At 54.7% G+C, this 48,916-nt stretch carries 50 protein-coding genes and 2 pseudogenes; 38 read left to right on the top strand and 14 right to left on the bottom strand.

Annotation, left to right across the window (positions count from 1 at the left end):
* Window positions 1-336, top strand: a pseudogene (locus tag CRO33_RS23150) (IS4 family transposase); the annotation flags it as partial.
* Window positions 337-372: 36 nt separating this feature from the next.
* Here the strand turns inward: CRO33_RS23150 and mrcA are convergent.
* On the bottom strand, window positions 373-2,922 hold the full coding sequence (gene mrcA / locus CRO33_RS23145; RefSeq protein WP_034819629.1) for a peptidoglycan glycosyltransferase/peptidoglycan DD-transpeptidase MrcA: 2,550 nt from the start codon (window positions 2,920-2,922) through the stop codon (window positions 373-375).
* Between the two features lie 242 nt (window positions 2,923-3,164).
* On the opposite strand from mrcA, the gene pilM reads away from it, so the two are divergent.
* The 12 genes and pseudogenes from pilM (at window position 3,165) to trpS (ending at window position 13,258) form a co-directional block, all read left to right on the top strand.
* On the top strand, window positions 3,165-3,974 hold the full coding sequence (gene pilM / locus CRO33_RS23140) for a pilus assembly protein PilM (protein ID WP_097119711.1): 810 nt from the start codon (window positions 3,165-3,167) through the stop codon (window positions 3,972-3,974).
* Window positions 3,971-4,516: a PilN domain-containing protein gene (locus CRO33_RS23135; RefSeq protein WP_255253304.1), complete on the top strand. Its 546-nt coding sequence runs from the start codon at window positions 3,971-3,973 to the stop codon at window positions 4,514-4,516. Before pilM ends, CRO33_RS23135 begins: the two co-directional genes overlap by 4 nt.
* Window positions 4,509-5,003 (top strand): HofO family protein, encoded by a 495-nt coding sequence (locus CRO33_RS23130; RefSeq protein WP_097119710.1) that lies wholly within the window; start codon window positions 4,509-4,511, stop codon window positions 5,001-5,003. The genes CRO33_RS23135 and CRO33_RS23130 overlap by 8 nt, the downstream gene beginning before the upstream one ends.
* Window positions 4,993-5,373 (top strand): HofP DNA utilization family protein, encoded by a 381-nt coding sequence (locus CRO33_RS23125; RefSeq protein ID WP_097119709.1) that lies wholly within the window; start codon window positions 4,993-4,995, stop codon window positions 5,371-5,373. Before CRO33_RS23130 ends, CRO33_RS23125 begins: the two co-directional genes overlap by 11 nt.
* A pseudogene (gene hofQ / locus CRO33_RS23120) lies at window positions 5,315-6,574 on the top strand (DNA uptake porin HofQ). The gene CRO33_RS23125 and the pseudogene hofQ overlap by 59 nt, the downstream one beginning before the upstream one ends.
* A gap of 481 nt (window positions 6,575-7,055) precedes the next feature.
* The gene (gene aroK, locus CRO33_RS23115; protein WP_034820046.1) at window positions 7,056-7,577 is read left to right on the top strand and encodes a shikimate kinase AroK; all 522 of its coding nucleotides are present in this window, start codon (window positions 7,056-7,058) and stop codon (window positions 7,575-7,577) included.
* Window positions 7,578-7,616: 39 nt separating this feature from the next.
* Window positions 7,617-8,705: a 3-dehydroquinate synthase gene (gene aroB / locus CRO33_RS23110; RefSeq protein ID WP_097119708.1), complete on the top strand. Its 1,089-nt coding sequence runs from the start codon at window positions 7,617-7,619 to the stop codon at window positions 8,703-8,705.
* A gap of 173 nt (window positions 8,706-8,878) precedes the next feature.
* Window positions 8,879-9,919 carry an SPOR domain-containing protein gene (locus CRO33_RS23105; RefSeq protein ID WP_097119707.1) on the top strand — a complete coding sequence of 347 codons (1,041 nt, stop codon included), beginning with the start codon at window positions 8,879-8,881 and terminating at the stop codon, window positions 9,917-9,919.
* Window positions 9,920-10,015: 96 nt separating this feature from the next.
* Complete coding sequence (gene dam / locus CRO33_RS23100) at window positions 10,016-10,828, top strand: adenine-specific DNA-methyltransferase (protein WP_034819614.1); 813 nt, start codon at window positions 10,016-10,018, stop codon at window positions 10,826-10,828.
* Window positions 10,829-10,893: 65 nt separating this feature from the next.
* Window positions 10,894-11,577 carry a ribulose-phosphate 3-epimerase gene (gene rpe / locus CRO33_RS23095; protein ID WP_034819612.1) on the top strand — a complete coding sequence of 228 codons (684 nt, stop codon included), beginning with the start codon at window positions 10,894-10,896 and terminating at the stop codon, window positions 11,575-11,577.
* Window positions 11,561-12,238, top strand: coding sequence for a phosphoglycolate phosphatase (locus CRO33_RS23090; RefSeq protein WP_058960590.1), 678 nt, complete (start codon window positions 11,561-11,563; stop codon window positions 12,236-12,238). Before rpe ends, CRO33_RS23090 begins: the two co-directional genes overlap by 17 nt.
* A gap of 15 nt (window positions 12,239-12,253) precedes the next feature.
* Window positions 12,254-13,258 carry a tryptophan--tRNA ligase gene (trpS, locus tag CRO33_RS23085; protein ID WP_034819607.1) on the top strand — a complete coding sequence of 335 codons (1,005 nt, stop codon included), beginning with the start codon at window positions 12,254-12,256 and terminating at the stop codon, window positions 13,256-13,258.
* A gap of 58 nt (window positions 13,259-13,316) precedes the next feature.
* Here the strand turns inward: trpS and cysG are convergent, their stop codons facing one another.
* Genes cysG through nirB form a run of 4 tightly spaced genes read right to left on the bottom strand, consistent with a single transcriptional unit; the run spans window position 13,317 to window position 18,422 of the window.
* Entirely contained in the window at window positions 13,317-14,681 is a 1,365-nt protein-coding gene (gene cysG, locus CRO33_RS23080) for a siroheme synthase CysG (RefSeq protein WP_097119706.1), read from the bottom strand.
* 43 nt (window positions 14,682-14,724) lie between these two features.
* Window positions 14,725-15,528, bottom strand: a complete 804-nt coding sequence (gene nirC, locus CRO33_RS23075; protein WP_097119705.1) for a nitrite transporter NirC — start codon at window positions 15,526-15,528, stop codon at window positions 14,725-14,727.
* A gap of 30 nt (window positions 15,529-15,558) precedes the next feature.
* Window positions 15,559-15,885, bottom strand: a complete 327-nt coding sequence (gene nirD / locus CRO33_RS23070) for a nitrite reductase small subunit NirD (protein ID WP_038644290.1) — start codon at window positions 15,883-15,885, stop codon at window positions 15,559-15,561.
* Window positions 15,882-18,422: a nitrite reductase large subunit NirB gene (gene nirB / locus CRO33_RS23065; RefSeq protein WP_097119713.1), complete on the bottom strand. Its 2,541-nt coding sequence runs from the start codon at window positions 18,420-18,422 to the stop codon at window positions 15,882-15,884. Before nirB ends, nirD begins: the two co-directional genes overlap by 4 nt.
* A 297-nt stretch (window positions 18,423-18,719) precedes the next feature.
* On the opposite strand from nirB, the gene CRO33_RS23060 reads away from it, so the two are divergent.
* Entirely contained in the window at window positions 18,720-20,003 is a 1,284-nt protein-coding gene (locus CRO33_RS23060) for a cytosine deaminase (protein ID WP_097119704.1), read from the top strand.
* A 92-nt stretch (window positions 20,004-20,095) separates the two neighbouring features.
* On the opposite strand, the gene tsgA is transcribed toward CRO33_RS23060, so the two are convergent.
* Window positions 20,096-21,274 (bottom strand): MFS transporter TsgA, encoded by a 1,179-nt coding sequence (gene tsgA, locus CRO33_RS23055; RefSeq protein WP_097119703.1) that lies wholly within the window; start codon window positions 21,272-21,274, stop codon window positions 20,096-20,098.
* Between the two features lie 262 nt (window positions 21,275-21,536).
* Between tsgA and ppiA the strand changes: the two genes are divergently transcribed.
* From ppiA to argD, 5 genes are all read left to right on the top strand, one after another.
* A complete protein-coding gene (gene ppiA / locus CRO33_RS23050; protein WP_034819591.1) occupies window positions 21,537-22,109 on the top strand; it encodes a peptidylprolyl isomerase A in 573 nt (190 codons plus the stop codon).
* Between the two features lie 98 nt (window positions 22,110-22,207).
* Window positions 22,208-22,372 (top strand): YhfG family protein, encoded by a 165-nt coding sequence (locus tag CRO33_RS23045; protein WP_097119702.1) that lies wholly within the window; start codon window positions 22,208-22,210, stop codon window positions 22,370-22,372.
* The gene (locus tag CRO33_RS23040) at window positions 22,362-22,955 is read left to right on the top strand and encodes a putative adenosine monophosphate-protein transferase Fic (RefSeq protein ID WP_058960598.1); all 594 of its coding nucleotides are present in this window, start codon (window positions 22,362-22,364) and stop codon (window positions 22,953-22,955) included. The genes CRO33_RS23045 and CRO33_RS23040 overlap by 11 nt, the downstream gene beginning before the upstream one ends.
* A gap of 41 nt (window positions 22,956-22,996) precedes the next feature.
* Window positions 22,997-23,572 carry an aminodeoxychorismate synthase component II gene (locus tag CRO33_RS23035; RefSeq protein WP_097119701.1) on the top strand — a complete coding sequence of 192 codons (576 nt, stop codon included), beginning with the start codon at window positions 22,997-22,999 and terminating at the stop codon, window positions 23,570-23,572.
* A gap of 87 nt (window positions 23,573-23,659) precedes the next feature.
* Window positions 23,660-24,880 carry a bifunctional acetylornithine/succinyldiaminopimelate transaminase gene (gene argD / locus CRO33_RS23030; protein WP_097119700.1) on the top strand — a complete coding sequence of 407 codons (1,221 nt, stop codon included), beginning with the start codon at window positions 23,660-23,662 and terminating at the stop codon, window positions 24,878-24,880.
* On the opposite strand, the gene CRO33_RS23025 is transcribed toward argD, so the two are convergent.
* Window positions 24,881-26,956, bottom strand: a complete 2,076-nt coding sequence (locus tag CRO33_RS23025) for a YccS/YhfK family putative transporter (RefSeq protein WP_097119699.1) — start codon at window positions 26,954-26,956, stop codon at window positions 24,881-24,883.
* Window positions 26,957-27,014: 58 nt separating this feature from the next.
* Window positions 27,015-27,647, bottom strand: coding sequence for a cAMP-activated global transcriptional regulator CRP (crp, locus tag CRO33_RS23020; RefSeq protein WP_000242758.1), 633 nt, complete (start codon window positions 27,645-27,647; stop codon window positions 27,015-27,017).
* A gap of 303 nt (window positions 27,648-27,950) precedes the next feature.
* On the opposite strand from crp, the gene CRO33_RS23015 reads away from it, so the two are divergent.
* Window positions 27,951-28,355: an OsmC family protein gene (locus tag CRO33_RS23015; RefSeq protein WP_034819576.1), complete on the top strand. Its 405-nt coding sequence runs from the start codon at window positions 27,951-27,953 to the stop codon at window positions 28,353-28,355.
* 43 nt (window positions 28,356-28,398) lie between these two features.
* On the opposite strand, the gene CRO33_RS23010 is transcribed toward CRO33_RS23015, so the two are convergent.
* From CRO33_RS23010 to CRO33_RS23000, 3 genes are all read right to left on the bottom strand, one after another.
* Window positions 28,399-29,268 carry a phosphoribulokinase gene (locus CRO33_RS23010; protein WP_034819573.1) on the bottom strand — a complete coding sequence of 290 codons (870 nt, stop codon included), beginning with the start codon at window positions 29,266-29,268 and terminating at the stop codon, window positions 28,399-28,401.
* 61 nt (window positions 29,269-29,329) lie between these two features.
* A complete protein-coding gene (locus CRO33_RS23005) occupies window positions 29,330-29,548 on the bottom strand; it encodes a YheU family protein (RefSeq protein ID WP_034820041.1) in 219 nt (72 codons plus the stop codon).
* A gap of 2 nt (window positions 29,549-29,550) precedes the next feature.
* On the bottom strand, window positions 29,551-30,567 hold the full coding sequence (locus tag CRO33_RS23000; RefSeq protein ID WP_097119698.1) for a hydrolase: 1,017 nt from the start codon (window positions 30,565-30,567) through the stop codon (window positions 29,551-29,553).
* Between the two features lie 60 nt (window positions 30,568-30,627).
* On the opposite strand from CRO33_RS23000, the gene CRO33_RS22995 reads away from it, so the two are divergent.
* Window positions 30,628-31,230 (top strand): LysE family translocator, encoded by a 603-nt coding sequence (locus CRO33_RS22995; RefSeq protein ID WP_034819569.1) that lies wholly within the window; start codon window positions 30,628-30,630, stop codon window positions 31,228-31,230.
* A gap of 1 nt (window position 31,231) precedes the next feature.
* On the opposite strand, the gene CRO33_RS22990 is transcribed toward CRO33_RS22995, so the two are convergent.
* On the bottom strand, window positions 31,232-32,212 hold the full coding sequence (locus CRO33_RS22990; RefSeq protein WP_097119697.1) for a LacI family DNA-binding transcriptional regulator: 981 nt from the start codon (window positions 32,210-32,212) through the stop codon (window positions 31,232-31,234).
* A gap of 233 nt (window positions 32,213-32,445) precedes the next feature.
* Between CRO33_RS22990 and tauA the strand changes: the two genes are divergently transcribed.
* Genes tauA through tauD form a run of 4 tightly spaced genes read left to right on the top strand, consistent with a single transcriptional unit; the run spans window position 32,446 to window position 35,864 of the window.
* Window positions 32,446-33,426 carry a taurine ABC transporter substrate-binding protein gene (tauA, locus tag CRO33_RS22985; RefSeq protein WP_097119712.1) on the top strand — a complete coding sequence of 327 codons (981 nt, stop codon included), beginning with the start codon at window positions 32,446-32,448 and terminating at the stop codon, window positions 33,424-33,426.
* Window positions 33,427-33,436: 10 nt separating this feature from the next.
* Complete coding sequence (gene tauB / locus CRO33_RS22980) at window positions 33,437-34,204, top strand: taurine ABC transporter ATP-binding subunit (protein WP_097119696.1); 768 nt, start codon at window positions 33,437-33,439, stop codon at window positions 34,202-34,204.
* Window positions 34,201-35,028 (top strand): taurine ABC transporter permease TauC, encoded by an 828-nt coding sequence (tauC, locus tag CRO33_RS22975; protein WP_034830793.1) that lies wholly within the window; start codon window positions 34,201-34,203, stop codon window positions 35,026-35,028. The genes tauB and tauC overlap by 4 nt, the downstream gene beginning before the upstream one ends.
* Complete coding sequence (gene tauD / locus CRO33_RS22970) at window positions 35,025-35,864, top strand: taurine dioxygenase (protein ID WP_097119695.1); 840 nt, start codon at window positions 35,025-35,027, stop codon at window positions 35,862-35,864. Before tauC ends, tauD begins: the two co-directional genes overlap by 4 nt.
* Before the next feature lie 226 nt (window positions 35,865-36,090).
* Here the strand turns inward: tauD and CRO33_RS22965 are convergent, their stop codons facing one another.
* On the bottom strand, window positions 36,091-37,995 hold the full coding sequence (locus CRO33_RS22965; RefSeq protein WP_097119694.1) for an ABC transporter ATP-binding protein: 1,905 nt from the start codon (window positions 37,993-37,995) through the stop codon (window positions 36,091-36,093).
* Window positions 37,996-38,110: 115 nt separating this feature from the next.
* Here CRO33_RS22965 and kefG point away from each other — a divergent pair, with 115 nt between their 5' ends.
* The 4 genes from kefG to slyD all read left to right on the top strand — a co-directional run bounded on the left by kefG (window position 38,111) and on the right by slyD (window position 41,453).
* Window positions 38,111-38,662, top strand: coding sequence for a glutathione-regulated potassium-efflux system ancillary protein KefG (gene kefG / locus CRO33_RS22960; RefSeq protein WP_034830789.1), 552 nt, complete (start codon window positions 38,111-38,113; stop codon window positions 38,660-38,662).
* Window positions 38,662-40,464, top strand: coding sequence for a glutathione-regulated potassium-efflux system protein KefB (gene kefB, locus CRO33_RS22955; protein WP_097119693.1), 1,803 nt, complete (start codon window positions 38,662-38,664; stop codon window positions 40,462-40,464). The genes kefG and kefB overlap by 1 nt, the downstream gene beginning before the upstream one ends.
* A gap of 46 nt (window positions 40,465-40,510) precedes the next feature.
* Entirely contained in the window at window positions 40,511-40,705 is a 195-nt protein-coding gene (locus CRO33_RS22950) for a YheV family putative zinc ribbon protein (protein WP_034830784.1), read from the top strand.
* 193 nt (window positions 40,706-40,898) lie between these two features.
* A complete protein-coding gene (gene slyD, locus CRO33_RS22945) occupies window positions 40,899-41,453 on the top strand; it encodes a peptidylprolyl isomerase (RefSeq protein WP_034830781.1) in 555 nt (184 codons plus the stop codon).
* A gap of 46 nt (window positions 41,454-41,499) precedes the next feature.
* Here the strand turns inward: slyD and CRO33_RS22940 are convergent, their stop codons facing one another.
* Window positions 41,500-41,718: a SlyX family protein gene (locus tag CRO33_RS22940; protein ID WP_034830802.1), complete on the bottom strand. Its 219-nt coding sequence runs from the start codon at window positions 41,716-41,718 to the stop codon at window positions 41,500-41,502.
* 279 nt (window positions 41,719-41,997) lie between these two features.
* Between CRO33_RS22940 and fkpA the strand changes: the two genes are divergently transcribed.
* From fkpA to CRO33_RS22895, 9 genes are all read left to right on the top strand, one after another.
* Window positions 41,998-42,828: an FKBP-type peptidyl-prolyl cis-trans isomerase gene (gene fkpA, locus CRO33_RS22935; RefSeq protein ID WP_045833796.1), complete on the top strand. Its 831-nt coding sequence runs from the start codon at window positions 41,998-42,000 to the stop codon at window positions 42,826-42,828.
* A 268-nt stretch (window positions 42,829-43,096) separates the two neighbouring features.
* A complete protein-coding gene (locus CRO33_RS22930; RefSeq protein WP_034830776.1) occupies window positions 43,097-43,819 on the top strand; it encodes a helix-turn-helix transcriptional regulator in 723 nt (240 codons plus the stop codon).
* A complete protein-coding gene (gene tusD, locus CRO33_RS22925) occupies window positions 43,819-44,205 on the top strand; it encodes a sulfurtransferase complex subunit TusD (RefSeq protein WP_058960611.1) in 387 nt (128 codons plus the stop codon). The genes CRO33_RS22930 and tusD overlap by 1 nt, the downstream gene beginning before the upstream one ends.
* Window positions 44,205-44,564: a sulfurtransferase complex subunit TusC gene (tusC, locus tag CRO33_RS22920; protein WP_034830771.1), complete on the top strand. Its 360-nt coding sequence runs from the start codon at window positions 44,205-44,207 to the stop codon at window positions 44,562-44,564. The genes tusD and tusC overlap by 1 nt, the downstream gene beginning before the upstream one ends.
* 9 nt (window positions 44,565-44,573) lie before the next feature.
* Window positions 44,574-44,861, top strand: coding sequence for a sulfurtransferase complex subunit TusB (gene tusB, locus CRO33_RS22915; RefSeq protein WP_097119692.1), 288 nt, complete (start codon window positions 44,574-44,576; stop codon window positions 44,859-44,861).
* A 126-nt stretch (window positions 44,862-44,987) separates the two neighbouring features.
* The gene (gene rpsL, locus CRO33_RS22910; RefSeq protein ID WP_006120575.1) at window positions 44,988-45,362 is read left to right on the top strand and encodes a 30S ribosomal protein S12; all 375 of its coding nucleotides are present in this window, start codon (window positions 44,988-44,990) and stop codon (window positions 45,360-45,362) included.
* Between the two features lie 96 nt (window positions 45,363-45,458).
* Window positions 45,459-45,929, top strand: coding sequence for a 30S ribosomal protein S7 (gene rpsG, locus CRO33_RS22905; protein WP_007886246.1), 471 nt, complete (start codon window positions 45,459-45,461; stop codon window positions 45,927-45,929).
* A 93-nt stretch (window positions 45,930-46,022) separates the two neighbouring features.
* A complete protein-coding gene (gene fusA, locus CRO33_RS22900; RefSeq protein ID WP_097119691.1) occupies window positions 46,023-48,137 on the top strand; it encodes an elongation factor G in 2,115 nt (704 codons plus the stop codon).
* Window positions 48,138-48,206: 69 nt separating this feature from the next.
* Window positions 48,207-48,916, top strand: a 710-nt coding sequence (locus CRO33_RS22895) for an elongation factor Tu (RefSeq protein WP_141399046.1), incomplete at its 3' end; no start/stop codon positions are given.

The raw sequence follows: 48,916 nt of genomic DNA, 5'->3' as shown, positions 1-48,916 counted from the left end.
CTGACGCTGAGAAGCAAAAAGCCAGAACTTGTGCGTCAGGAGCTGTGGGGCGTGGTCCTGGCCTATAACCTTCTGAGGTTCATGATGGCGCAGATGGCGTACAGCCTGAAAGGCGTGGAACCTTATCAGATGAGTTTTAAGCAGTCCGCACTGTATCTGAGAAGTCATCTGAGCCTGCTACCGGGCATCTCAGGGGGAAAAATACCGCGGATAATGGAAGAGATAATGGCGATGGCGCCAGGGCTGGTGCTGCCGGAAAGAAGAGTGCGGCATTACCCAAGGGCGGTAAAAAAGAAGCCGCAACGTTATCCGCTGCGGCCTCCATTAAGATCTTAACTGACAAGCATTAGGCGAATACGCCGGCTTTTTTGATCAGAACAGTTCGTGGCTTTGGCCGTTGTCCATGAGTGTGGTGCCCACATCATGCACTGAATACTCCGTTGGCTGAGTACCATTGATGAAGTACTCCTGACGGGTATTGCCGCCACCGTTGGCCAGCTTGCCCGTACCGCGATCGATCGTCACAGTGACAACGCCATCTGGCGGTGTCAGCGGCTGTACCGGCACGCCATCCAGCGCAGATTTCATGTACTCATCCCAGGCAGGCTGAGCACTCTTCGCGCCGCCTTCATAGCCAGAAATCTGGTCAGGAATCGCGCCTGACATGGTCGAGCGGCCCAGCGCGCGTGAATCATCAAAACCAATCCACACTGAGGTCACGACACCAGGGCCGTAACCCGAGAACCACGCATCCTTTGAACTGTTGGTGGTACCGGTTTTTCCGCCAATATCGTTACGCTTCAGGTCACGACCCGCACGCCAGCCTGTCCCCATCCAGCCTGGCTCACCGAACACGTTGGAGTTCAGTGCGCTTTTGATCAGGAACGACAGCGGTGTATTAATCACATGCGGTGCGTATTGCTGGTCACCTGCGGGTTGCGGCTGAGCAGGCACTTGCTCCAGCTCCGGCTGTGGCACCGCCTGATTCTGCGATTGATCGGAGGTCGCGACGTTTTCCACGCTCTCTTCGCTCAACGCCAGCGATTTTTTGGTATCACCGTAGATCACCGGCAGATTGCACTGTGGGCAGGCAATCTTCGGTTTCTCTTCGAACACTACGCCGCCTTGTTCATTCTCAATTTTGGTAATGAAGTAAGGATCGACAAGGAAGCCGCCGTTAGCCATCACGGCATAACCGCGCACCACCTGCATTGGGGTAAACGAAGCCGCACCCAGTGCCAGCGATTCGGTATGGATGATGTTCTGTGCTGGGAAGCCGAAGCGCTGCAGATACTCTGCGGCGTAATCCACACCCATCGCACGCATCGCACGTACCATCACCACGTTTTTCGACTCACCCAGGCCCTGACGCAAGCGGATAGGCCCCGCATAGGTCGGCGGTGAGTTTTTGGGGCGCCAGTCGGCTCCGGCACCCGCATCCCAACGTGAAATAGGCACATCATTCAGAATGGAAGCCAGCGTCAGTCCACGGTCCATCGCGGCGGTATACAAGAACGGTTTGATGTTTGAACCAACCTGACGCAGTGCCTGTGTCGCACGGTTGAACATACTCTGGTTGAAGTCGAAACCACCGACCAGCGCGCGTACCGCACCGTCTTCTGGATTGAGCGAGACGAGGGCCGAGTTGACCAGCGGCACCTGACCTAACCACCAATCGTTATCGACTTTACGCACCCAAATCTGCTGGCCTGCCTGCAGTACCTGCGTCACGCTGCGGGGCGTCGGGCCTTGTAGCGTGTCGGATTTGTAAGGACGCGCCCAGCGAACGCCCGCCATACTCAGAGAGACGCTGCTGCCGTCTTTCATCATCGCGGTGGCTTCATCGGCCGTGGCAGTGGTCACCACGGCGGCATTCAGTGGACCGTAGGTCGGCAGATCTTTCAGCGCGTTTTGAATGCGGCTCTTATCCCAGCTTGCTTCGCCCACTTTCCACAGCACGTTGGTCGGGCCGCGATAACCATGACGCATGTCATACGCCATCACGTTATTGCGAACAGCTTGTTGTGCGGCCTCCTGCAGATGACGCGTGACGGTGGTATACACTTTGTAGCCATCATCGTAAGCGGCATCACCATAGCGTTTCACCATCTCCTGACGCACCATTTCGCTCAGATAAGGTGCGGAGAAGGCAATTTCGGGACCATGATAGGTTGCGACCAGCGGCGTGTTGCGCGCGGCATCATATTGCTGCTGCGTGATGTAATTCTGGTCAAGCATACGCGCCAGTACCACATTACGACGCGCCAGCGCGCGCGCATGAGAGTAAAGCGGGTTAAAGGTTGATGGTGCTTTCGGCAGACCGGCAATCATCGCCATCTCACTCAACGAAAGCTGATCAACCGGCTTACCGAAATAGACCTGTGCAGCCGCTCCGACACCATAGGCGCGGTAACCCAGATAAATTTTGTTGAGGTAGAGCTCGAGGATTTCATCCTTGCTCAGCAGTTGTTCAATGCGAATCGCCAGGAACGCTTCCTTGATCTTACGCATCAGCGTGCGTTCAGGGCTAAGGAAGAAGTTACGCGCCAGCTGTTGCGTAATGGTACTGGCACCCTGCGAAGCATGGCCGGACACCAGCGCGACGCTGGCAGCACGGAAAATGCCCACCGGGTCGACACCATGGTGCTCATAGAAACGGCTGTCTTCGGTTGCAATGAACGCTTTGATCAGCTCAGGCGGCATCTGTTGCAAGGTGAGCGGCACGCGGCGCTTCTCACCGTACTGGGCGATCAGTTCGCCATCCGCGCTGTAAACCTGCATTGGGGTTTGCAAACGCACGTCTTTCAGCGTGTTCACATCAGGCAGCTGCGGCTCTATGTATTTGTACAAACCATAAACCGTGCCTGCTCCCAGCAGAATGCAACACACTGTAAGAATCAATAAATACTTTACGAACTTCACCTGAGAATTCCCATCTGTTGTCGTTTGGGCAGTTTATAAACAATCGCGCGGTAGTATAAAGGCAAGCCTGACGCTTTGATATACCCGTCATACTTCGAGCGGCAGCTACGTCGGCTGCGCGAGCTCACCTTAGACGCTGACTTCGGTAAGCGCCTGAGTAATAGTTCGTTTTCCGCCTTGCCGCCACTCGAAAGATTGAGGGTCTCTCTTTTTTTACCTTAAAAGATAAGGAGATCGCGCATATGGCTTTTCAGCGCTGGCAAATTGGATTGGACATCCAAAACGGGCAACTTTGCGCCCTGGGCATTGAACGCCGACGTCATGGCTGGCAGTTACGCCATTGGTGGCAGCAACCGCTGCCGCACGATACGTTACGCAACGGCGTGTTGCAAACTACCCCACTGTTACAGGAGATGTTGACGCGCTGGCAGCGCCATCTGCCGAAACGCTATTCACTGCGAGTTGGCTTGCCCCCGCAACTGGTGTTGCAGCGAACATTGCCGCTGCCAGAAACCTCGCTCAGTGAGCCAGCAATGAGCCGTTATGTGGCATCCTCGGCGCCACGCTTGTTTCCGGTTGAACCCGCCACGCTGTCGATTGACTACCGCTCGGCACGCAATGCAACGCAACTGTGCATTACGGCGGCTCGGCGTGAAGTGATTGCGCAGTGGCTGGCGCCGTTAAAGGAGGCTGGCCTGCGACCCGATGTCTTTGAACTGAGCAGCCTGGCGTTGACCCAAATCGCCATGCGCATGCCGCTGCATCGTGACCAACTTTTAATCCATCCGCTTAGCGATCACTGGCTATGGACGTTAGCCGGTGAGCCGGGCACATCAGGCGCGGCCACAGAGCCTCTAACGCTGGCGAAACTGCGTGATACCTTCCCTCAGGCATCCTCCATCTTTTGCACCTCGACCTACAGCCTGGCTGAACCCAGCGTGGCGCACTGTCAACCGCTTTCATTACTGCATTACCGGCAGCCGCCATTGCCCGCGCACGAAGGGGAGTTTGCCATTGCGCTGGGTCTGGCGCTGCGCCCGGAGGATGCATGATGCTGGCCGTCAATTTATTACCCTGGCGCGTCCGGTTGCAGCAGCGCCGCCGCCAGCAAAGTTTTTCCCTGCTGGGATGCGTCCTGCTGGCGACTGTAATGATGGTGCTGTCGTTATGGTGGCGCGGAAGCCAGACACAGGGCCAGATGCACAGGACGTTGGCGGATATCAGCCAACAGCATGAAGCGTTGCAACGCCAGTTGACGCGACAGCAACTGCTGCTGCAGCAACGCGATGAGCTATTAGAGACGCAGCGGATACGACAGCGTAAAAAGGATGAGCATCAGCGCTGGCAACAGTTCTGGCTGCGCTTGCCAATGTTGATGCAGGACACGCTTTGGCTCAAACGGGTGGAGCGGCGCCAGGGCGTCTTGCTGTTCGAGGGGCAGGCGCAGAGCATGATGGCGATCCAGGATTTTCGTCATCAATTGATGCGGCAGCCGCTGTTTGCCACGGTTAAACCGGCCAGCGTGCAGCGCCAAACCGCTGGGCACTATCGATTTGTCTTGCGCGCGCGGATGCAGGAGAACATCGGTGAATGATGCATTACAGCGCTGGCTCGCTTTAGCCCTGATGTGGCGGATTGCCTGCCTGTTAGGCATGTCTCTGCTGCTGATGCTTATGGCGTGGTGGATTTTGCTTCGCCCGCAGCAACAGGTCCATGCTGCCCAATTACGCCAGCAGGCGGTGATGTCACAACAGATGATGCAGCGTCAGCAGCTATTGGCTGCACGACCTGCCATCAACGTGCTGGAACAGGAAATCGCACGGTTACAGCAACCCATGAGTGGCGTCACTGAGCAAGCTACGCTTGAAGCTTTGATCACCGCGCGCGGCGATCAACTGGAAAGCTGGCTACCGGATAATCAGCCGCAGCAGTTACAGCTGCGGCTCGGCTGGACGCAATTTGTTCCGCTGTTTTCTGAGCTGTCATTGACTCGCCTGCCTGTACCGCAGCGCTTTGAACTCAAAGAAGAGCAGGGAGCGCTGAACACACAGCTGTGGCTGGAGGATGGAGATGCGCCATAGTGCATGGCTGTTAGTGCTGTGGAGCGGCTTTACGCTGGCACGCGATCCCTTTCAGCCGCTGCCCGAGGTGCAATGTCGGATGCAGGTAGCTGAACCTGATGGCTGGCGGTTGCAGGGCATTATCGGTACTCCCACGCGCTATGTTGCCTGGCTACGCTCACCAGAAGGAAAAAATCATCGGCTTGGCCCTTCGGCTCGGTTACCGCGCTCAAGCTGGCAGGTGGCAGCATTAACCGCGAATAGCATGACCTTGCATGTCGCGCAAAGCTGCCCGCCGCAGCAAATCATCTGGTCTATAAAAGGAGGATATTATGAAATGGATGACACTACTGCTGTGCCTGAGTTTGAGCCTGCCCCTGCAGGCAAATGAAGAACGCTTAAGCCTGGTGTTTGATGATGCCCCCGTTGAACGTATTTTGCAGGCGCTGGCAGATTATCAACAAACCAACCTGCTGATTGCACCTGGCGTTGAAGGGCGCTTATCACTGCGCCTGGAAAATGTAGGATGGGAACGCGCACTGGCGCTGGTGACCCGGCTGGCAAAACTCACCGTAGTGCAGGAAGAGGGCGTGCTGCTGGTTTATCCCGAAAGCTGGCAACAGATGCAGACACAACAGGCGAAAACAGAACATGAGGAGCGGCAACAGCAACTTCCTCTCGAACAGCAGTCCGTCACGCTGCATTACGCCAATGCCAGCGATGTCTATCGTAGTCTGCAAGCGGAGCGTTCACTCCTCACTTCACGCGGCAGTGTCACGGTCGATAGCCGCACCAACAGCTTGTTATTGCGTGACACCGCCGCCGCGTTGCGTGACGCCTCGCGCTGGTTGCGCGCGCTGGATATGCCACTCGAACAGGTCGAGTTGTCTGCCCACATCATCACCATCAATGAAGAGCATCTGCGTGAGTTGGGAGTGAACTGGCACACCGCACCTGCCCAAAGTGTGACGGCAGCCTTGCATCATCCACAGCTGGAGATCCCATTGGCGGTAAATAATCCTGCTTTGCGCGCGGGCGTTACGCTGGGTCAGGTCAGTGGCGGATTGCTAAATCTGGAACTCAGCGCGCTTGAGCAGGAGAACCAAATTGAAATCATCGCCAGTCCGCGGCTTTTTACCTCTCATCAGCAAACCGCTTCCATTAAACAGGGAACCGAAATTCCTTACGAGGTGAAGTCGGGCAGCAGTGGTGCAACGGCGATTGAATTTAAAGAGGCAGTGTTAGGGATGGAAGTGACGCCCATGGTGCTGGGGAATGGACGGATTCAGTTAAAACTGCGCTTAAGCCAGAACATGCCGGGGCGCAGCCTGAACGTGGGTGAAAGCAGCGTGCTGAGTATTGATAAGCAGGAAATTGAAACCCAGGTGACGCTGCGTGATGGCGAAACGTTGGCGCTGGGCGGGATTTTTTAACAACAGCGCATGCAGACCGAGCAGCGGGTACCTTGGTTGGGTGAACTGCCCCTATTGGGAACGCTGTTCCGTCAGCAAACCAAAGAACATAAAAAGAAGGAGTTGGTGATCTTCATTACCCCCAGACTGGTCAGGGAAGCAGCGCTTACAGCCGGATAAAGCGGAAAATTCACTCTGATTTGCCATCTGCGTTGACGCAGGGCAGGAATTAGCTTACAAGGTTTAGCGATTTTTAAAACGGTGTAGCGGAACGCGGCAGGATAACCTTCCGATGGGCGTCAGTCACAAGCGATACTGGCGTCAGAATATATTTTCCTTAAATAAATTGAGTTAAAGCGCGGTGGTGAAAGCGTTCATTTCTAAGCTTATTTCTGTAAGTTTCAGGGATGAAAAGACACAGCCAACGCGCATGCTGCTTGAAGTGTGAAGGAAACAGGAGGGGCATTACCGTCTCGCGAACCACAGACCGGTCCTGTTACAAGGTCGCCGGGGGCAATTTATTCGGTTGCCAAACGGCCATGAGTGTTGAGATAATTTTCAGTCTGACTCTTGTTAATGCTCATGAGGTCTCAGTTCCTGTCCCGCCAGCACTATGCTGAACGCGGGGTATCATCAACGAATTCTTAGTAATACCGATAAAATGGCAGAGAAACGCAATATCTTTCTGGTTGGGCCGATGGGTGCCGGCAAAAGCACTATTGGTCGTCAGTTAGCTCAGCAACTCAATATGGAATTTTTCGATTCCGATCAGGAAATTGAGCGACGTACCGGAGCGGATGTAGGCTGGGTATTTGATGTGGAAGGCGAAGACGGTTTCCGCGATCGCGAAGAGAAGATCATTAATGAACTCACCGAGAAACAAGGCATTGTCCTGGCGACCGGTGGTGGTTCTGTCAAATCCCGTGAAACCCGCAATCGTCTCTCCGCCCGCGGCGTGGTCGTTTATCTTGAAACGACTATCGAGAAGCAACTTGCTCGTACACAGCGTGATAAAAAACGTCCGTTGTTGCAGGTTGAAGAGCCACCGCGCGAAGTACTGGAAGCTTTAGCTGGCGAACGTAATCCACTTTATGAAGAGATCGCTGACGTCACTATTCGCACTGACGATCAAAGTGCAAAAGTTGTCGCCAATCAGATCATCAACATGCTGGAAAAAAATTAATCCAGCGCCCTGACGGCTCAGCAATAGGTATCGGTCATCATGGAGAAGATCACTGTCTCACTCGGGGATCGTAGTTACCCCATCACCATCGCTGCCGGACTGTTTAACGATCCGGCTTCTTTTTGGCCGCTAAAAGCAGGCGATAACGCCATGCTGGTGACCAATGAGACGCTTGCCCCGATCTACCTCGACAAGCTGTCAGCACTGCTTTCGCAGGCGGGCGTGAAGGTGGATCAGGTGATTTTACCTGATGGTGAAAAGTACAAGACGCTCGCTGTGATGGACGATGTCTTCACCGCGCTGCTGCAGAAACCGCATGGACGTGATACCACGTTAATTGCGCTCGGCGGCGGTGTGATTGGTGATCTCACTGGGTTTGCTGCTGCGAGCTATCAACGCGGTGTGCGCTTTATCCAGGTACCGACAACGCTGCTGTCTCAGGTCGACTCTTCGGTCGGCGGTAAAACAGCCGTCAACCATCCGCTGGGCAAAAACATGATTGGTGCCTTCTACCAGCCAGCCTCAGTGGTGGTCGATACCGATTGCCTGGCTACGCTGCCGGCGCGCGAATTAGCGTCTGGTCTGGCGGAAGTGATCAAATACGGCATTATTCTCGATGGCGAGTTCTTCCAGTGGCTGGAGCAGCATCTTGATGCTCTGCTGGCACTGGATCAGCAAGCCCTGGCCTACTGCATCCGTCGCTGCTGTGAACTCAAAGCTGAAGTGGTCGCCGCCGATGAACGTGAAAACGGTCAACGCGCGCTGCTCAATCTGGGCCATACTTTTGGTCATGCGATTGAAGCACACATGGGCTATGGCAACTGGTTGCATGGCGAAGCGATTGCGGCAGGCATGGTGATGGCTGCGCGTACCGCTGAACGTCTGGGACAGTTCTCTGCAGCGGATACCGATCGCATTATCGCGCTATTTCTGCGTGCCGGTTTACCGGTGCACGGCCCGGAAAGCATGCAAGCAGAAGCGTATCTTCCGCACATGATGCGCGATAAGAAAGTGCTGGCGGGTGAAATGCGTTTGGTGCTGCCTCTCGCAATTGGCCGCTCTGAAGTGCGCGCAGGTGTGGCACATGATATGGTGCTGGCTGCGATTAACGATTGTATAAAATACTGAAGATATCCGGAATAAGTTGAGCTGCAGCAAGGTGAGCATTGCATGCATTCCAGGCGCTGATGTGAGTGAGCGTCTGGATAATAAAGTGCAACCAACGCCGTTTCAGCTTGAGTATGACGGGTAGAGTGGTGATGCGGTGCGTGGGAAGCGTGCCGTTTTACGGAGGAGGCTAGATGGATGAGTTCAAACCGGAAGACGAGTTAAAACCTGATGCCAGTGACCGCCGTCCTACGCGGCCACGCAAAACGTCTTCTGCGCCGAAAGTGAAGGTACCTGTTTCTCGTCAGCATATGATGATGGGGATCGGCATCCTGGTTCTGCTGTTGGTAGTACTGGGCATCGGTTCGGCATTGACCGGTCCAGATGAAAAGAAACCAGCGACCACAGCTAATAATGGCAATGCGGCGCCGACGGCAACCGGTGGTGAAAAGAACATCGACCTTTCCGGCTCGACGTCCATGAGCGGCCAGCAAAACGCCACGCCTTCAGCGGAAGGAAACGCACCACAGACGTCAGCTGCATCATCCTCGCCAGCAAGCAGCGATTCCAACTCGATTTCTATGCCAGCGGTGTCTTCAACACCGACACAGGCTGCGCCTGTCGATACGCCAGCCAATCAGCAACGTGTGACGCTGCCGGGCGATCTCAACAGTGCGTTGAGCAACCAGCAAGGTCAGGTTGATAACGCCGCACAGGGTGCGCAAGGCAACAGTTCACTGCCCACTGCGCCTGCTACGGTGAGCGGTAACGGTAAAGCGATAACGCCTCCGGCGATGCGCTCTGAAATACCTGCGCGTGCTAATAGCAACGGTTCACGTGAAACGCACAGCAACACCGCGCATAAAGCGCCGGCCACGTCGAAACCAGTCGCCGGAGCAAAAGAGAATAAAACACATACCACCGCCGCACACAATGCACCTGTGAGTGCCAGCAGCGGTGCCAGTAAGTCACTGCCAACTGGTGGCAGCTACACGCTGCAGTTGAGCGGTGCGTCGAAAGAAGAGAGCCTGAATGCCTGGGCGAAGAAACAAAATCTGAGCGGTTATCATGTGTATAAAACCACGCGTAACGGTCAGCCCTGGTATGTGTTGGTCAGCGGTGCTTACGCTACGCCAGCCGATGCCAAGCGCGCAGTGGCATCACTGCCTGCTGAAGTTCGTGCGGCAAATCCGTGGGTAAAACCGTTGAGTCAGGTGAAGAAAGAAAGTCAGTAATTGATGTGGGGCTGCGATCATGCGGCCCCGTTTAAAGCGCAAAGCTGCTGTCGGTTCCACCACAGCCCATAATTAAGATGTAATAACCACGACAGCATGAAGAAAAATCGCGCTTTCCTTAAATGGGCCGGAGGGAAATACCCGCTGCTTGACGATATCCGTCGTCATTTGCCACAAGGTGACTGTTTAGTCGAACCTTTTGTGGGTGCCGGTTCCGTGTTCCTCAACACCGATTATGATCGCTATCACCTGGCGGACATCAACGGTGACCTGATCAATCTCTATAACATCGTTAAAAACCGCACGGTTGAGTTTATTGAAGACGCGCGGCAGCTGTTCACGCCTGAAGGTAATATCGCAGAGACCTATTACGCGCAACGTCTGGCCTTTAACGCCAGCAAAGATGAATATCAGCGTGCATTACTGTTTCTCTATCTCAATCGGCATGGCTATAACGGTTTGTGCCGTTACAATCTGCGCGGTGAGTTCAATGTGCCTTTTGGTCGTTATCGCAAACCTTACTTCCCGGAAGCGGAGCTGTTGTGGTTTGCCGAACGGGCGCAAAAAGCGACCTTTGTCTGTGAATCGTACGATGTTACTCTGAACAACGCCCCTGCTGGCTCAGTGGTTTATTGCGATCCGCCGTATGCGCCCTTGTCGGCGACGGCGAACTTTACCGCGTACCACACCAATAGCTTTAGCCTGCGCGAGCAGCAGCATCTGGCCGAGCTGGCAAATAAGCTGGCACATGAAAACAGCATACCGGTGCTGATTTCCAACCACGACACGCTGCTCACGCGTGAGTGGTATCAGAATGCGGTTTTACACGTAGTCAAAGCCCGGCGTTCCATCAGCCGAAGCATAAGTGGTCGCACTCAGGTTGACGAACTGCTGGCGCTTTTCCGCTAGCCTGTTTCGTCCGCGACCAACGCATTACGCCAGCTCTGGCTGGCGCACAAAATTGGGAGAATCGGATGAAACAATTTTTGCTGGCCCCTTCAATTCTTGCTGCTGACTTTGCTCGCCTGGGCGAAGATACCGCCAAAGCGCTTGCAGCAGGCGGGGATGTGGTGCATTTCGACGTGATGGATAACCACTATGTGCCTAATCTGACCATGGGGCCAATGGTGCTGAAAGCGCTGCGCGACTATGGCATTACGGCACCGATTGATGTGCATCTGATGGTGAAGCCGGTGGATGCACTGATTCCAGAGTTCGCTAAAGCAGGCGCGACTTACATTACCTTCCATCCTGAAGCCAGTGAGCACGTTGACCGCACACTGCAACTGATCAAAGAGCACGGCTGTAAAGCGGGTCTGGTGTTCAATCCGGCGACGCCGCTCGATTACCTCGACTACGTGATGGATAAACTCGACATCATTCTGCTGATGTCAGTGAACCCTGGCTTCGGCGGTCAATCCTTCATTCCCGGCACGCTGGACAAATTGCGTCAGGCGCGTCGTCTCATTGATCAAAGCGGTTACGATATCCGTCTGGAAGTGGACGGCGGTGTGAAGATCGATAACATCGGTCAGATCGCGGCGGCAGGTGCGGATATGTTTGTGGCCGGTTCAGCCATCTTTGGTCACCCCGATTACAAAAAAGTGATCGACGAAATGCGCGGCGAACTGGAGAAAGTTAATGGCTCATTTCACTGATATCCGCGCGCTGGCGTTTGATCTCGATGGCACGCTGGTCGATAGCGCACCGGGTCTGTCACAGGCCATTGATCATGCTTTAGGCGACTTGCAGTTGCCGCCGCCCGGCCTTGCGCTGGCCTCCACCTGGATTGGCAATGGCGCAGATGTGATGATGACACGTGCGCTGACCTGGGCACTAGGCCGTGAACCGCACGCCGAGGAGCAGCGCGACGCGCGCTCGTTGTTCGATAAGTACTACGCCGAAACGGTGGAAGCGGGCAGCACGCTGTTTCCGCAGGTGAAAGAGACGCTGGCGGCGCTGCACGCCAAAGGCTTGCCGATGGCCATCGTCACCAACAAGCCGACGCCGTTTGTCGCGCCTTTGCTGCAATCGCTGGGCATTGCCGATTTCTTCACGCTGATTATTGGCGGTGATGATGTGGTAGTGAAAAAGCCCCATCCGGCAGCGATCTTCCTTGTTTTGGGTCACTTTGGCGTACTGCAAAAAGAATTACTGTTTGTTGGTGATTCTCGTAATGATATTCACGCAGCTCAGGCTGCGGGTGTACCTAATGTCGGTATGACATTTGGCTACAACTATGGCGAGCCGATTGCCGCCAGCCAACCCGATCTCACTCTCGATACTTTTAGCGAACTTTTGCCCGCTCTCGGGCTGTAATTATCAGGATATAACATGAGCAAACCCATCGTTTTCAGCGGCGCCCAGCCTTCCGGTGAACTGACCATTGGCAACTATATGGGTGCGCTGCGTCAGTGGGTGCAGATGCAGGATGATTTCCACTGCATTTACTGCATCGTCGATCTGCACGCCATCACCGTTCGTCAGGATCCGGCTGCGCTACGCAAAGCCACGCTGGATACCCTGGCGCTGTACCTTGCCTGCGGTATTGATCCAGCAAAAAGCACCATTTTTGTACAGTCACATGTGCCTGAGCACGCGCAGCTGAGCTGGGTACTGAACTGCTATGCCTACTTTGGCGAGCTGAGCCGTATGACGCAGTTTAAGGATAAGTCCGCGCGTTATTCTGAAAACATCACCGCGGGTTTGTTCGATTACCCGGTGCTGATGGCGGCCGATATTCTGCTGTATCAGACCAACCAGGTACCGGTGGGCGAAGATCAGAAGCAGCATCTGGAACTGAGCCGCGATATCGCCGGTCGTTTCAATGCGCTGTATGGCGATGTGTTCAAAATTCCTGAGCCGTTTATTCCGAAATCAGGCGCACGCGTGATGTCGCTGCTGGAACCGACCAAGAAGATGTCGAAGTCGGATGACAACCGTAACAACGTGATTGGCCTGCTGGAAGACACCAAAGCGGTAGTGAAAAAGATCAAGCGCGCGGTCACCGATTCCGCCGAGCCGCCAGTGGTGCGTTACGACGTGAAAGAAAAAGCCGGTGTTTCTAACCTGCTGGATATTCTTTCTGGTGTCACCGGTAAGTCGATTCCGCAGCTGGAGCAGGAATTCGAAGGCAAGATGTATGGCCACCTGAAAGGCGAAGTGGCGGAAGCGGTTTCCGGCATGCTGACTGAGCTGCAGGAGCGCTATCATCGTTTCCGTAACGACGAAGCTTTCCTGAATCAGGTGATGCGTGATGGCGCAACCAAGGCCCGTGCGCAGGCGCAGGAAACGTTGAAGAAAGTTTATGAAGCGGTGGGTTTTGTGGCTCAGCCTTAATCAGCTAGCTGCCTGACCTATGAACGGCGAGTTGTGACGACTCGCCGTTTTTTTATGTTTAAAACCAGCGTAACTGGCGGCGCAGGCTGACCACGCGCCCGACGATAATCAGCGCCGGGCTGGCAAACTGCTGCGCCAGCGTGCTGAGTTCGGCTAACGTCGCGGTTTCCACCTGTTGTTCTGGCGTGGTGCCGTTCTGCACGATGGCGACCGGCATCGTCGCATCCATGCCATGCTGCAACAGCTGGCGCTGGATCTCGGGTGCCTGATTCAGCCCCATATAGAACACCAGCGTTTGCTGCTCTGCCGCCAGCTTACTCCACTCAATTTCGCCCTGTTGTTGCAGATGACCGGTGACAAAGCGCACGCTCTGCGCATGGTCGCGATGCGTCAGCGGAATGCCGCTGTAGGCGGCACAACCGGAGGCGGCGGTAATACCTGGCACCACGCTGAACGGAATGTTGTGCTGTGCCAGTACTTCTAGTTCCTCACCACCGCGACCGAAAATAAAGGGATCGCCGCCTTTCAGCCGTACCACGCGCTTGCCGCTCTGAGCCTGCTCTAACAGTAACTGGTTGATTTGCGACTGCGGCACGCAGTGATGCCCGGCCTGTTTACCGACGAAGATGCGTTCAGCATCGCGGCGCACCAGGTTGAGAATGGGTTCGGACACCAGACGGTCATACACCACCACATCGGCCTGCTGGATACACTGCAAACCTTTCAGCGTTAATAATCCGGCATCGCCTGGACCCGCGCCCACCAGCACCACTTCACCTTGTTGGGAGAGCGGCGCATCGAACAGCGTATCAACGATATGAGCGGCGCGTGGCTTGTCACCATTCGCCAGCGTTTGCGCCAGACGATCGCTGGCAAAGAAGCGCTCCCAAAATGCCCGGCGCTGTCCCATGCTGGCGAAGGTTTTCTTCACCCGGCTGCGCAGTGTGCCAGCGAGTGAAGCCAGTTGGCCCAGATGCTGCGGCAGCATCGCTTCCAGCTTCTCACGCATCAGGCGCGCCAGCACCGGAGCGCGGCCACCGGAGGACACCGCAATCATCAGCGGGGAGCGATCGACAATCGACGGCATGATAGCGCTGGCTTCCTGCGGTGCATCCACCAGATTGCAGAAGATGCGGCGTGCTTCGGCGGCATCGCCCACTTGCTGATTCACAGCGTCATCGTCGGTGGCGGCAATGACCAGCCAGCAGCCCTCCAGCCACTGCTCTTCAAATGTGCCGGGCAATAGGTGCAACTTTCCCTGTTCAGCCCACTGCTGAAACGCAGGAGAGAATTGCACTGCGCCAACGTGCAGTTCGGCACCGGCATCCAGCAGCAGGCGCGCTTTGCGCTCGGCTACATCGCCGCCGCCGACCAATAAACAACGCTTGCCTCGCAGACGGCAAAACAGCGGAAAATAGTCCATCGCTCATCCTCAAAAAAGCCCGCAATGTGCGGGCTTAAAAACGTTAAACCGATTTGAGCGCAGTGGCTTGTGGCGCCACTTGCGGCCGCTGAGCCTGTGGCGTGGCGTACCAGTATCCAAGGCCCATCAATACCATGCCGGACAACATGTTACCCAGCGTCACCCACAGCAGGTTATGACCGATGCCGCTCAAGGTCAGGTCGGCATTATGCTGACCAAACCACGACAGTGCAAAGACCGTCATATTCGCTACCGAGTGTTCATAGCCGGAGGCGATAAAGGCCAGCAGGCACCACCAGATGGCAATGAATTTTGCCGTGCCTTCGGTGCGCACTGCCATCCAGATCGCCAGACACACCAGCCAGTTACACAGCGCACCCTTGAAGAACAGCGCCATGGCGGGCTGCGTGGTTTTCGCCAGCGCGGCACTGTGAATCAGTGCGCCTGCATTGGGTAGCATCGCACCGGCTGCGTAGTAGTAGAGCAGGGCGACAAACACCGAGCCAATCAGATTACCCAGCCAGGTTTGCGGCAGTACGCACCACATCTGGCCCTGGCTGATGGTCCCGGCTTTAACGCCGACGGTGAGGAACATGGTATGGCCGGTAAACAGCTCCGACCCGGCAATGATCACTAACGTCAGGGCGATACCAAAGGTCGCGCCCATGATCAGCGGCCGCCACGCAGGATCGGCCAGATTGCCGAGTGTGAAAATCAGGATGATGGCGAGGCCGACGTAAGCGCCAGCCATCGCCGAACTGATCCAGAAGGCCAGCGGACTGTGCTGTGCCGTACGCACAATGCGCGCCGCGTTGGCGGCGCAGGTATTCAGGGTGTCAGTAAACATAGTGACGTCTCATAAAGTAAAAGAATTCTGTCAGGCGCACACTTCGACCTGGCCCGCAGTAACGCGCACCGGATAGCTCGCCACGGAACGGGCGGCATCTTCCAGGCAGACGCCGTCGCTTAAACGGAAGCGCTGTTTTTTCAGTGGGCTGGCGACCCACAGCGTGTGCTGATGTTCGGCAATCAGGCCGCGTGACAGCACGCTGGCTGCGGAGAAAGGATCGATGTTACTCAGCGCATAGAGTTGCTCATCATCATGCGGACGGAAGATGGCAATCTGCTGGCCTTTTACCAACGCGCAGACGCCGGTGGCAGGCAGGATTTGTTCGAGTTCACACACGGAATGCCACTGGCTCATGCGTCTATCTCCTCAATCTGGGTGATGGCAATACGCTCGGCAGGGCTTGCCGGACGGTGCTGATCGCGCTGAGCGACGTGCTGCACCAGCGGATCGCGCTGATCGCTGTTGATGAAGGTGCTGAAGTGGATGTGCTGCCGGGGATCGTTCACCGTCGCAGCCCATTCACACTCGACTTCAGCCCGCAGTCGCGCCAGTTCAGCTTCCAGTTGCGTATTCAGGCTGAGTTTGTCATCGATAATCACGCTGCGCAGATAGTTGATACCGCCTTCCATGCTTTCCAGCCACAGCGAGGTACGTTGCAGGCGGTCACCGGTGCGAATATAGAACATCATAAAGCGGTCGAGATAAGTCAGCAGGGTATCGCGATCCAGGTCCGCGGCCAGCAGATCGGCGTGGCGTGGCTTCATGCCACCGTTGCCGCACACATACAGATTCCAGCCTTTTTCCGTCGCGATGATGCCGACATCTTTGCCCTGCGCCTCCGCACATTCGCGCGTGCAGCCCGAGACGCCAAACTTCATTTTGTGCGGTGTACGAATGCCTTTGTAGCGGTTCTCCAGTTCGATACCGAAGCCGAGGCTATCGCCGACGCCATAGCGACACCAGGTGCTGCCCACGCAGGTTTTTGCCATGCGCAACGCTTTGGCATACGCCTGGCCGGTTTCAAATCCGGCATCAATCAGCTGCGACCAGATGGCAGGCAGGTCATCACGCTGGGCACCAAACAGGCCAATACGCTGTGAGCCGGTGATTTTGGTGTAAAGGTTGTACTGGCGCGCCACCGCACCGATCGTCATCAACCCTTCTGGCGTGATTTCGCCCCCGGGCGAGCGTGGGATCACCGAGTAGGTGCCATCTTTCTGGATATTGCCGAGGAACAGATCGTTGCTGTCTTGTAGCGGCGCGAGCTGTGGCTTGAGCACATAGTCGTTCCAGCAGGATGCCAGCAGCGAACCCACGGTGGGTTTACACACTTCACAGCCATAACCCTGACCGTATTTCGCCAGTAAGGCATCGAAGGAAGTGATCTCTTCGACACGAATCAGGTGATACAACTCCTGGCGTGAATAGGGGAAGTGCTCGCACAGGTGATTGTTGACTTCGATGCCCTGACGGCTCAGTTCCGCGTTGAGCACCTGAGTGAGCAGCGGAATGCAGCCGCCGCAGCCGGTGCCGGCACGGGTTTCGCTTTTCAGCATCGCCACGGTATGGCAACCGCCTTGCACCGCGTTGACGATATCGCCTTTGCTGACATCGAAGCAGGAGCAGATTTGCGCGCTATCCGGCAGGGAATCGACTCCCAATACCGGTTTCTCGCCGCTGCCTGCGGGCAGAATCAAACCTTCGGGATTGTCGGGCAGTGCGATGTTGTTGAGTGCCAGCTGCAGCAGATTGCCGTAATCACTGGTATCACCGACCAATATCGCGCCGAGCAGCGTGCGGTTGTCTTCGCTGACAATCAGGCGTTTGTAGATGTGTTTCTGTTCGTCGAGCCACATATAGCTGCGCGCGCCCGGCGTGCGGCCATGCGCATCGCCGATACCACCGACATCCACGCCCAGCAACTTAAGTTTGGCGCTCATATCGGCACCGGAAAAGGCACTGTCGCGTCCCAGCAACGCATCGCTGGCGACCTGTGCCATTTTGTAGCCCGGCGCGACTAAGCCGAACAGCCGGTTCTGCCAGGCTGCGCATTCGCCGACGGCATAAATTGCCGGATCGCGCGTCTGGCAGCGGTCGTTGATGGCGATGCCGCCACGCTGGCCGATTTCCAGCCCACACTGTTTTGCCAGCTTGTCTTGCGGACGAATGCCAGTGGAGAACACGATGAAATCGACATCCAACGCGCTGCCATCGGCGAATTCCAGCGTCTTACCGCCTTTGGCGTGATGCACAATCTGCTGGGTGTTTTTGCCGGTATGCACCAGTACGCCCATCTGCTCGATCTTACGACGCAGTTGCTCGCCACCTTGCGCATCCAGCTGTTCCGCCATTAATCCGGGCGCGAACTCAATGACATGGGTTTCGATGCCGAGGTTTTTCAGTGCGCCTGCCGCTTCGAGACCTAGCAGACCGCCGCCAATCACGGCACCGCGTTGGCTGCGGCGGGCACAGGCTTCTATGGCGTTGAGATCTTCGATGGTGCGATAGACAAAGCAGTCACTGCCTTCGGCGCCTCTTATCGGCGGTATCCACGGATAAGAGCCGGTGGCAAAAATCAGCGTGTCGTAATGCACCGCGCGACCGGTATTGGAGTGAATCAGTTTTTCGTCGCGGTTGATGGTAATTGCCCGCTCACCGATCAGCAGGTTGACCTGATGTTTTTCGTAATAGCCGGGGCGAACCAGTGACAGCTCTTCAGCGGTGTGATGGGAGAAGTAGGCGGAAAGGTGGACGCGGTCATAGGCGACGCGCGGTTCTTCACAAAAGACGGTAATGGCAAATTGGCCGGGTTCGGCTTTGTCGATCAGTTCTTCTATAAAGCGGTGGCCGACCATGCCGTTGCCAATAATCACGACACTGTGCTTGCTCATGCTTGCCTCAAAAATTGCGGTATCTGCGCTTACGATAGCGCGCAATATCAGGCGCTTATTGATGCACATCAAGCGCACGGCCATATACCTATTTAGAGGTATGTAATTGATTTTGAACGAAAATGATAAGTGGCTTATTTGATTGGATATTGTGCAGCATCGGTTGCCATCAGTGTCGCTGCTACAAACTGAGCTGAGGGCTTTTTTGCATGGTCATTTTGGCAGACTAAAAACCTATGGCACAGACGGAAAGATTTTCATGCTAGCTTAACCTGTGGCTTAAAACGGGAGGAAGGCATGGCGAATCGCACACTAAAGTGGATCAACAACCTGCGTCTGGCCGGCCAGCAGGGTCTGTGGCAGATGGAAATCAACGGCGGCAAAATAACGGCATTACGCCCCCAGCCACCGCAAATCACGCAGCAGGATGATGCGCTGGATGCCGAAGGAGGGCTGGCAAGTGCCCCCTTTATCGAACCGCATATCCATCTCGACACCACGCAAACCGCCGGGCAGCCTGCCTGGAATCAGTCCGGCACCCTGTTTGAAGGCATTGAACGCTGGGCGGAGCGCAAGGCGCTGCTCAGCCATGACGATGTCAAACAGCGCGCACAGCAGACGCTGAAGTGGCAAATTGCCAACGGTATTCAGCATGTGCGTACCCATGTTGATGTTTCCGATCCCACTCTCACCGCGCTGAAAGCGATGCTGGAAGTAAAGGCGGAAATGGCGCCATGGATCGATATTCAAATCGTGGCGTTTCCGCAGGAGGGGATTCTCTCCTATCCAAATGGTGAAGCGCTGCTGGAAGAGGCATTGCGTCTCGGTGCCGATGTGGTGGGCGCCATCCCGCACTTCGAGTTCACACGCGAGTATGGCGTGGAATCGCTGCATAAAACCTTCGCGCTCGCTAACCGTTATGACCGCATGCTGGATGTGCACTGTGATGAGATCGATGATGAGCAGTCGCGCTTTGTCGAAACCGTGGCGGCACTGGCCCATCGTGATGGCAACGGCGAACGTGTTACCGCCAGCCACACCACGGCGATGCACTCCTACAACAACGCCTACACCTCGCGCTTATTCCGCTTGCTGAAGCTTTCAAAGATTAATTTTGTCGCTAACCCACTGGTGAACATTCACCTGCAGGGGCGTTTTGACAGCTATCCCAAACGCCGTGGTATCACGCGGGTGAAGGAGTTGCTGGAAGCCGATATTAACGTCTGCTTTGGCCATGATGATGTGTTTGATCCCTGGTATCCGCTCGGCACCGCCAGCATGCTGCAGGTGCTGCATATGGGATTACATGTCTGTCAGTTGATGGGCTACGAGCAGATCGACAATGGCCTGAGCCTGATCACCACTAACAGCGCGAAGACGATGCAATTGGAGGATTACGGTCTGGCGGTAGGTGACCATGCCAGTCTGATTATTCTGCCGGCTCAAAGTGGCTTTGATGCGGTGCGCAGACAAGTGCCTGTGCGCTATTCGATACGGCAGGGAAGCGTGGTGGCGGCAACGCAGCCCGCGAGCAGTGAAATCTATTTGGGTGAGGCGGAAGCGGTGACATTCCGACGATAGTCGCTGCATAAAAAAAGAGTGCGCATCACTGCGCACTCTCTTGCTACTGAGCCAGGCAACAGAGGTGAACGTTCACCCCTGCACGTCACCGATTAGTGCGTAATATGGCCGTGCTGGCGATGTTTGGTCACAAAGCCCAGCAGCACGCACATCACAAACACCACGGCATACAGGCCATTGGCGGTAGAGAGCGCTGCATGTGCGCCGCCTTTCGCCACAATCGGGCCGGTGACCACGAAGGTCAGCATGGTGCCGACGGTGCCGCAGGTGAGGATAAAGTTCACCAGCTTCGGCGAAGAGACTTTGGTTTGCAGCGAGCCCAGCGTAATGATGGTGGTGTAGATAGCGCTGGAGCTGAAGCCGAGAATCATAATGATCCAGTGCAGCATGCTGGCGTCACTGGTGGTGACAAACCAGTACATTAAACCGGTCGCCAGAGCCGCCAACACCATCAGGATGCGCTGCAGATCGAAGAAGCGCAGCAGGAAGCTGAACACCCACATACCGACCATGTACGCGGTCCAGAAGTTACCGACAAGCTGACCAGCCGCCGCAATATCCATGCCCATCGATTTGGTGGCGTACTCTGGCACCCAGGATATAAAGCCCAGCTGACCGAGGATATAGCACAGCGCCGCGATAGACAGGAACAACACGCCGATGCCCCATTTCTCTTTCTCGCCGCCTTGTACGGCTGCTTCGCTTTTCAACTCCGGGAATTCCACCATCAGCGTCAGGACGAAGATCGCGATATAAATCACACCGATGCAGGCGTATACCCAATACCACGGCAGCATGCGCGCCAGCAGTACGCCAGCGATGATCGGGAAAATGGTACCGGCCATGCTGAAGAACGAGTCGGTAAACAGTAGGCGCGAACCACGCTGACGGCCATCGTACAGATGGGTAATCAGGAAGGTACCGATCGACATGGTGATACCGCTGACCACACCGAGCACAAACATGCACAGCGAGAAGACGGTCAGGTTATGGCTGGTCATCAGGCCTGCCACCGCGAGGATCATCAGCACAAAGCCAAAAATCAGCTGGCGTTTCAACGGCACAATCACCATCAGCCAGGCGTTAAGGAATACCGCGACCAGGATACCGGCATTCAGGAAGGTGAAAGTGTTGCTCATTTCTGAGATGGGCAACTGGAAGTATTGGGCAATATTATCCAGTACCATACCGGTAACGATCACCAGCGCGCCGGTGAGCGCGTAGGAGAAAAAGCTGATCCAGGTAAGGCCAATGCGATTACGGTTTGTCATGTTCTGAACCTGTGATGCGCCGGGATTGGCAAAAAGTGTCATGAATTGTAAATGCAACTGTGATCTTAATAAACAACGAGTGTAACGAGCGCTAAATATTTCATTAATAGTGTGATTTTCGTCACGCAAATGATTGCGCACCTCAAAAAGTATGACAATCGCAACATCAGCGTAAATATCGGTAAAACGCTGGCTCTTGTATAACTTGCTCTTTACAATCGATCTCGTTTTTGAGCTTGCACTCCATGGTAAGGAATCTTTCATGTTTAAACGTACTTTGACAGCGGCAGTCGCCCTGTTAGCGCTCTCTTCTGTATCCGCTACCGCTCTGGCAGCCAAAGGGGATACCCATGTGCTGCTCACCACCTCTGCGGGCAATATCGAACTCGAACTGAACAACCAGAAAGCCCCGGTTTCGGTGAAAAACTTTGTCGACTACGTCAACAACGGTTTCTACAACAACACTATCTTCCACCGTGTGATCCCGGGTTTTATGATCCAGGGCGGCGGTTTCACCACGGATATGCAGCAGAAGCAGACCGTGGCACCGATCAAAAACGAAGCCGACAACGGTTTGCGTAACCTGCGTGGCACCATCTCTATGGCGCGTACTGCAGATAAAGATAGTGCGACCAGCCAGTTCTTCCTCAACGTCGCGGATAACGCCTTCCTCGATCACGGTCAACGTGACTTCGGTTATGCGGTATTTGGTAAAGTTGTGAAAGGCCAGGATGTGATCGATAAGATTGCTCAGGTACCAACCAAAGATGTCGGCCCGTACCAAAATGTGCCGTCAAAACCGATTGTTATCCTGTCTGCGAAAGTCCTGCCTTAATGAATTAACGCGCCGGCACTCGTCGGCGCGTTCTGCTGCTCTCCGGCAAAGCTAAAATTAGCTCTTATACTTAGGGCAAATTGCTTGTCGGAGGCGCAATGACCAGCCAACTCACCGAAAAACAGAAAGCCACCCTGTGGCAACAGCGCCGCATGGCCAGTTATCAGGCCAGTTGCCGTCTTGCCGGCTACGTACTCAGCGATATCAGCGCTGAGCAGTATGAAGAGCGACTTGAGTCACTAAGGAGGCAATATGGCGGATAACAGTCTGGCCGTGCGCGACCCTTATGTCTGGCACAACGACACGGTGTTGAAAAATCGTCTCGATATTCATGATGAAGCGCAGTTGCGTAAAGCGGAGCTGGCGTTTAGCGCTGCACGCCTGGCGACACTGGAACTCGGCCCGCGCAGCACCGGTATGCCCTGGTTATGCCATATTCATCGCACGCTGTTTCAGGATCTCTACAGTTGGGCAGGGGAGTTACGCAGCATCGATATCTGGCGTGATGAGACACCCTATTGCCATTGCGAATACATCGAGAAAGAGGGCAATGCGCTGATGAGCGCGCTGGAAGATGAACAACAACTGACAAACCTGACGCAGGATGAGTTTGTCGCGCGGCTGGCGCATTATTATTGTGAAATCTTCGTATTACACCCGTTCCGCGCGGGTAATGGCCGCACGCAGCGCATTTTCTTTGAACAGCTGGCGCTGCACGCCGGTTACCTGTTAACGTGGGATAAGCTGGAACGAGAAACGTGGCGTACCGCGCTGTTTGCTGGTGTGTCGGGCGATCTGGCACCGCTGACGACACAGTTTGCGAAAGTGGTGAGTCCCGCACGGTAAAATGCGTAGAATAGCGGCGGTTTGACTGGCCTGAGGGCACTATGCTGCTGTTAATTGATAACTACGACTCCTTCACCTGGAATCTTTACCAGTACTTCTGTGAGCTGGGCGCAGAAGTGCGCGTGGTGCGTAACGATGCCATCACGCTGGCGGAGATGGATGCGTTGCCGCTGACGCATCTGGTGATTTCACCTGGTCCCTGTACGCCGGATCAGTCCGGTGTGTCTCTGGATGCCATCCGCCATTTTGCCGGTCGCTTACCGATTCTCGGTGTTTGCCTCGGCCATCAGGCAATTGCGCAAGCCTATGGCGCGCAGGTGGTGCGGGCTCGTCAGGTGATGCACGGCAAAACCTCTGTTATCCAGCACACCCATCAAGGCGTATTTCGCGACCTTAATAATCCGCTCACCGTCACGCGCTATCATTCACTGATTGTGGCGCGCGATACGCTGCCCGCAGAATTCGAAGTCACGGCCTGGAGCCTGCGTGATGGCGAGCCCGATGAGATCATGGGCTTCCGCCACCGTACGCTGCCCTTAGAAGGGGTGCAGTTCCATCCTGAGAGCATCCTCAGCGAGCAGGGCCATCAGCTATTGGCTAATTTCCTCAACGCGTAACTTATGTTTGCCTTCGTATGATTTTTTATGCATATTTTGTGATTATAATTTCACTTCAGCTCAATAGATAACCCAATGAGGTCGGCAATGGCAGCGGAAAAACTAGCGGTAACCCGGGAAACGTTCGATAACGTGATTTTGCCTGTTTATGCACCAGCGCAGTTCGTGCCGGTAAAGGGCAAGGGCAGCCGAGTCTGGGATCAGCAGGGCAAAGAGTATATCGACTTCTCCGGCGGTATCGCGGTGACTGCTTTAGGCCATTGCCACCCGGCGCTGGTGGAAACGCTGAAAACGCAGGGCGAAACCCTGTGGCACACCAGCAACGTGTTCACCAACGAACCGGCGCTGCGTCTGGCGAGCAAACTGATTGCAGCGACCTTTGCCGATCGCGTTTTCTTTGGCAACTCCGGCGCGGAAGCTAACGAAGCGGCCTTCAAGCTGGCGCGTTATTACGCCTGCAAAAAACACAGCCCGTTCAAAAGCAAAATCATCGCCTTCCACAACGCGTTCCACGGTCGTACCTTGTTTACCGTTTCCGTTGGCGGGCAGCCGAAATACTCCGACGGCTTTGGTCCAAAACCAGCGGATATCGTGCATGTACCGTTCAACGATCTGGATGCGGTGAAAGCGGTGATGGATGACCACACCTGCGCGATTGTCGTTGAACCGATTCAGGGCGAAGGCGGCGTGGTGGCGGCAACTCAAGAGTTCATGCAGGGCCTGCGTGCACTGTGCGATGAGCATAAAGCGCTGCTGGTGCTGGATGAAGTGCAGAGCGGCATGGGTCGTAGCGGTAAGCTGTTCAGCTACGAACATTACGGCATCAAGCCAGACATCATCACCACCGCCAAAGCGCTGGGCGGCGGATTCCCGGTGAGTGCGATGCTGACCACCAATGAAATCGCCTCAGTGATGGCGCCCGGCGTACACGGCACCACTTACGGCGGCAACCCGCTGGCCTGTGCGATTGCTGAAACGGCTCTGGACATCATCAACACCCCTGAAGTGCTGGGTGGCGTGGAAGCCCGTCGTCAGCAGTTCGTTGAGGCACTGCAGGCGATTGACAGCAAATATAATCTTTTCAGTGAGATTCGCGGCAAAGGTTTGCTGATTGGCGCAGCGCTGAAGCCACAGCACGCCAGTAAAGCGCGCGATATCCTCAATGCCTCGGCAGCAGAAGGGTTGATGGTTCTGACCGCAGGCACTGATGTGATTCGTTTTGTGCCGTCACTGGTGATCGAGCCGACTGACATCGAAGAAGGCATGGCGCGTTTCGCCAAAGCGATTAAGAAAGTGCTGGCGGCGTAATCATCCTTTCGGACGTAAAACTTTTAGCCAGCGGCCGTGATGCGGTCGCTGGCTCCAGGCCAGTGAAGAGATGGTGTGCATCACATTCAGGTGTTGCAGGATGCGCTTCACATGCTGCTCGACAATCGTTACCGGCCCTTCATTCATATTCTCCGGCGCTTCCAGAATATTGCTGTCACTGCCTGGCCCGTCATACGCCAGTCGCTGCTGACAGCGCTGCAGCGCAATTTCACAGGATTGCAGATAGCGTTCCGCCAGCTTCGGCGTCAGCATGGTGTGCTCACGCGCCAGGATCGTCATCGCGTTAATATGCTCCACAATGAACTGGCTGTGGGTGACCCACATGCGCATATCTTTCAGGTACTGCGCGTTGAAGCCCGGTTCGCTCGATGCCTGATTCAGTGAGTTGAACAGTGCATTGTGCGCCTGATTGACCTTCATGCGCTGGTAAGCCAGCTTTTCAGGAGATTGCTCCGGCCCCAGCAACATCCGCAAGGCTTCCTGATAAGCCTCCAGCGCATCATGCGCGTTGCTGCGCAGTAAACCGCTCTGCCACTGTGGCCACAGCCAGATCATACCGGCAAAGGCGATCAGGCAGCCCATCAGGGTATCCATCATGCGCGGCAGCAGGAACTGCGCCCCGTTCAGCGACAACAGCTGGAGCGAATACACCGCCGTCACGGTGAAGCCAATCATCGACCAGCCGTAATACTTGCGCGTGACCAGATAGCTGGCGAGGGTGATGGCCAGCATAAACAGCAGGGTGATCGATTCGGGCACTTCGAGCCGTAGCGATCCTGCGGCGATCAGCAATCCGGCAAAGGTGCCCAGCGCACGGTGCTGAATGCGTACCCGTGTGGCGCTGTAGCCATTCTGGCTGACAAACATGATGGTCATCAGAATCCAATAAGGCTTGGGAATATTAAAGAACAGCGCCAGCGCACTGCCGAACATCAGCATCACCGAAATACGAGCCGCGGTGCGCAATGCAGCGGACTTGAGCGACAGATAGCTGCGCAGCGCCGGGAACAACGGCAAACGGCGCTGGCGATCGGCCATCAGGTCACGGGTGTATAACGGTTTCTGGGTGCGCAGCACGCGGGCGATGCGGCTGAAATGGTAATAGCAGAAGTTGCCCACCGGATTGTCGGGATGCTGGCGCGCAATTTTTTCCAGCGCGCCGAGCTGCTTTTCCATGTGGAAGCGATCGGGCAATTGATGATAGAGAATGGCATCGGCCAACAGGCGCAGACGCGCAGAGATGGTTTTGGCATTCCAGCGGATCACCGCTTCGGCGTGACTCTGCTCGACCAGCTTTTGCACTTCTTCCGGCTGGTGCAGGCTCACCGAGATGTGCTCCTGCAAATCAAGCGCCACCTGGAAAGCCCGCGTCAGGCGCTTGTGGCTGTTATCGCGGCTGGCAGAGAGCATGTGCATCTGCTGATAGCAGGTGGTGATCAGGTCAACGGCTTTTTGCTGACGCGCCAGCAGCGGCGGCAGCGCTTTCTCGGGATCGGTAAGCTGCGTCAACAGGGTGTATTTTGCATCGCAATAATCCGCCAGTTCCCGATATAGCAGACTGAGCGTTTCGCGCATCGGCTGCTCTTTCCACAGCCAAAACCAGAACCAGTTAAACAGGCCATACCATAGCGTGCCGCCGATATACAGCAGCGGCGGCACCCACATGGGCATGCGTCCTACCAGGCTGAGGCTAAAGATGGCAGCAATCAGCGTTGCGGGCAACAAGCGGCCGTGCAGCGGGCTGATTTCGCCGGTCACGCCAATCAGCAGCGGCAGCACAAACAGGATCAGCGGTAACGGAATGGCGTCACTGGTGAGAAATTGGATCAGGAAACTGGCGGTAGCAAACAGTGAGCCGCCAACAATCAGGCGTTTAAAGAAGCGCTTATGCGGTGTATCAAGACCCGCCATGTTGCAGCAGGCAGGCACTAAGGAGAACAGCAGGCCTTTTTGCAGATCGCCAAACAGCCAGCCTAGTGCCACAGGCAGGCACAGCACCAGCGTTTGCCGCAGTGCGTAGTTGACCTCAGGATGATAGATGATTCGGCGCCACATCAGCTCATCGCAAACAAAAACGGCGCGATGTTGCCATCACGCCGTGGGTGATAAGAAATTAGCGGGTGCCGTAGACGACGATGGTTTTACCGTGTGCGGAGATCAGGTTCTGATCTTCCAGCATTTTCAGGATACGACCCACGGTTTCGCGTGAGCAACCCACGATCTGACCAATCTCCTGACGGGTGATTTTGATTTGCATCCCGTCGGGGTGCGTCATCGCATCGGGTTGTTTCGCCAGATTAAGCAGTGTTTGCGCGATACGGCCCGTCACATCGAGGAAGGCAAGGTTGCCCACTTTCTCGGAAGTGACTTGCAGACGACGCGCCATTTGCGACGAAAGTCGCATTAAAATATCCGGGTTTACCTGAATCAGCTGACGGAATTTTTTGTAGGAAATTTCAGCCACTTCGCAGGCAGTCTTAGCACGTACCCAGGCACTACGTTCCTGGCCTTCTTCAAACAGGCCGAGTTCGCCGATGAAGTCTCCCTGATTGAGATAGGAGAGGATCATCTCTTTGCCTTCTTCATCTTTGATCAGAACCGCAACGGAACCTTTCACGATGTAGTACAGCGTTTCCGCTTTCTCACCCTGATGGATGAGCGTGCTTTTGGACGGATATTTGTGAATATGGCAATGGGACAGGAACCATTCGAGTGTAGGGTCTGTTTGCGGTTTGCCGAGAACCATTCGCTATTATCCTCTGTTGTAATCGTGCCCAAAACACAGGGGGCAGTTTTCCCTGTCAGGCGGTGTAATCGTCGAGCGTTTCCAGTAAAGGAAAATTATTTCCGGGTGATTCTTAAGCTACGCTTTTGATTCTTCCCGCCTTCGTCTGTGATGACGAAAATATTTTCAGCACTGTTTGTAGCACAGCTTTTGCAAGCTGTCTTCTGTTGTCTCGCTTCAGCAACAGGCGGAAGAGTCTGGATTGCTGTTTATCAAGTGAAAGCGTACTCTGGCGGCAAAACCGCCACTTCAGGAGAAAGAATAATGCAGGCACGAGTGAAATGGGTGGAAGGGCTGACCTTTCTCGGAGAATCCTCATCAGGCCATCAGGTATTAATGGACGGTAACTCGGGTGACAAAGCGCCAAGCCCGATGGAGATGGTTTTGATGGCAGCAGGCGGCTGTAGCGCGATTGACGTGGTATCGATCCTGCAAAAAGGCCGAAATGATGTGGCTGACTGCGAGGTGAAACTTACGTCCGAGCGCCGTGAAGAAGCGCCACGTATTTTTACGCAAATCAACCTGCATTTTATCGTTAGCGGCACAGCGCTAAGCGATAAAGCGGTGGCGCGGGCCGTCGATCTGTCGGCGGAGAAGTATTGCTCGGTGGCGATCATGCTCGGCAATAGTGTGAAAATGACGCACAGTTACGAAGTGATTGAGCGATAACATAAGTGGGCGGCCAAACGGCCGCCGCTACAGAATTTCTGGATTATTCAATCCGTTTACCTTCAATCAGCCGCTGCACCAGTGGCGTCATGATTAACTCCATTGCCAGCCCCATTTTGCCGCCCGGCACCACCAGCGTGTTCATATGCGAAATGAACGAGCCCTGGATCATCGCCAGCAGGTAAGGGTAAGCAATGCCTTCCAGTCCACGGAAGTGAATCACCACAAAGCTTTCATCGAGTGACGGAATTTCACGTGCGGCAAATGGGTTGGACGTATCCACCGTAGGTACACGCTGGAAGTTGATGTGGGTGCGCGAGAACTGCGGCGTGATGAAGTTGATATAATCCTCCATTGAACGCACCACTGAATCCATCACCGCTTCACGGGAATGGCCGCGCTCGCTGGTGTCGCGCACCAGCTTTTGAATCCACTCCAGATTGACAATCGGCACCACGCCGACGAGCAAATCGACATGCTCGGCGACGTTGTGCTGCTGTGTTACCACGCCACCGTGTAATCCTTCATAGAACAACACGTCAGTGTTTTCCGGCAGCGGCTGCCAGGGCGTAAAGGTGCCCGGCACCTGATTCCACGGCACCGCTTCGTCGTAGGTGTGCAGATATTTGCGCGATTCACCTAGCCCGGTTTTTCCGTAATGCTTAAACGTCTGTTCCAGCAGCCCGAAGTCATTGGCTTCCGGACCGAAGTAGCTAATATGACGGCCCAGATCGCGTGCCTTACGGATCGCCATATCCATTTCTGGACGGGTATAACGGTGAAAACTGTCACCTTCCACTTCCGCAGCATGCAGATTCAGCTGCTGGAAAATCTTACGGAAGGCGAGGCTGGTGGTCGTGGTACCGGCACCGCTGGAACCGGTCACGGCAATGATTGGATGCCTGGCTGACATAACAGAACTCCCTGTGAAGTCGGGCGATGAGCATTGTTACCACGAATTACTGCGCGGTGCATTAACCGCGAAACTCGCCTTTCGGCATAATGTTGACGGATTCATGCAGTTCCGACCACACCAGCACAACGTCTCCGCGCTCCAGCTGGCGGCGCACGTCGGCGACTTTCTGTTCCAGGCTGCGCTCCTGCTCACCATAGTCGGTGCCTTCGCGCAGCACGAAAGTTTCAATCAGGTTTTCCAGTGTTGCGACTTCAAGTTCTTGCCAGGGAATAATCACGATCACACATCCAGATAGGTTGAAAGCCAGTCAGGCACACGCTGTTCCAGCCACATTTTCGGCTTCATTAACGTACCGCCAACAAAGCCGACGTGCCCGCCTTGTTGTGTCAGCTGATATTCAATGGAAGCCGACAGTTGCGCCGGCTGCGGGATGACCGCATCGGTCATAAAGGGATCGTCTTTGGCATGGATGATCAGCAGCGGCTTGCGCACGCCCGTGAGCAGCGGCATAGCGCTGGCACGTTGATAATAGTCGTTGGCATCCAGAAAACCGTGCGCCCGTGCGGTAATCGCATCATCAAACTCACGAATGCGGCGAAATGCGCGCAGCTGGCTCAGTTCCACCGGTAGTGTGCCGGGCCAGGCCAGCAGTTTACGCGTAGCGTTCTGTTTCAGCTTGGTCAGTAAATAGTGCTGATAGAAACGAGAAAAGCCAGCATCGAGCTTTTCACTGCAGGGTTCGAGCGCAAAGGGTGCCGAGATGGCGACGGCGGCATCCACAGGCACATCATTTCCCTGCATGCCCAATAAATAGGCCAGCATATTGCCACCGAGTGAAACGCCCACTGCTGCAGTCGGCACCGTGCCCCATTCGCGTTGCAACCAGTGCAGGAAAAAGGTCGCATCTTCGGTTTCACCGGAATGATAGATGCGCTCCAGACGATTCGGCTCGCCGCTGCATCCACGAAAGTGCATCACCACCGCCAGCCAGCCACGCGCCTGACACGCCTGCATCAGGCCATGCGCATACGGGCTACGGAAACTGCCTTCCAGACCATGGAACATCACCATGCGCGGCTTGTGACGCGCCTGTGCCGGATCTTCGCTCCACGCGAGATCGACAAAATCGCCGTCCGGCAGGTCAAGTCGCTGCCAGTGCGGACGCAGGGTTACGCGCCGACGCAGTATGCGCGGCAGCAGGGTTTGCAGATGCGCGTTACTGAATCCGCGCAGCGGTGTAAATCGCTCGCCGTTCAGGCGATCAAAATAGCTAGGGTAAAGGCTTGTCTGATGCATAACTCGCTGATAGCTTCGATGGGTTGTCCGCTTTACTGGGTGAGGAGCACCCGAATATACATGGAACTGAGTCTTTTTTTATCAATGTTGGGTTTTCTTTGGGTCGCGGCCATCACGCCGGGGCCCAATAATATGTTACTTACCGCCTCAGGTGCTAATTTTGGCTTCCTGCGCACCATCCCGCTGCTCATTGGTATCATGATTGGTATGCAAGTCATGTTGCTGATGGTGGCATTTGGCATCGGTGGTTTGATCCTGCTTTATCCCTCTCTGCATCTGGTGCTGAAGATTGCCGGTAGCCTCTACCTGCTGTGGCTGGCGTGGAAAATTGCCACCGCGGAGTACGAGAAGCTGGAAACTGAAGATGCCAACGTCAAGCAGATGCCGTTCTGGCAGGGTGGCCTGCTACAGTTGATCAACCCAAAAGCCTGGCTGATGGCGTTGGGCGCGGTAGCCAGCTTTAGCCTGGCGGGCGATGCGTATCTGCATTCGGTGATCGCCATCAGTATCGGTATGGCGCTGGTCAATGTGGTATCCGGTGTTATCTGGATGGGATTTGGTTCGCTGATTGGCCGTCTATTGCGCAGCCCGCGCGCGTGGAAAATCTTCAACCTGGCGATGGGTGCGCTCACTGCCGCCTGTGTACTGCTGATCTGGCGTTGAGTTAGCTGGAGGCGCGTTCAACGCGCTTCCAGGGTAACACCTCACGCACCACGTCACTGTGCGGCTGGCGGATGCGGTTCAGTAACAGCTGAACACTGCGTGCACCCAGCCGATTCATCGGTTGTTCGATGGTGGTCAGCGGTGGATTGAGGCTGCTGGTGAAGGGAATACCATCAAACCCCACGACAGCGAGATCTTCCGGAATGCGCAATCCGGCCTCCAGCGCGGCGTGAATCACGCCAACCGCCAGCACATCTGAGACCGCAAACACGGCGTCTGGTCGCTCCGGTCTTGCCAGCAGTTCACGCAGGGCGGCACTGCCCGCTTCACACGAAATGTTTTCCGCGTAAGCCACGCCACCCCAATTCAGTTCCAGCTGCTCCAGCGCTTCGCGATAGCCACTTTCACGCTGATGGGAATAGAGATAGCGCATATCACAATTCACCAGTGCGATACGTCTGCGACCTTTGCTGGCCAGATAGCGCACGGTTTCAAACGCCGCTTCTTTATTATCAATGGTGACACTTGAGGCGGGAATGGCCGGATCGTATTCGGCGCATTGCACCCAGGGTGCGTCACCAATCAAACCTTTTAACTGCTGCAAGCAGGCGGCGGCATCCATGGTGATCACACCGTCAACCACTTTACCGCTTAATAACGCCAGATAAGCGGCTTCACGCGGCAGCTGTGAGGCCGAATTGCACAGCAAGATGTGATAACCCTGCGCTTCGGCTTCAGCTTCAATACCTTGCACCACACGTGAGCAGAAGGGATTAGTGATGTCTGAAATTAACACCAGCAACATATGGCTCTGGGCAGTACGCAGCTGGCGGGCCAGCAGGTTGGGCTGATAGTCACAGTGATTGATGGCCGCCAATACTTTCTCTCGCGTATCTGTACGCACGCCGGGATGCTGGTTCAACACCCGAGAAACCGTGGCTTTAGACACGCCAGCAAGACGGGCAACTTTCTCAATCGACATGGATTTCAGTACCGCCAGTAGAGGTGAAAAATCAGAAGCCTATCAATAGCACAGTCGCTATGTGAGCGTGTGACATATTTCCGTCTTTACGCCTTCTTTGCATTTGCGCATTTCGCATAGCGTTGCCCGATGTTGATCTAAGAACAGATTTTCATTAGGGATAATTTTTAATTCCTTTATGAAATTACAGCCGCTGGAGAAACTGCCATCACGACATAACATTGGGGTGAATGATGATGGCAGTAAAAAAAAAGATAACGGCAGTGGCGGCAGCATTGGCCCTGATGGCATTCCAGGCACAGGCGGTCAACGTCACCGTGGCATATCAAACCTCGGCGGAACCGGCCAAAGTGGCGCAGGCCGATAACACCTTCGCCAAAGAAAGTGGCGCGACTGTCGACTGGCGCAAGTTTGATAGCGGTGCCAGCGTGCTGCGGGCATTGGCTTCCGGTGATGTGCAAATCGGTAATATCGGGTCCAGCCCGCTGGCAGTGGCGGCAACACAGCAGTTGCCCATCGAAGCTTTCTTACTGGCATCACAGCTTGGCAATTCCGAAGCGCTGGTGGTCAAAAAATCCATCACCAGTCCCAGGGATCTGATTGGCAAACGCATCGCCGTGCCCTTCATCTCCACCACCCATTACAGCCTGCTGTCAGCGCTCAAACATTGGGGCATCAAGCCATCGCAGGTGCAGTTAGTGAATCTGCAACCGCCAGCCATTATTGCAGCGTGGAAACGCGGTGATATCGACGGCGCGTACGTCTGGTCACCGGCGGTAAACGAGCTGGAAAAGGATGGCACGGTGTTAACCGACTCTTCTCAGGTGGGCAAATGGGGATCGCCAACGCTGGATGTGTGGGTGGTACGCAAAGATTTCGCTCAGCAGCATCCTGAAGTGGTCACCGCTTTCGCGCGCAGTGCGATTGAGGCACAGCAAGCCTACATTGCGAATCCAGAACAGTGGCTCAAGCAGCCCGACAATCTCAGCAAACTGGCGCGCCTGAGTGGCGTACCGGAAAGCGATGTGCCGGTTCTGGTGCAAGGCAATACCTACCTGACCGCACAGCAGCAGGTGGAACAGCTGGGCAAGCCAGTGAACAAAGCCATTGTTGATACCGCGCACTTCCTGAAAGAGCAGGGCAAAGTGCCGGATGCCGCTAATGATTACAGCAGCTTTGTCACCACGCGCTTTGTCGCGCCTTTGGCGAAATAACGGAGGCCGTATGCTCAGCATCACCAATCTGAATGCACGTTACGCCGGACAACCCGCGCTGCAGGATATCAACCTGCAGCTGGAACAACGCGACCTGCTGGTGGTGCTGGGACCGTCAGGCTGTGGCAAAACCACCTTACTGAACTTGATCGCCGGATTCCTGCCGCTGGAGTCAGGCAGTATCACGCTGGATGGCAAAGCGGTAAATGGACCGGGCGCAGAACGTGGCGTGGTGTTTCAGAACGAAGGGCTACTGCCGTGGCGTAACGTGATCGATAACGTGGCGTTTGGCTTGCAGCTGGCGGGAATGGACAAGGCTGAACGCCACACCATTGCTCGCCGTTTAATCCGCAAAGTCGGACTGGAAGGGGCAGAAAAGCGTTTTGTCTGGCAGCTCTCTGGGGGGCAACGTCAGCGCGTGGGGATTGCGCGTGCGCTGGCGGCTGATCCTCAGTTGCTGCTGTTAGATGAGCCGTTTGGTGCGCTGGATGCCTTTACACGCGAACAGATGCAAACCCTGCTGCTGACGCTGTGGCGTGATACCGGCAAACAGATTCTGCTGATTACCCACGATATTGAAGAAGCGGTGTTTCTTGCCAGCGAACTGGTGCTGCTGTCGCCGGGGCCAGGCCGTGTGGTTGAGCGCATCAAACTCGACTTCGGTCAGCGCTTCGCTGCGGGTGAACCGTGCCGCAGTATCAAATCCGACCCGGCCTTTATCGAGCGCCGTGAATATGTGCTGAATCAGGTCTTTTCCCAGCGGGAGGCGTTTGTATGAGCGCGGTGATTGATGAGAAAACCCAGACTCGCCGACGCACGTTGCGCTGGCCTTTTTCACCGCAGTTTTCCCTGAGCTTGCTGAGTGTAGCTGTGCTGCTGCTGGTGTGGTGGAGCGTGACGGCGCTCAATTTGGTGGCACCGCTATTTCTGCCGCCGCCCCAGCAGGTGCTGCAAAAGCTGCTGCTGATCGCCAGCCCGCAAGGCTTTATGGATGCGACCCTATGGCAGCATCTGGGCGCCAGCCTGACGCGCATGCTGGTGGCGCTGTTCTTCGCTGCGTTGATTGGCATCCCGGTGGGGATTGCAATGGGCCTGAGCCCGGCGATTCGTGGGCTGCTCGATCCGCTGATTGAACTCTATCGTCCGGTGCCGCCATTGGCCTATTTGCCGCTGATGGTGATTTGGTTTGGCATCGGCGAAACCTCAAAAATCTTACTGATCTATCTGGCGATCTTCGCGCCGGTGACGCTGTCGACGCTGGCAGGGGTGAAAAACGCTCAGCAGGTACGGATTCGCGCTGCGCAGGCACTAGGCGCTACGCGCTGGCAACTGCTGCGCTTTGTCATCCTGCCGGGCGCATTGCCTGAAATCCTTACCGGTTTACGCATTGGCCTAGGCGTCGGCTGGTCAACGTTGGTGGCTGCCGAGCTGATTGCCGCCACGCGCGGACTGGGATTTATGGTGCAGTCTGCGGGCGAGTTCCTTGCCACCGATGTGGTGCTGGCCGGAATCGCCGTAATTGCCTTGATCGCTTTTAGCTTAGAACTGGGTCTGCGCGCTTTGCAGCGCCGATTAACGCCCTGGAATGGAGAACAGCAATGAACGAACGTATCACTTTTACCGCGCTGGGCCCGCATATCGGTGCGCAGGTTAGCGACCTCGATCTCAGCCGCCCGTTAAGCGACGCGCAGTTTGAGCAGCTTTATCATGGTCTGCTGCGCCATCAGGTGTTGTTCCTGCGCAATCAGGTGATCACGCCGGAACAGCAGCGCGCTTTGGCGATCCGCTTCGGTGATCTGCACATCCATCCGGTGTATCCGCATGCGGAGGGGGTGGAAGAAATTATCGTGCTGGATACCCATCAGGATAATCCACCGGATAACGATAACTGGCACACCGATGTGACCTTTATTGAAACGCCGCCGGCGATTGCGATTTTAGCGTCTAAGCTGCTGCCGGAAAGCGGTGGCGATACGTTGTGGTCAACGGGTATTGCGGCCTATGAAGCGTTGTCCGAACCGTTTAAGCAACTGCTGAGCGGCTTGCAGGCGGAGCATGATTTTAAGAAGTCGTTCCAGGAGTATAAGTACCGCAAGACGGAAGAAGAGCATCAGCGCTGGCAGCAAGCGGTCGCCAAACATCCGCCGGTGCAGCATCCGGTGATTCGTACCCATCCGGTGAGCGGGCGCAAGGCGCTGTTTGTCAATGAAGGCTTCACGACGCGTTTACTGGGATTGAGTGAGAAGGAGAGCGAAGCACTGCTGAATTTCCTGTTCTGGCACACGGCAAAACCGGAGTTTCAGGTGCGCTGGCGCTGGCAGGAGAATGATGTGGCTATTTGGGATAACCGCGTCACGCAGCATTATGCGAATGCCGATTACTATCCGGCGCGGCGAGTAATGCATCGGGCGACGGTGTTAGGGGATGTTCCGTTTTAAAAGAGTGCGGTGGTTAACCAGGTCGGCCTAAATGCCGACCTGTCGGCAGAAGTTGAACAAGAATACCGGACTTACAACAGACGCTGAGCATCCACGAAATCCGCACCAGACATACTTGCCTGACAGCAGAAGCTGAACAAGAATGCTGGCCTTCCAGAGATGCGAACCCTGCCTGCTGATCTTACAGCAGGCACTCACCCTGCAGGGGCAGCATGGATGCTGAACACTAACTCGCCAGCATTTGCTCCAGTTGTTCCTGGGCATCCAGCCAGGCCATTTCAACGTCTTCCAGCGCCGATTTGCTTTCAGCCTGACGTTGCAGCGCCGAGGTTAAATCGGCCTTACGGCTCTGATCGTAAATTGCACTGTCTGACAGCATCGCTTCCGCTTCGCGGAGCTGGCTCTGCCACTTCGCCATCTGCTTCTCTAACTTCTCGATCTCTTTACGCAACGGCTGGGTTTGCGCGCGCAGTTCAGCATCGCGGCGTTTCTGATCTTTACGAGACTGGGCGCTGTTGGCGTTATCCTGCTTCGGTGCAGCATCCTGCTGGGCTTGCTGCTTTTGCAGATCGCTCAACCACTGCTGGTAATCATCGAGATCGCCTTCAAACACATCGACTTTGCGGTCATGCACCAGATAGAGATCGTCGGTGGTGGATCGTAGTAAATGACGGTCATGCGAAACCACCACCAGCGCACCCTCGAAATCAATCAGCGCTTCGGTCAATGCCTGACGCATGTCGAGATCAAGGTGGTTGGTCGGTTCATCGAGTAGCAGCAGATTTGGACGTTGCCAGACGATCAGTGCCAGCACCAGTCGCGCTTTTTCACCGCCTGAGAAACGTTCAGTGATTTCACTGACTTTATCACCCTGGAAACCGAAGCCGCCGAGATAATCACGCAGCTGTTGTTCCAGCGTTTGTGGCGCAATACGGGCCAGATGCTGCAATGGCGATTCATCGGCGCGCAGGTATTCAAGTTGATGCTGAGCGAAGTAGCCAAGCTTGATGCCTTTTGCCAGGCCAACTTTGCCATCCAGCGCTTCAATTTCACCGGCCAGCAGTTTGATCAGCGTTGATTTACCCGCACCGTTACGGCCGAGTAGACCGATGCGTGAACCCGGTACCAGATTCAGTTTGATGGCATCAAGAATGATGCGTTCGCCATAACCCGCCGTGACTTTCTCCATTTTCAGTAATGGATTGGGCAGGCTCTCTGGTGCGCGAAAGCTGAAGCTGAACGGGTTATCGACGTGAGCCGGGGCAATTAACTCCATGCGCTCCAGCATCTTGATACGGCTCTGCGCCTGTTTGGCTTTAGTGGCCTGGGCGCGGAAGCGATCGATGTACTTTTGCAGGTGCTGTACTTTTTCCTGCTGGCTCTGGAACAACGCCTGCTGCTGCGCCAGTTTGGCGACGCGCTGGCGCTCGAACGAGCTGTAGTTGCCGGTGTATTCGAACATCGTCTGCTGTTCGATATGAATGATTTTATCCACCACCGGATCAAGGAAGTCACGGTCATGCGAGATGAGGATCAGCGTGCCTTCATAGCTTTTCAACCAGCGCTCTAGCCAGATAACAGCGTCAAGATCGAGGTGGTTAGTCGGTTCATCAAGTAGCAGCAGATCGGATCGGCACACCAACGCTTGCGCAAGGTTAAGGCGCATACGCCAGCCACCGGAGAAATCACTCACCGGCCGCATTAATTGTTCCTGGCTAAAGCCCAATCCGTGCAGCAGGCTGGAGGCGCGAGCATGTATGCTCCACGCCTGAATTGCATCCAGCTTGCCATGCAGCAGAGCGATGGCGTTGCCGTCATCCCTGGCGTTGGCATCAGCTAATTCGGATTCAAGCTGACGATATTCGCGGTCGCCGTCGATAACATATTCCAGCGCGGCTTTAGTGAGGGCCGGGGTTTCCTGGTTCACCCATGCCAGCGCCCAGTTACCTGGAAAAGTGAAATTGCCTGCATCACTGCTAATTTCGCCCTTCAGGAGCGACAGCAGCGTGGATTTTCCACAGCCGTTCTTACCCACCAAACCGACTTTTTGGCCGGGATTAATGGTGGCTGTTGCGTTGTCCAGCAGCACGTTAGTGCCGCGGCGTATTTGTAATGCGGAAAAGACAATCATAAGCGCCGTATCGTCAGAATATGTTAATTTATCGGCAACATAATTCAATAATGGTTAGTTGCGTCGAGCATGGTAGCGGAATTCCGTTGCGGTGACGACGCTTTGGAGGGGAACGATGTCGCAGCCACCCAAAATTTTGCTGCTTTACGCCCATCCGGAAACACAGGATTCGATTGCTAATCGGGTTTTGCTGCAGTCGGCTATGGAACTGGACCACGTCACGGTGCACGATTTATACGCCCACTATCCGGATTTTTTCATTGATATTCATTACGAGCAGCAGCTGCTGCGCGAACACCAAATCATCGTTTTCCAGCATCCGTTGTATACCTACAGCTGCCCGGCTTTGCTGAAAGAGTGGCTGGATCGCGTGTTGTCGCGTGGGTTTGCCAGCGGCCAGGACGGGAATGCGCTGGAGGGCAAGTACTGGCGCAGCGTGGTGACCACCGGAGAACCGGAAACCGCGTATCACCATAACGGCCTGAATCGTTATCCGATGAGCGACATCATGCGTCCGTTTGAGCTGACGGCGCAGATGTGTCGTATGCACTGGATGACGCCGATGGTGATCTATTGGGCTCGCCGCCAGACACCGGAAGTGATGCGCAATTATGCGCGCGCCTACCGTGACTGGCTCTCGTCACCATTGCCGCAGGGAGTGATGTGATGGAAGGTCAAACGTTACTCACTGCCGGAGTGATTTATCTGGTGGCCGCTGTGGTTGTGGTGCCGATTGCGGCCCGACTAGGCATTGGTGCCGTGCTGGGTTATCTGCTGGCGGGTATTGCTATCGGCCCGTGGGGACTCGGGTTTATTAGTGACGTCGATGAGATTCTGCACTTCTCCGAACTCGGCGTGGTGTTCCTGATGTTCATCATCGGGCTGGAGTTGAATCCCGCCAAGCTCTGGGCTCTAAGACGTTCAATCTTTGGCGTGGGCGCTGCGCAGGTATTGGTTTCTGCCGCGATTCTCGGTGTGCTGCTGTGGCTGACCAACTTTAGCTGGCAGGCCGCGGTGATCGGCGGGATTGGCCTGGCAATGTCTTCGACGGCTATGTCACTGCAATTGATGCGCGATAAAGGCATGAATCGCAGTGAAGCGGGTCAGCTCGGCTTCTCGGTGCTGCTGTTCCAGGATCTGGCCGTCATCCCCGCATTAGCCCTCGTGCCGCTGCTGGCCGGTGGCGACAGTGGCCATGTTGACTGGCTGAAAGTGGGCATGAAGGTGCTGGCGTTTGCTGTCATGCTGGTGGGTGGCCGTTATCTGCTGCGTCCGATTTTCCGCTTTATCGCCGCTTCCGGTGTGCGTGAAGTGTTCACGGCGGCTTCATTATTACTGGTGCTGGGCTCGGCGCTGTTTATGGATATGCTAGGGCTGTCGATGGCGCTCGGCACCTTTATCGCCGGGATCCTGCTGGCCGAGAGTGAATATCGGCACGAGCTGGAAGTGGCGATCGAACCCTTCAAAGGGTTGCTGCTCGGGCTGTTCTTTATTTCCGTCGGCATGGCGCTGAATTTGGGCGTACTCTATACCCATATCGCGGAGATTATCCTTGGCGTAGTGATTCTCGTGGCGGTCAAGACGCTGGTGCTCTATGTGCTGGGCCGTATTTATGGTTTACGCAGTTCCGAGCGCCTGCAGTTTGCCGGGGTGCTTAGCCAGGGCGGTGAATTTGCTTTTGTGCTGTTTTCAGCGGCCTCGTCGGCCAAACTGTTTAGCGGCGATCAATTACCACTGTTGCTGGTGACGGTGACGCTGTCGATGATGACCACACCGCTGTTGATGCAGGGGGTGGATAAAATTCTCGCACGTCGGTTCAATGAGCCCGATGATGACAATGAGAAGCCGTTTGTCGAAGATGATCAGCCGCAGGTCATTGTGGTTGGCTTTGGTCGTTTTGGTCAGGTGGTGGGCCGCTTGCTGATGGCTAACAATAAGCGTATTACGGTGCTGGAGCGTGACATCTCGGCTGTCAGCCTGATGCGCAAATATGGCTATAAGGTTTACTACGGCGATGCCACTGAGCTTGAGTTACTGCGTGCTGCCGGTGCGGAGAATGCACAATCCATTGTGATTACCTGCAATGATCCGGAAGATTCGATGTCCATCGTTCACATTTGCCAGCAGCACTTCCCGCAGCTGGAAATTCTGGCGCGTGCGCGTGGCCGTGTGGAAGCCCATGAATTACTGCAAGCGGGCGTGACGTTGTTCTCGCGTGAAACCTTCTCAAGTGCGCTGGAGCTGGGGCGCAAGACGCTGATTTCACTCGGCATGCATCCGCATCAGGCGCAACGCGCGCAACAGCATTTCCGCCGACTCGATATGCGCATGCTACGTGAGCTGGTGCCAAGCCACGATGATAATGCGCAGGCCTCACGTGTGCGTGAAGCTCGTCGTGAGTTAGAAGACATCTTCCAGCGCGAAATGCAGCATGAAAAACGTCAGATCGACGGTTGGGATGACGAGTAGGACTACACTTAACATATCCGTTGCTTAATAGCGGGCAGGAAAGAGTATGCGTAAACGTTTTATTGCTGGTGCGGTATGTCCGCAATGTCAGGAAAAAGACACGCTGGCGTTATGGCGTGAAAACAATGTCGAAGTGGTGGAGTGCGTGCAGTGCGGCCATCAAATGCGTGAAGCGGATAAACAAGTTCGCGATAAGGTGCGCAGCAATGAGCAAGTGATTGGCATTTTTCATCCTGAGTAGCGGAATGGCGCAGCTTTTTTTAAGCATAAACTTACAGCGGGATTGAATTCCGCTACAATCGGCGCCATTAACGCTGAGCAGTATGCAGCAACACATTTGTTGGCATCCTCAGTCTTGAACCTTTCTGGTTGGTTATTGCACGCAAAATAGACCAATGAGACGGGATCTCAGTTCTCAACGGTTAGGAGATATCATGAAAGTAGCAAAAGACCTGGTGGTGAGCCTGGCGTATCAGGTTCGTACCGAAGACGGTGTGTTGGTTGACGAGTCACCGGTGAGTGCACCGTTGGACTATCTGCACGGTCATGGTTCCCTGATTTCTGGTCTGGAAAAAGCGCTGGAAAATCACGCGGTTGGCGATAAGTTTGATGTGCATATTCCGGCAAATGACGCTTACGGTCAGTACGATGACAACCTGGTGCAGCGTGTACCAAAAGACGTGTTCATGGGCGTCGACGAACTGCAGGTTGGCATGCGCTTCCTGGCAGAAACCGATCAGGGTCCAGTGCCGGTTGAAATCACCGAAGTGGAAGACGAGCACGTTGTGGTTGATGGTAACCACATGCTGGCGGGTCAGAACCTGAACTTCAACGTGGAAGTGGTAGCGATCCGTGAAGCAACGGAAGAAGAAATCGCACACGGCCATGTACATGGTGCAGATGGTCATCATCATGACCACGATCACGACCATGGTCACGATCACGGCCAGGGCGGTTGTGGTACTGGCGGTTGCGGTTGCAGCCACTAAGTTCTGCATTGAACAACAAAAGGCCACCTTCAGGTGGCCTTTTGCTTTAATAGTGCGGTGGTGGCGTCTCTTCGGACTGCGAAGCAATCGGTGAAGGTGTCGCGGCTTTCACTTTATCCACTAATAAACGTACCTGTTCGCGCATACGACTCATCTCCAGTTCATGTTGAGTCACCGTCAGATTGAGCTGATCGATGGTGTGCTCCTGAAATGCCAGTTTGCTCTCCAGCGCCTCAAGGCGTTGTTCCCACTCTTCATGCTGCATCATTTCTTCTCCTGTCACGGTGCTGCGTCTGGCGCGTATCGGGCGTGATTCTACGGTCTTTAGCGGCAGAATCACCCGATTTTTAACCTTTATGGGGCTTTGCGGTTGAAATCAGCGCTAATGCCTTCATCTCTGGTGAAACTTCCTGATGCAAAAAAGGTCGGATGTTAAGCGGGTAATTACGTTGTGGGAGTGTTCGCCGCTGCCACGTAAAGTTATAGTGTGGGCCACTGTCCGCAATGATTCCCGAGGTTTAGATGCTTCGGTTTTGGAGAAAGGATGAAATCACTGTTTAAAGTCACATTGTTAGCTACCACCATGGCCATTGCGCTGAATGCACCGCTGGCAATGGCAGCTGAAACCGCTGCGGCTCCGGCTGACGCTGCTCAGGCAGCACCGCAGGCACCGAAAAATGCTGCCTTCAAAAACGAAGACCAGCAGTCAGCTTATGCGCTGGGTGCTTCTTTGGGTCGCTACATGGACAACTCTCTGAAGGAACAAGAGAAACTGGGCATCAAACTGGACAAAGATCAGTTGATCGCAGGTGTTCAGGATGCATTCGGTGGCAAGAGCAAACTGTCTGATCAAGAGATCGAGCAGACACTGCAAGCCTTCGAAGGCCGCGTGAAAGGCGCTGCACAGGCGAAGATGGAAAAAGACGCGAAAGAGAACTCTGACAAGGGTGCCGCTTACGCTGATAAATTCGCCAAAGAAAAAGGCGTGAAGAAAACTGAATCTGGCTTGCTGTATCAGGTTGAGAAAGAAGGCACCGGTGACGCACCTAAAGACAGCGACACCGTCGTCGTGAACTATAAAGGTACGCTGATCGACGGTACCGAGTTCGATAACTCTTACACCCGTGGCGAGCCACTGTCATTCCGTCTCGACGGCGTGATCCCAGGCTGGACCGAAGGTCTTAAGCACGTGAAGAAAGGCGGCAAGATCAAGCTGGTGATCCCACCGAACCTGGCTTACGGTAAAAATGGCGTTCCGGGCATTCCGGCCAACTCAACGCTGGTATTTGATGTTGAGCTGCTGGATATCAAGCCAGCGCCAAAAGCGGATGAGAAAGCACAGGCTCCGGCCGCTGCTGATAAGAAAGCGCAGTAATCTGCTTGCGCTTCTGACGCCGCCTCCGGGCGGCGTTTTTATTTGTCCGCCAGACTTGAGCTGCGCTGGCTGTGCTCGCCATCCTCACTCATGCTCAGGGCATGAACCAACATGCCGTCTTGCAGCAACCCAAATTGTTTAGGGGAATGAGTAAAGCTCTGGCTAAACATCCCGACATTTGCCAGACTAGCGCCTGCACAACTATCACAATATGAGTCTGCCCCAAAGCTGTCGAGACAGGCTCCAGCCATTTAGGGTAATGTCTTCGATGTCTAATCCATTCAATCCCGGTGAACTGACTGACTTCGATTTACTGGAGCAACGTCCGTTCGAGCAAGCCGATTACGATATTCTCAAATCTTACGAAGCCGTCGTTGATGGCCTCGCGATGCTGATCGGCTCGCACTGCGAAATCGTGCTGCACTCACTGGAAGATTTGAAATGCTCCGCCGTGCGCATCGCCAACGGTGAACATACCGGCCGTAAAGTGGGCTCGCCGATTACCGATTTGGCACTGCGCATGCTGCACGATATGCATGGCGCTGACAGCAATGTGTCCCGTGCTTACTTCACGCGCGCTAAGAGCGGCGTGCTGATGAAATCGGTCACCATCGCGATTCGCAATCGTCAGCAGCGCGTGATTGGCCTGCTGTGTATTAACATGAACCTTGATGTGCCGTTCTCGCAGATTATGTCGACCTTTATGCCGCCGGAAATGCAGCAGGTAGATTCCAACGTCAACTTTGCCAGCTCAGTCGAAGACCTGGTGATGCAAACGCTGGAATTTACCATTGAGGAAGTGAGCAACGACCGCAATGTGTCGAACAACGCCAAGAATCGCCAGATTGTGCTCAACCTGTACGAGAAGGGAATTTTTGATATCAAGGATGCGATTAACCAGGTGGCCGATCGTCTCAATATTTCCAAACACACGGTTTATCTCTACATCCGCCAGTTCAAAAGTGGAGACTTCCAGGGGCAGGATCGCTAATGCGCTATACCTTGCTGGTAACGGGGCCAGCGTACGGTACGCAGAATGCCAGTAGTGCATTGCTGTTTGCTCGTGCGTTGCTCAAAGCAGGGCACCAGTTGGAAAGTGTTTTCTTTTATAGAGAAGGCGTGCTGAATGCCAATCAGCTCACTTCACCTGCCAGCGATGAAGTCGATGTGGTGCGCGCATGGCAGCAACTGCGCGAAGAGAGTGGTGCCGCGCTAAATATTTGCGTGGCTGCCGCATTGCGCCGTGGCGTGACGGATGAGCAGGAAGCGACGCGCTTGCAACTGGTGGGCAGTAATTTGCAGCCTGGTTTTGAACTGAGCGGCTTAGGTGCGCTGGCAGAAGCCGCGTTGAGCTGTGATCGTTTGGTGCAATTCTGATGAATCGTGTGGCATTTCTTTTCACTCAGGCACCCCACGGCAGCAGCGCGGGCAGGGAAGGGCTGGATGCGGTGCTGGCCACTGGCGCGCTCAGCGAAGACATTGGACTGTTCTTTATTGGCGATGGCGTACTGCAACTGCAACGCGCACAGCAGCCTGAGCAGATTTTGGCTCGCAACTATATCGCGACGTTCGGCGTGCTCGATCTCTACGACATCGACCAGTGTTTCGCCTGCCGAGAGTCACTTGATGCGCGCGGGCAAAGCTTGACGGCTGAACGCGTGATGACGGCTGAAGTGCTGGATGCCGCGACACTGCGCCAGAAACTCGCCACTTATCATCGAATCCTTCGTTTCTGAGAATCCAACATGCTCTACACGCTGCTGCAATCACCCTGGCAATGCGATATCGATAGCCTGTTACTGCTGATGCAGAAGGGCGACGACTTGCTGCTAATGCAGGATGGCGTCACGGCCGCGCTTGAGGGCAGCCAGATGTTCATCAAGCTGCAAGCCTCTCCGGCCGCGCTTTGGGTTCTTGAGGAAGATGTGGTCGCGCGTGGGTTGGTTGAGCAAATTTCGATCAAAGTAGCACGTTTGGACTATACTGGTTTCGTTGCGATGACGGTGAAGCACCAACAACAAGTGGCCTGGTAGCAAGGAAAACCTGGTTATTTCTTGACACCCTTTTGACACAGCCCTAAAATTCTGCCTCCTCGTAGTAATACGAGGCGATTTATTACGTGTTTACGAAGCAAAAAGCTAAATCCCAGGAGCTATTTAATGGCAACAGTTAACCAGCTGGTTCGCAAACCACGCGTACGCAAAGTTGCAAAGAGCAACGTGCCTGCGCTGGAAGCTTGCCCGCAGAAACGTGGTGTTTGTACTCGTGTGTACACCACTACCCCTAAAAAACCAAACTCAGCACTGCGTAAAGTTTGCCGTGTGCGTTTGACTAACGGTTTTGAAGTTACCTCCTACATCGGCGGTGAAGGTCATAACCTCCAGGAACACTCAGTGATCCTGATTCGTGGCGGTCGTGTTAAAGACTTGCCAGGTGTGCGTTACCACACCGTTCGCGGCGCGCTTGACTGCTCAGGTGTTAAAGACCGTAAGCAGTCACGCTCCAAGTACGGCGTGAAGAAGCCAAAGGCTTAATGGTTCTCCGTTAAGTAAGGCCAAACATTTTCACTTTAATGTCAAAATAAACTCGTAGAGTTTTGGACAATCCTGAATTAACAACGGAGTATTTCCATGCCACGTCGTCGCGTTATTGGTCAGCGTAAAATCCTGCCAGATCCTAAGTTCGGATCAGAATTGCTGGCTAAATTTGTAAACATCCTGATGGTAGATGGTAAAAAATCTACTGCAGAATCCATCGTCTATACCGCACTTGATACCCTGGCTCAACGTGCAGGTAAAGATGGTCTGGAAGCTTTCGAAGTTGCACTCGAAAACGTACGTCCGACTGTAGAAGTTAAGTCACGTCGCGTTGGTGGTTCAACCTACCAGGTTCCAGTTGAAGTCCGTCCGGTTCGTCGTAATGCTCTGGCAATGCGTTGGATCGTTGAAGCTGCTCGTAAACGCGGTGATAAATCAATGGCTCTTCGCCTGGCGAACGAACTTTCTGACGCTGCAGAGAACAAAGGTACTGCAGTTAAGAAACGTGAAGACGTTCACCGTATGGCTGAAGCCAACAAGGCGTTCGCACACTACCGCTGGTAACAGCCACGTAGTTGTTATTAACCCAGCGGGCGTCCCAGTGGCTTACCTGCTGGGCTTTTTTAACTTAGAACGTCTCAGAATCAGAGGAATCAAATGGCTCGTAAAACACCCATTGAGCGCTATCGTAACATCGGTATCAGTGCTCACATCGACGCCGGTAAAACTACCACTACCGAACGTGTTCTGTTCTACACCGGTGTAAACCACAAGATCGGTGAAGTGCATGACGGCGCCGCAACCATGGACTGGATGGAGCAGGAACAGGAACGTGGTATTACCATCACTTCCGCTGCAACCACCTGTTACTGGTCAGGTATGGCTAAGCAGTTCGAGCCACACCACGTCAACATCATTGACACCCCGGGACACGTTGACTTCACCATCGAAGTTGAGCGTTCTATGCGTGTGCTTGATGGCGCAGTAATGGTTTACTGTGCGGTTGGTGGTGTTCAGCCACAGTCTGAAACCGTATGGCGCCAGGCTAACAAATATAAAGTTCCACGCATCGCGTTCGTTAACAAAATGGACCGCATGGGTGCTAACTTCCTGAAAGTTGTTGATCAGATGAAAACGCGCCTGGGTGCAAACCCGGTTCCGCTTCAGCTGGCAATCGGCGCAGAAGAGAAATTCACCGGTGTTGTTGACCTGGTGAAAATGAAAGCCATCAACTGGAACGACGAAGATCAGGGCGTTACCTTCGTTTACGAAGATATCCCAGCTGATATGCAGGAACTGGCTGATGAATGGCGTGCGAATCTGGTTGAAGCCGCTGCAGAAGGTTCTGATGAGCTGATGGAGAAATTCTTCGGCGGTGAAGAGCTGACTGAAGAAGAGATCAAAACTTCTCTGCGTAAGCGCGTGCTGAAAAACGAAATCATCCTGGTTACCTGTGGTTCTGCATTTAAGAACAAAGGTGTTCAGGCGATGCTGGATGCGGTAGTTGAATACCTGCCAGCACCGACTGACGTTACCGCGATCAACGGTATGCTGGACGACGGTAAAGACACGCCGGCTGAGCGTCATTCTGACGACAACGAGCCGTTTGCTGCTCTGGCGTTCAAAATCGCAACCGACCCGTTTGTGGGTAACCTGACCTTCTTCCGCGTTTACTCTGGTGTTGTTAACACCGGTGACACCGTGTTCAACCCGGTTAAGTCAAACCGTGAGCGTCTGGGCCGTATCGTTCAGATGCACGCTAACAAACGTGAAGAGATCAAAGAAGTTCGTGCGGGCGACATCGCAGCTGCGATCGGTCTGAAAGATGTGACCACTGGTGACACCCTGTGTGATCCAGAAAATGTCATCATTCTTGAGCGCATGGAATTCCCAGAGCCAGTAATCTCTATTGCCGTTGAGCCGAAAACCAAAGCTGACCAGGAAAAAATGGGTCTGGCTCTGGGTCGTCTGGCAAAAGAGGATCCATCTTTCCGCGTATGGACTGATGAAGAATCTAACCAGACCATCATCGCGGGTATGGGTGAGCTGCACCTCGACATCATCGTTGACCGTATGAAGCGTGAGTTCAACGTTGAAGCGAACGTCGGTAAACCACAGGTTGCTTATCGCGAAGCGATTCGTTCTAAAGTTACCGATGTTGAAGGTAAACACGCTAAGCAGTCTGGTGGTCGTGGTCAGTACGGTCATGTTGTTATCGACATGTACCCACTGGAGCCGGGTTCTAACCCTAAAGGTTACGAATTCGTCAACGACATCAAGGGTGGTGTGATTCCAACTGAATACATCCCTGCGGTTGATAAAGGTATCCAGGAGCAGCTGAAGTCTGGTCCACTGGCCGGTTACCCGGTAGTAGATCTGGGTGTTCGTCTGCACTTCGGTTCTTACCATGACGTTGACTCCTCTGAGCTGGCGTTTAAACTGGCCGCTTCTTTAGCCTTCAAAGATGGCTTTAAGAAAGCACAGCCCGTTCTGCTTGAGCCGATCATGAAGGTTGAAGTAGAGACTCCGGAAGAGAACACCGGTGACGTTATCGGTGACCTTAGCCGTCGTCGTGGTATGCTCAAAGGACAGGAATCTAACGCTACTGGCGTTCAGATCCATGCTGAAGTTCCACTGTCTGAAATGTTCGGATATGCAACCCAGCTGCGTTCTCTGACCAAAGGCCGTGCTTCTTACTCCATGGAGTTCCTGAAGTACGATGATGCGCCGAACAACGTCGCTCAGGCCGTTATTGAAGCTCGTAGCAAATAAGCTACGGTTTAAAAATTGTGAACTGATGCCTTCATGACTCATGAAGGCACAACGTAAGGAATTATCGCCATGGCGAAAGAGCAATTTCAGCGTAACAAACTGCACGTAAACGTTGGCACCATCGGTCACGTTGACCATGGTAAAACCACTCTGACTGCAGCTATCACCACCGTTCTGGCTAAAACCTACGGCGGCTCTGCTAAAGCGTTCGATCAGATCGATAACGCACCAGAAGAGAAAGCTCGTGGTATCACCATCAACACTTCACACGTTGAATATGAAACCCCGACTCGCCACTACGCGCACGTTGACTGCCCAGGCCACGCCGACTATGTGAAAAACATGATCACCGGTGCTGCGCAGATGGACGGCGCGATCCTGGTTGTTGCTGCGACTGATGGCCCAATGCCACAGACCCGTGAGCACATCCTGCTGGGTCGTCAGGTTGGCGTTCCTTACATCATCGTGTTCCTGAACAAGTGCGACATGGTTGATGATGAAGAGCTGCTGGAACTGGTAGAGATGGAAGTTCGCGATCTGCTGTCAGCTTACGACTTCCCAGGCGACGATACTCCAATCGTACGCGGTTCTGCTCTGCAGGCACTGAACGGTGTTGCTGAGTGGGAAGAGAAGATCATTGAGCTGGCTGGTCACCTGGATAACTACATCCCAGAGCCAGTACGTGCAATCGACCTGCCGTTCCTGCTGCCAATCGAAGACGTATTCTCAATCTCAGGCCGTGGTACTGTTGTAACCGGTCGTGTTGAGCGCGGTATCGT

This window comes from Pantoea sp. GL120224-02, assembly GCF_900215395.1.
GTDB classification, from domain to species: Bacteria; Pseudomonadota; Gammaproteobacteria; order Enterobacterales; family Enterobacteriaceae; genus Pantoea; species Pantoea communis.
This window is presented reverse-complemented; position numbering and strand designations above follow the sequence as displayed.

Bases quoted from the DNA above. Each gene is read 5' to 3' on its own strand.
- fkpA (WP_045833796.1), top strand. From the start codon at position 41,998: ATGAAATCACTGTTTAAAGTCACATTGTTAGCTACCACCATGGCCATT.
- CRO33_RS22965 (WP_097119694.1), bottom strand. From the start codon at position 37,995: ATGATTGTCTTTTCCGCATTACAAATACGCCGCGGCACTAACGTGCTG.
- CRO33_RS23060 (WP_097119704.1), top strand. From the start codon at position 18,720: ATGGCGAATCGCACACTAAAGTGGATCAACAACCTGCGTCTGGCCGGC.
- CRO33_RS23105 (WP_097119707.1), top strand. From the start codon at position 8,879: ATGGATGAGTTCAAACCGGAAGACGAGTTAAAACCTGATGCCAGTGAC.
- CRO33_RS23000 (WP_097119698.1), bottom strand. From the start codon at position 30,567: ATGCATCAGACAAGCCTTTACCCTAGCTATTTTGATCGCCTGAACGGC.
- slyD (WP_034830781.1), top strand. From the start codon at position 40,899: ATGAAAGTAGCAAAAGACCTGGTGGTGAGCCTGGCGTATCAGGTTCGT.
- CRO33_RS23125 (WP_097119709.1), top strand. From the start codon at position 4,993: ATGCGCCATAGTGCATGGCTGTTAGTGCTGTGGAGCGGCTTTACGCTG.
- rpe (WP_034819612.1), top strand. From the start codon at position 10,894: ATGAAACAATTTTTGCTGGCCCCTTCAATTCTTGCTGCTGACTTTGCT.
- rpsG (WP_007886246.1), top strand. From the start codon at position 45,459: ATGCCACGTCGTCGCGTTATTGGTCAGCGTAAAATCCTGCCAGATCCT.
- CRO33_RS22950 (WP_034830784.1), top strand. From the start codon at position 40,511: ATGCGTAAACGTTTTATTGCTGGTGCGGTATGTCCGCAATGTCAGGAA.
- CRO33_RS23090 (WP_058960590.1), top strand. From the start codon at position 11,561: ATGGCTCATTTCACTGATATCCGCGCGCTGGCGTTTGATCTCGATGGC.
- tusC (WP_034830771.1), top strand. From the start codon at position 44,205: ATGAATCGTGTGGCATTTCTTTTCACTCAGGCACCCCACGGCAGCAGC.
- CRO33_RS23045 (WP_097119702.1), top strand. From the start codon at position 22,208: ATGACCAGCCAACTCACCGAAAAACAGAAAGCCACCCTGTGGCAACAG.
- fusA (WP_097119691.1), top strand. From the start codon at position 46,023: ATGGCTCGTAAAACACCCATTGAGCGCTATCGTAACATCGGTATCAGT.
- nirB (WP_097119713.1), bottom strand. From the start codon at position 18,422: ATGAGCAAGCACAGTGTCGTGATTATTGGCAACGGCATGGTCGGCCAC.
- tauD (WP_097119695.1), top strand. From the start codon at position 35,025: ATGAACGAACGTATCACTTTTACCGCGCTGGGCCCGCATATCGGTGCG.
- CRO33_RS22940 (WP_034830802.1), bottom strand. From the start codon at position 41,718: ATGCAGCATGAAGAGTGGGAACAACGCCTTGAGGCGCTGGAGAGCAAA.
- nirD (WP_038644290.1), bottom strand. From the start codon at position 15,885: ATGAGCCAGTGGCATTCCGTGTGTGAACTCGAACAAATCCTGCCTGCC.
- crp (WP_000242758.1), bottom strand. From the start codon at position 27,647: ATGGTTCTCGGCAAACCGCAAACAGACCCTACACTCGAATGGTTCCTG.
- nirC (WP_097119705.1), bottom strand. From the start codon at position 15,528: ATGTTTACTGACACCCTGAATACCTGCGCCGCCAACGCGGCGCGCATT.
- CRO33_RS23025 (WP_097119699.1), bottom strand. From the start codon at position 26,956: ATGTGGCGCCGAATCATCTATCATCCTGAGGTCAACTACGCACTGCGG.
- tauA (WP_097119712.1), top strand. From the start codon at position 32,446: ATGATGGCAGTAAAAAAAAAGATAACGGCAGTGGCGGCAGCATTGGCC.
- tauB (WP_097119696.1), top strand. From the start codon at position 33,437: ATGCTCAGCATCACCAATCTGAATGCACGTTACGCCGGACAACCCGCG.
- rpsL (WP_006120575.1), top strand. From the start codon at position 44,988: ATGGCAACAGTTAACCAGCTGGTTCGCAAACCACGCGTACGCAAAGTT.
- aroB (WP_097119708.1), top strand. From the start codon at position 7,617: ATGGAGAAGATCACTGTCTCACTCGGGGATCGTAGTTACCCCATCACC.
- tusB (WP_097119692.1), top strand. From the start codon at position 44,574: ATGCTCTACACGCTGCTGCAATCACCCTGGCAATGCGATATCGATAGC.
- kefG (WP_034830789.1), top strand. From the start codon at position 38,111: ATGTCGCAGCCACCCAAAATTTTGCTGCTTTACGCCCATCCGGAAACA.
- kefB (WP_097119693.1), top strand. From the start codon at position 38,662: ATGGAAGGTCAAACGTTACTCACTGCCGGAGTGATTTATCTGGTGGCC.
- argD (WP_097119700.1), top strand. From the start codon at position 23,660: ATGGCAGCGGAAAAACTAGCGGTAACCCGGGAAACGTTCGATAACGTG.
- CRO33_RS22995 (WP_034819569.1), top strand. From the start codon at position 30,628: ATGGAACTGAGTCTTTTTTTATCAATGTTGGGTTTTCTTTGGGTCGCG.
- tauC (WP_034830793.1), top strand. From the start codon at position 34,201: ATGAGCGCGGTGATTGATGAGAAAACCCAGACTCGCCGACGCACGTTG.
- CRO33_RS22990 (WP_097119697.1), bottom strand. From the start codon at position 32,212: ATGTCGATTGAGAAAGTTGCCCGTCTTGCTGGCGTGTCTAAAGCCACG.
- CRO33_RS22930 (WP_034830776.1), top strand. From the start codon at position 43,097: ATGTCTAATCCATTCAATCCCGGTGAACTGACTGACTTCGATTTACTG.
- CRO33_RS23015 (WP_034819576.1), top strand. From the start codon at position 27,951: ATGCAGGCACGAGTGAAATGGGTGGAAGGGCTGACCTTTCTCGGAGAA.
- CRO33_RS23035 (WP_097119701.1), top strand. From the start codon at position 22,997: ATGCTGCTGTTAATTGATAACTACGACTCCTTCACCTGGAATCTTTAC.
- dam (WP_034819614.1), top strand. From the start codon at position 10,016: ATGAAGAAAAATCGCGCTTTCCTTAAATGGGCCGGAGGGAAATACCCG.
- tusD (WP_058960611.1), top strand. From the start codon at position 43,819: ATGCGCTATACCTTGCTGGTAACGGGGCCAGCGTACGGTACGCAGAAT.
- aroK (WP_034820046.1), top strand. From the start codon at position 7,056: ATGGCAGAGAAACGCAATATCTTTCTGGTTGGGCCGATGGGTGCCGGC.
- tsgA (WP_097119703.1), bottom strand. From the start codon at position 21,274: ATGACAAACCGTAATCGCATTGGCCTTACCTGGATCAGCTTTTTCTCC.
- trpS (WP_034819607.1), top strand. From the start codon at position 12,254: ATGAGCAAACCCATCGTTTTCAGCGGCGCCCAGCCTTCCGGTGAACTG.
- ppiA (WP_034819591.1), top strand. From the start codon at position 21,537: ATGTTTAAACGTACTTTGACAGCGGCAGTCGCCCTGTTAGCGCTCTCT.
- CRO33_RS23040 (WP_058960598.1), top strand. From the start codon at position 22,362: ATGGCGGATAACAGTCTGGCCGTGCGCGACCCTTATGTCTGGCACAAC.
- pilM (WP_097119711.1), top strand. From the start codon at position 3,165: ATGGCTTTTCAGCGCTGGCAAATTGGATTGGACATCCAAAACGGGCAA.
- CRO33_RS23010 (WP_034819573.1), bottom strand. From the start codon at position 29,268: ATGTCAGCCAGGCATCCAATCATTGCCGTGACCGGTTCCAGCGGTGCC.
- CRO33_RS23135 (WP_255253304.1), top strand. From the start codon at position 3,971: ATGATGCTGGCCGTCAATTTATTACCCTGGCGCGTCCGGTTGCAGCAG.
- cysG (WP_097119706.1), bottom strand. From the start codon at position 14,681: ATGGACTATTTTCCGCTGTTTTGCCGTCTGCGAGGCAAGCGTTGTTTA.